This window comes from Streptomyces solicavernae (genome assembly GCF_029968095.1).
Classification (GTDB): Bacteria; Actinomycetota; Actinomycetes; order Streptomycetales; family Streptomycetaceae; genus Streptomyces; species Streptomyces solicavernae.
In genome coordinates this window covers 1-55,044 of sequence record NZ_JASCIR010000011.1, presented here as the reverse complement: position 1 = coordinate 55,044, position 55,044 = coordinate 1, and the positions used below count along the sequence as shown (strand labels likewise).

The 55,044-nt window shown below is 72.6% G+C and carries 55 protein-coding genes and 1 riboswitch (1 of these 56 only partly in view); of the genes, 26 read left to right on the top strand and 29 right to left on the bottom strand.

What is annotated here, in order from left to right; genetic code table 11:
• The 10 genes from QIS99_RS15290 to hsaA (QIS99_RS15245) all read right to left on the bottom strand — a co-directional run.
• Positions 1-205: the beginning of a MalY/PatB family protein gene (locus tag QIS99_RS15290; RefSeq protein ID WP_408909564.1), read on the bottom strand. 1,121 nt of this gene lie to the left of the window's left edge; the window shows 205 of its 1,326 coding nt (coding positions 1-205); its start codon is at positions 203-205; its stop codon lies beyond the left edge, outside the window.
• Between the two features lie 89 nt (positions 206-294).
• Positions 295-735: an SPW repeat protein gene (locus tag QIS99_RS15285; protein WP_282513877.1), complete on the bottom strand. Its 441-nt coding sequence runs from the start codon at positions 733-735 to the stop codon at positions 295-297.
• Positions 736-855: 120 nt separating this feature from the next.
• Positions 856-1,677, bottom strand: a complete 822-nt coding sequence (locus QIS99_RS15280) for an SDR family oxidoreductase (protein ID WP_282513876.1) — start codon at positions 1,675-1,677, stop codon at positions 856-858.
• Positions 1,678-1,739: 62 nt separating this feature from the next.
• Positions 1,740-1,943: a hypothetical protein gene (locus tag QIS99_RS15275; protein ID WP_282513875.1), complete on the bottom strand. Its 204-nt coding sequence runs from the start codon at positions 1,941-1,943 to the stop codon at positions 1,740-1,742.
• Positions 1,943-2,425 carry a flavin reductase family protein gene (locus tag QIS99_RS15270; protein ID WP_282513874.1) on the bottom strand — a complete coding sequence of 161 codons (483 nt, stop codon included), beginning with the start codon at positions 2,423-2,425 and terminating at the stop codon, positions 1,943-1,945. Before QIS99_RS15270 ends, QIS99_RS15275 begins: the two co-directional genes overlap by 1 nt.
• Positions 2,413-3,306, bottom strand: coding sequence for a VOC family protein (locus QIS99_RS15265; protein ID WP_282513873.1), 894 nt, complete (start codon positions 3,304-3,306; stop codon positions 2,413-2,415). Before QIS99_RS15265 ends, QIS99_RS15270 begins: the two co-directional genes overlap by 13 nt.
• Positions 3,307-3,331: 25 nt before the next feature.
• Positions 3,332-4,279 carry a 4,5:9,10-diseco-3-hydroxy-5,9,17-trioxoandrosta-1(10),2-diene-4-oate hydrolase gene (gene hsaD / locus QIS99_RS15260; RefSeq protein ID WP_282513872.1) on the bottom strand — a complete coding sequence of 316 codons (948 nt, stop codon included), beginning with the start codon at positions 4,277-4,279 and terminating at the stop codon, positions 3,332-3,334.
• Entirely contained in the window at positions 4,279-5,445 is a 1,167-nt protein-coding gene (gene hsaA / locus QIS99_RS15255) for a 3-hydroxy-9,10-secoandrosta-1,3,5(10)-triene-9,17-dione monooxygenase oxygenase subunit (protein WP_282513871.1), read from the bottom strand. The genes hsaD and hsaA (QIS99_RS15255) overlap by 1 nt, the downstream gene beginning before the upstream one ends.
• A 204-nt stretch (positions 5,446-5,649) precedes the next feature.
• Complete coding sequence (locus tag QIS99_RS15250) at positions 5,650-7,212, bottom strand: FAD-dependent oxidoreductase (RefSeq protein WP_282513870.1); 1,563 nt, start codon at positions 7,210-7,212, stop codon at positions 5,650-5,652.
• A 147-nt stretch (positions 7,213-7,359) separates the two neighbouring features.
• Entirely contained in the window at positions 7,360-8,526 is a 1,167-nt protein-coding gene (gene hsaA / locus QIS99_RS15245) for a 3-hydroxy-9,10-secoandrosta-1,3,5(10)-triene-9,17-dione monooxygenase oxygenase subunit (RefSeq protein WP_282513869.1), read from the bottom strand.
• Between hsaA (QIS99_RS15245) and QIS99_RS15240 the strand changes: the two genes are divergently transcribed.
• A complete protein-coding gene (locus QIS99_RS15240) occupies positions 8,486-9,310 on the top strand; it encodes an AMP-binding protein (protein WP_282513868.1) in 825 nt (274 codons plus the stop codon). The two genes, hsaA (QIS99_RS15245) and QIS99_RS15240, sit on opposite strands and share 41 nt — an antisense overlap.
• Before the next feature lie 14 nt (positions 9,311-9,324).
• Entirely contained in the window at positions 9,325-11,028 is a 1,704-nt protein-coding gene (locus QIS99_RS15235) for a flavin-containing monooxygenase (RefSeq protein ID WP_282513866.1), read from the top strand.
• Positions 11,029-11,030: 2 nt separating this feature from the next.
• On the opposite strand, the gene QIS99_RS15230 is transcribed toward QIS99_RS15235, so the two are convergent.
• Positions 11,031-11,960 carry an alpha/beta hydrolase gene (locus tag QIS99_RS15230; RefSeq protein WP_282513865.1) on the bottom strand — a complete coding sequence of 310 codons (930 nt, stop codon included), beginning with the start codon at positions 11,958-11,960 and terminating at the stop codon, positions 11,031-11,033.
• Positions 11,957-12,721, bottom strand: a complete 765-nt coding sequence (locus QIS99_RS15225; protein ID WP_282513864.1) for an SDR family NAD(P)-dependent oxidoreductase — start codon at positions 12,719-12,721, stop codon at positions 11,957-11,959. The genes QIS99_RS15230 and QIS99_RS15225 overlap by 4 nt, the downstream gene beginning before the upstream one ends.
• 262 nt (positions 12,722-12,983) lie before the next feature.
• Between QIS99_RS15225 and QIS99_RS15220 the strand changes: the two genes are divergently transcribed.
• On the top strand, positions 12,984-13,721 hold the full coding sequence (locus QIS99_RS15220; RefSeq protein ID WP_282513862.1) for a glucose 1-dehydrogenase: 738 nt from the start codon (positions 12,984-12,986) through the stop codon (positions 13,719-13,721).
• Between the two features lie 68 nt (positions 13,722-13,789).
• Here QIS99_RS15220 and QIS99_RS15215 read toward each other — a convergent pair whose 3' ends face one another.
• The 8 genes from QIS99_RS15215 to QIS99_RS15180 all read right to left on the bottom strand — a co-directional run bounded on the left by QIS99_RS15215 (position 13,790) and on the right by QIS99_RS15180 (position 21,148).
• Positions 13,790-14,866, bottom strand: a complete 1,077-nt coding sequence (locus QIS99_RS15215) for a ferredoxin--NADP reductase (protein WP_282513861.1) — start codon at positions 14,864-14,866, stop codon at positions 13,790-13,792.
• The gene (locus QIS99_RS15210; protein ID WP_282513860.1) at positions 14,859-15,086 is read right to left on the bottom strand and encodes a hypothetical protein; all 228 of its coding nucleotides are present in this window, start codon (positions 15,084-15,086) and stop codon (positions 14,859-14,861) included. Before QIS99_RS15210 ends, QIS99_RS15215 begins: the two co-directional genes overlap by 8 nt.
• 1 nt (position 15,087) lies before the next feature.
• Positions 15,088-16,266 (bottom strand): Rieske 2Fe-2S domain-containing protein, encoded by a 1,179-nt coding sequence (locus tag QIS99_RS15205; protein ID WP_282513859.1) that lies wholly within the window; start codon positions 16,264-16,266, stop codon positions 15,088-15,090.
• Between the two features lie 75 nt (positions 16,267-16,341).
• Positions 16,342-17,376 carry a 4-hydroxy-2-oxovalerate aldolase gene (gene dmpG, locus QIS99_RS15200; protein ID WP_282513858.1) on the bottom strand — a complete coding sequence of 345 codons (1,035 nt, stop codon included), beginning with the start codon at positions 17,374-17,376 and terminating at the stop codon, positions 16,342-16,344.
• Positions 17,373-18,290, bottom strand: coding sequence for an acetaldehyde dehydrogenase (acetylating) (locus QIS99_RS15195; RefSeq protein ID WP_282513856.1), 918 nt, complete (start codon positions 18,288-18,290; stop codon positions 17,373-17,375). The genes dmpG and QIS99_RS15195 overlap by 4 nt, the downstream gene beginning before the upstream one ends.
• An 8-nt stretch (positions 18,291-18,298) precedes the next feature.
• On the bottom strand, positions 18,299-19,081 hold the full coding sequence (locus tag QIS99_RS15190; protein WP_282513855.1) for a 2-keto-4-pentenoate hydratase: 783 nt from the start codon (positions 19,079-19,081) through the stop codon (positions 18,299-18,301).
• A gap of 311 nt (positions 19,082-19,392) precedes the next feature.
• Positions 19,393-20,316, bottom strand: a complete 924-nt coding sequence (locus tag QIS99_RS15185) for an SDR family oxidoreductase (RefSeq protein WP_282513854.1) — start codon at positions 20,314-20,316, stop codon at positions 19,393-19,395.
• 55 nt (positions 20,317-20,371) lie between these two features.
• On the bottom strand, positions 20,372-21,148 hold the full coding sequence (locus QIS99_RS15180; RefSeq protein ID WP_282513853.1) for an SDR family oxidoreductase: 777 nt from the start codon (positions 21,146-21,148) through the stop codon (positions 20,372-20,374).
• Between the two features lie 78 nt (positions 21,149-21,226).
• Between QIS99_RS15180 and QIS99_RS15175 the strand changes: the two genes are divergently transcribed.
• The 7 genes from QIS99_RS15175 (at position 21,227) to QIS99_RS15145 (ending at position 26,754) form a co-directional block, all read left to right on the top strand.
• Entirely contained in the window at positions 21,227-22,018 is a 792-nt protein-coding gene (locus tag QIS99_RS15175) for an enoyl-CoA hydratase family protein (protein WP_282513852.1), read from the top strand.
• Positions 22,015-22,884, top strand: a complete 870-nt coding sequence (locus tag QIS99_RS15170; RefSeq protein WP_282513851.1) for a CoA transferase subunit A — start codon at positions 22,015-22,017, stop codon at positions 22,882-22,884. Before QIS99_RS15175 ends, QIS99_RS15170 begins: the two co-directional genes overlap by 4 nt.
• Before the next feature lie 50 nt (positions 22,885-22,934).
• The gene (locus tag QIS99_RS15165; RefSeq protein ID WP_282514007.1) at positions 22,935-23,705 is read left to right on the top strand and encodes a CoA-transferase subunit beta; all 771 of its coding nucleotides are present in this window, start codon (positions 22,935-22,937) and stop codon (positions 23,703-23,705) included.
• 11 nt (positions 23,706-23,716) lie between these two features.
• Complete coding sequence (locus tag QIS99_RS15160) at positions 23,717-24,769, top strand: NAD(P)H-dependent flavin oxidoreductase (protein WP_349017299.1); 1,053 nt, start codon at positions 23,717-23,719, stop codon at positions 24,767-24,769.
• Positions 24,770-24,808: 39 nt separating this feature from the next.
• On the top strand, positions 24,809-25,741 hold the full coding sequence (locus QIS99_RS15155) for a tyrosine-protein phosphatase (protein ID WP_282513848.1): 933 nt from the start codon (positions 24,809-24,811) through the stop codon (positions 25,739-25,741).
• A gap of 78 nt (positions 25,742-25,819) precedes the next feature.
• Positions 25,820-26,161, top strand: a complete 342-nt coding sequence (locus QIS99_RS15150) for an NIPSNAP family protein (protein WP_282513847.1) — start codon at positions 25,820-25,822, stop codon at positions 26,159-26,161.
• Positions 26,158-26,754 (top strand): Dabb family protein, encoded by a 597-nt coding sequence (locus QIS99_RS15145; RefSeq protein ID WP_282513846.1) that lies wholly within the window; start codon positions 26,158-26,160, stop codon positions 26,752-26,754. The genes QIS99_RS15150 and QIS99_RS15145 overlap by 4 nt, the downstream gene beginning before the upstream one ends.
• Positions 26,755-26,838: 84 nt before the next feature.
• Here the strand turns inward: QIS99_RS15145 and QIS99_RS15140 are convergent, their stop codons facing one another.
• From QIS99_RS15140 to QIS99_RS15125, 4 genes are read right to left on the bottom strand one after another with little or no spacing between them, the layout of a single operon-like run.
• Positions 26,839-27,996 carry an acetyl-CoA C-acetyltransferase gene (locus tag QIS99_RS15140; RefSeq protein ID WP_282513845.1) on the bottom strand — a complete coding sequence of 386 codons (1,158 nt, stop codon included), beginning with the start codon at positions 27,994-27,996 and terminating at the stop codon, positions 26,839-26,841.
• 39 nt (positions 27,997-28,035) lie between these two features.
• Positions 28,036-28,623 (bottom strand): TetR/AcrR family transcriptional regulator, encoded by a 588-nt coding sequence (locus QIS99_RS15135; RefSeq protein WP_282514006.1) that lies wholly within the window; start codon positions 28,621-28,623, stop codon positions 28,036-28,038.
• A 42-nt stretch (positions 28,624-28,665) separates the two neighbouring features.
• Complete coding sequence (locus QIS99_RS15130) at positions 28,666-29,454, bottom strand: SDR family oxidoreductase (RefSeq protein ID WP_282513844.1); 789 nt, start codon at positions 29,452-29,454, stop codon at positions 28,666-28,668.
• Positions 29,451-30,620: an acyl-CoA dehydrogenase family protein gene (locus QIS99_RS15125; protein WP_282513843.1), complete on the bottom strand. Its 1,170-nt coding sequence runs from the start codon at positions 30,618-30,620 to the stop codon at positions 29,451-29,453. The genes QIS99_RS15130 and QIS99_RS15125 overlap by 4 nt, the downstream gene beginning before the upstream one ends.
• A gap of 123 nt (positions 30,621-30,743) precedes the next feature.
• Between QIS99_RS15125 and QIS99_RS15120 the strand changes: the two genes are divergently transcribed.
• The 5 genes from QIS99_RS15120 (at position 30,744) to QIS99_RS15100 (ending at position 36,344) form a co-directional block, all read left to right on the top strand.
• On the top strand, positions 30,744-31,619 hold the full coding sequence (locus tag QIS99_RS15120; RefSeq protein WP_282513842.1) for an enoyl-CoA hydratase: 876 nt from the start codon (positions 30,744-30,746) through the stop codon (positions 31,617-31,619).
• Positions 31,619-32,797 (top strand): acyl-CoA dehydrogenase family protein, encoded by a 1,179-nt coding sequence (locus QIS99_RS15115; protein WP_282513841.1) that lies wholly within the window; start codon positions 31,619-31,621, stop codon positions 32,795-32,797. The genes QIS99_RS15120 and QIS99_RS15115 overlap by 1 nt, the downstream gene beginning before the upstream one ends.
• Positions 32,797-33,783: an acyl-CoA dehydrogenase family protein gene (locus QIS99_RS15110; RefSeq protein WP_282513840.1), complete on the top strand. Its 987-nt coding sequence runs from the start codon at positions 32,797-32,799 to the stop codon at positions 33,781-33,783. The genes QIS99_RS15115 and QIS99_RS15110 overlap by 1 nt, the downstream gene beginning before the upstream one ends.
• Before the next feature lie 81 nt (positions 33,784-33,864).
• Positions 33,865-35,274 carry an MFS transporter gene (locus tag QIS99_RS15105; protein WP_282513839.1) on the top strand — a complete coding sequence of 470 codons (1,410 nt, stop codon included), beginning with the start codon at positions 33,865-33,867 and terminating at the stop codon, positions 35,272-35,274.
• Complete coding sequence (locus QIS99_RS15100) at positions 35,271-36,344, top strand: acyl-CoA dehydrogenase family protein (RefSeq protein ID WP_282513838.1); 1,074 nt, start codon at positions 35,271-35,273, stop codon at positions 36,342-36,344. Before QIS99_RS15105 ends, QIS99_RS15100 begins: the two co-directional genes overlap by 4 nt.
• Before the next feature lie 53 nt (positions 36,345-36,397).
• Here QIS99_RS15100 and QIS99_RS15095 read toward each other — a convergent pair whose 3' ends face one another.
• A complete protein-coding gene (locus QIS99_RS15095) occupies positions 36,398-37,195 on the bottom strand; it encodes a VOC family protein (protein WP_282513837.1) in 798 nt (265 codons plus the stop codon).
• A gap of 186 nt (positions 37,196-37,381) precedes the next feature.
• Here QIS99_RS15095 and QIS99_RS15090 point away from each other — a divergent pair, with 186 nt between their 5' ends.
• A complete protein-coding gene (locus QIS99_RS15090) occupies positions 37,382-37,789 on the top strand; it encodes a hypothetical protein (protein WP_282513836.1) in 408 nt (135 codons plus the stop codon).
• A 189-nt stretch (positions 37,790-37,978) separates the two neighbouring features.
• Here QIS99_RS15090 and QIS99_RS15085 read toward each other — a convergent pair whose 3' ends face one another.
• The 3 genes from QIS99_RS15085 to QIS99_RS15075 all read right to left on the bottom strand — a co-directional run bounded on the left by QIS99_RS15085 (position 37,979) and on the right by QIS99_RS15075 (position 40,954).
• Positions 37,979-39,448 carry an MDR family MFS transporter gene (locus QIS99_RS15085; RefSeq protein ID WP_282513835.1) on the bottom strand — a complete coding sequence of 490 codons (1,470 nt, stop codon included), beginning with the start codon at positions 39,446-39,448 and terminating at the stop codon, positions 37,979-37,981.
• 208 nt (positions 39,449-39,656) lie between these two features.
• Complete coding sequence (locus tag QIS99_RS15080) at positions 39,657-40,334, bottom strand: DUF998 domain-containing protein (protein WP_282513834.1); 678 nt, start codon at positions 40,332-40,334, stop codon at positions 39,657-39,659.
• Between the two features lie 23 nt (positions 40,335-40,357).
• Positions 40,358-40,954, bottom strand: a complete 597-nt coding sequence (locus QIS99_RS15075; protein ID WP_282513833.1) for a TetR/AcrR family transcriptional regulator — start codon at positions 40,952-40,954, stop codon at positions 40,358-40,360.
• Between the two features lie 45 nt (positions 40,955-40,999).
• Here QIS99_RS15075 and QIS99_RS15070 point away from each other — a divergent pair, with 45 nt between their 5' ends.
• The 8 genes from QIS99_RS15070 to QIS99_RS15035 all read left to right on the top strand — a co-directional run bounded on the left by QIS99_RS15070 (position 41,000) and on the right by QIS99_RS15035 (position 50,482).
• Positions 41,000-42,265, top strand: coding sequence for an oxygenase MpaB family protein (locus QIS99_RS15070; RefSeq protein ID WP_282513832.1), 1,266 nt, complete (start codon positions 41,000-41,002; stop codon positions 42,263-42,265).
• A 217-nt stretch (positions 42,266-42,482) separates the two neighbouring features.
• The gene (locus QIS99_RS15065) at positions 42,483-43,490 is read left to right on the top strand and encodes an AraC family transcriptional regulator (protein WP_282513831.1); all 1,008 of its coding nucleotides are present in this window, start codon (positions 42,483-42,485) and stop codon (positions 43,488-43,490) included.
• A gap of 301 nt (positions 43,491-43,791) precedes the next feature.
• Entirely contained in the window at positions 43,792-44,850 is a 1,059-nt protein-coding gene (locus tag QIS99_RS15060) for a BKACE family enzyme (RefSeq protein ID WP_282513830.1), read from the top strand.
• 98 nt (positions 44,851-44,948) lie between these two features.
• Positions 44,949-45,920 carry a quinone oxidoreductase family protein gene (locus QIS99_RS15055; RefSeq protein ID WP_282513829.1) on the top strand — a complete coding sequence of 324 codons (972 nt, stop codon included), beginning with the start codon at positions 44,949-44,951 and terminating at the stop codon, positions 45,918-45,920.
• Positions 45,921-46,068: 148 nt separating this feature from the next.
• Positions 46,069-46,962 (top strand): TauD/TfdA dioxygenase family protein, encoded by an 894-nt coding sequence (locus tag QIS99_RS15050; protein ID WP_282513828.1) that lies wholly within the window; start codon positions 46,069-46,071, stop codon positions 46,960-46,962.
• A gap of 52 nt (positions 46,963-47,014) precedes the next feature.
• Entirely contained in the window at positions 47,015-48,346 is a 1,332-nt protein-coding gene (locus QIS99_RS15045) for an MFS transporter (protein ID WP_282513827.1), read from the top strand.
• Entirely contained in the window at positions 48,343-49,083 is a 741-nt protein-coding gene (locus QIS99_RS15040) for an RBBP9/YdeN family alpha/beta hydrolase (protein WP_282513826.1), read from the top strand. The genes QIS99_RS15045 and QIS99_RS15040 overlap by 4 nt, the downstream gene beginning before the upstream one ends.
• A gap of 190 nt (positions 49,084-49,273) precedes the next feature.
• On the top strand, positions 49,274-50,482 hold the full coding sequence (locus tag QIS99_RS15035) for an oxygenase MpaB family protein (protein ID WP_282513825.1): 1,209 nt from the start codon (positions 49,274-49,276) through the stop codon (positions 50,480-50,482).
• Between the two features lie 14 nt (positions 50,483-50,496).
• Here QIS99_RS15035 and QIS99_RS15030 read toward each other — a convergent pair whose 3' ends face one another.
• Entirely contained in the window at positions 50,497-51,789 is a 1,293-nt protein-coding gene (locus QIS99_RS15030) for a TetR/AcrR family transcriptional regulator (protein WP_282513824.1), read from the bottom strand.
• A 235-nt stretch (positions 51,790-52,024) separates the two neighbouring features.
• Between QIS99_RS15030 and QIS99_RS15025 the strand changes: the two genes are divergently transcribed.
• Both QIS99_RS15025 and QIS99_RS15020 read left to right on the top strand, forming a co-directional pair.
• Positions 52,025-53,641, top strand: coding sequence for a long-chain-fatty-acid--CoA ligase (locus QIS99_RS15025; protein ID WP_282513823.1), 1,617 nt, complete (start codon positions 52,025-52,027; stop codon positions 53,639-53,641).
• Between the two features lie 420 nt (positions 53,642-54,061).
• A riboswitch (cyclic di-AMP (ydaO/yuaA leader) is annotated at positions 54,062-54,215 on the top strand.
• A 4-nt stretch (positions 54,216-54,219) separates the two neighbouring features.
• Positions 54,220-54,975 (top strand): LysM peptidoglycan-binding domain-containing protein, encoded by a 756-nt coding sequence (locus QIS99_RS15020; RefSeq protein ID WP_282513822.1) that lies wholly within the window; start codon positions 54,220-54,222, stop codon positions 54,973-54,975.
• Positions 54,976-55,044 lie beyond the last annotated feature (69 nt).

The window sequence follows — 55,044 nt, the reverse complement described above, 5'->3', positions numbered from 1 at the left end:
GCGGGACGTCCATCTCCGCGACCCACAGGGGCAGTACGTCCTCGGGGTGCGCGCGCCATTTCATGCTGCGGCGCCGGCGGAGCCGGTCCAGGGAGATCTCCTCCAGGGGGTTGGCCCCCTCACCGGACGCTCCGGAAGCTGAGGAAGCTGCGGACGCTGAGGCGTGTGCGGGGCTGCGCCCGCCGTTGCTGCTCATCCTCAGCATTGGACTGCGCGCACGACCGGCACGCAAGAGGTCGGCCGGTCCGCGGGGTGCGGACCGGCCTGGCAGGAGGTGTGCTCCCGATGTTCGGGCTACGCCTTCGGGACGCTCTTGGCCGCCGTGCCGGCGCACAGCATGCCGAGGACCACGGCGACGACGCCGATGATGATGTTGTTCAGGACGACCCCGGCGTCCGGGCTGGTGCCGACGATCCACGGCGCGATGATCATCCAGGCGCCCATCGTGCAGAACGCCCAGCTGAGGCCGTACATGCGCTCCGGAGCCCGGGTGAAGCCGAGGGCCAGGAGGCCGATCGCGATGCCCATGATCAGGTTGTGGGCGACGAGTGCGGGCTGGCTCGTCGTGTAGTGGAGGATCCAGGGGGATGCGGCGCAGTACAGACCGAGCAGGAACACCGGTCCGTCCACGAGCGCCACGTCGCGGCCGCCGAGCATGCGGGCGTAGCGATCCCGCATTTCGGAGACATCGGGGTGGGCAGATATGTCACCTCTGGTGGGCTGCACGTTGGCCATGACTTGTCTCCTTTGACCTGCAGGCCTGACCGCATCGGCTGCGGTGTGCGGTATGCGCCGCCTAGGAATATTTTGCGCTTATTTCCCCTTTATGTGTAGAGGTCGTGGGGCTTGTCATGGTCACCAGGTGCGCTCCCCTCGCAGCACCGCGTCCGCTCCCCCGTCCGCGAACACGATCTGGCCCGTGACCAGGGTGTTCTCCGGGGAGGTCAGCCAGGCGACCAGCGGAGCCAGCTCCTTTGGGGCGGCGGGGCCGCTCAGGGGCATCGGGACCGCCTGCTCCACCACGGGGCGCATCTCCGGGTCGTCCAGGAGCGGTTGAGTCATCGGCGTACGGATCACTCCGGGGCCGACCGCGTTCAGCGGGATGCCCGCCCCGGCCCAGTCCGCGGTGACGGCGGCGCGCCTCACCCAGCGGGAGACGGCGGCCTTCGACGACGCGTACGCGAGGTGCCCCTCACCCCGGTCGACCGCGGCCTGCGCCGCCGCCACCGCCGCCTCCTCGTCGCCCGCGAGGGCCGCCTCGACCGTGGCCTCGTCGGTCGGATGCACGGCGTCGACGGAGCCGATGACCAGCGCGCGGGGCGCGGTGCCGGCGGCCAGCAGGGGGCGCAGCCCCTCCAGGGTGGCGACGGCGCCGAAGTGGTTGACGCGGACGGTGCGCGGGTCGAAGTGCGCGATGCCCGCACAGGCGATCACCGCATCAAGCCGGCCATCGGTCAACTTCCTTGCCTGGGCGACGAGTTGGGTACGTCCTTCGGCGGTGGCCAGGTCGGCGGAGATGCCGCCGCCCTCGATGGCTGCGCCCTCGCTCCCTGTGCCCTGGATGTCGGCGCCCTGGATGTCGGCGCCGATCACCGCGTGGCCGAGTGCGCGCAGATGGTCGGCGGTGGCCCTGCCGATGCCGGAGGCCGCTCCGGTGACGAGGTACGTACGGGGCATGGGTGTTCCCTTTCGCTGCGGGCGGGACGGGTGCTCTGCGGGCGGTCCGGGCCCGCGCTCAGTCACGGTCCGAGGGGCGGTCGACCGTGGTCGCGGACCGGTGCGCCGTAGCGGCCGGGGGCGGTGGCCCGAAGCCGGTGGCCGCCCGCGCCGCCGCCGGGTGGGCGTGCCGCGGGTTCCGGGTCGTCCCACGAGACGTCGGTGCGTACGGGTGGCTCGGCGGTCGCCTTCGCCACGTCGACGGGCATCAGCACGTCGACGGGCATCAGAACGCCCCCGCCGCGTACCGGCTGCGGAAGTACAGCAGGGGGCTGCCGTCCTCGCGGGCGTCCAGGGCCACCACCTCGGCGGTCGCCAGAAAGTGGTCGCCGGCCTCGTGCACGGCCCGCAGTTCGCACTCGACGGCGGCGAGCGCGCCGTCGATCCGGACGGTGCCGTGCTCGCTGACGCGCCACGGGACGGCTGCGAACTTGTCGGCGCCGCTGCGGCCGAGCGAGCGGCAGACCTCCTGCTGCTCGGCCGCGAGGATGTTCACGCAGAACCTCCCCGCGCGTTCGATCCGCGGCCAGCTCACCGACGTACGCCCGGCGGCGAGCATGACCAGCGGCGGGTCGAGGGAGAGCGAGGCGAAGGACTGGCAGGCGAAGCCGACCGGCTCGCCGTCGTCCAGGGCGGCCACCACGGTGATGCCGCTCGCGAACCGGCCGAGCACGTCCCGGAAGGCGTCGGGGCCGATCAGCCGTTCCACTGGTGGCCCCAGAAGCTGTCGGCGGTGATCTCCTTCGCGACCCAGGTGGCGGGGTCGACGAGCAGGCCGTCCCAGCCGTACTCGACCTGGAAGCCGCCGGGCGCCTGCGCGTAGAAGGACACCATGTGGTCGTTGGTGTGGCGGCCGAGGCTGGACGCGATGGGGATGCCGGCGGCGTTCATGCGGTCCAGGCCGCGGCCCACGTCGTCCAGGGTCTCCAGCTCGACCATGAAGTGCACGATGCCGGGCGGGAGCGCGCCCGGGTACAGGCCGAGGCTGTGGTGGCGGCGGTTGGGGCCGAGGAAGTGCATCCAGTGGAAGTCGCGCTGCTCGGCGGCGGTCGGGACGGCCTGCGGCGGCAGCCGCATCGAGTCGCGCAGTTGGAAGCCGAGCACGTTCTCGTAGAAGTCGAGGGCGGCCTCGATGTCCGCGACGGGCAGCACGACGTGTCCCAGGCCGAGTTCGCCGGTGACGAAGCGGTTGCCGTAGGGCGTGCCGAGGGCGGTGTGGTCCTGGGCCTGGCCCCAGTAGATCTCCAGGGGGTTGCCGCAGGGGTCGGTCACCTGGATCAGGTCGCGGACGCGACGCTCGGCGATCCGGCCGCCGTCGGCGTGCTTGACGGCATGCCCCGCATCCTCCAACTCCCGTGCGGCACAGGCAAGTTCGGCAGCGTTCGCGACCTCCCAGCCTGCGGCGAGCAGCCGGTCGCTCCCGCCGGCCTGGACGACGATGCGGTGGCTGCGGTCGTCGATGCGCAGGCGAAGGGTGTCCTCGGTGCTGTCGGCGCTCTCGACCATGCCGAGGATGTCGAGGGCGTACGTGCGCCACTCGTCCAACTTCGTCGTCTCGATGCACAGATAGCCGAGCGAGCGAATATCCATGGTGGCTTCCTTACGGGTACGGGGTTCAGTGGGCGAAGAAGTCGACGGCCAGGCGGTTGAACTCGTCGGCCTGTTCGACCTGGGCCCAGTGGCCACAGTGCGGGAAGACGTGCAGGCGGGCGTCGGGGATGGTCTTGAGGGCGACGAGGGCGCCGTCGAGCGGGTTGACGCGGTCCTCGCGGCCCCAGGTGAGCAGCACGGGCTGGGTGATGCGGTGGGCCTCGCGCCACAGCATCCAGTCCTCCTGCCGGGCCGGGTCGGCGAACGCCGCGCCCATGCGGGCGTTGCCCAGACGGGTCTCGGGGTCGGTGGCGGAGGCCCAGCGCTCCTCGACCAGCTCGTCGGTGACGATGGACTGGTCGTACGCCATCACACCGAGGAAGGCGCGGAGTTGGTCCTTGGTCGGCTCGGGGGCCGCGTTGAACTCGAAGAGGCGCTTGATGCCCTCGGTCGGGTCCGGCGCGAACAGGTTGACGGAGACCCCGCCGGGGCCCATCAGGACCAGCTTGCCGACCTTGCCGGGGTGGTTCAGGGCCATGCGGACGGAGGTGCCGCCGCCGAGCGAGTTGCCGACGAAGTGCGCCTGGGCGATGCCGAGTTCGTCCATCAGGGCGGCCACGGTGTCCGCGCTGTAGCTGAAGTAGTCCTTGTCGAGCTCGGGCTTGTCGGAGCGGCCGAAGCAGACCTGGTCGACGAGGAGGGTGCGGAAGTGCTCGGCGAAGACGGGCAGGTTGCCGCCGAAGTTGGACCAGGCGGAGGCGCCGGGGCCGCCGCCGTGCAGCATGATCACCACGGGGGCGTCGGGGCGGTCCTGCGGTCCGGCCTCGTGGTAGTGCAGGGTGAGGCCGGCGGCGGTCTTGGCGGTGCGGGACGTCGACGCGTAGGTGTGGACGGCCGCTTGGGGCCCTGGCTCCCCTGGAGTCCCTGGAGCCCCTTGAGCCCCTTGAGTCCCTTGAGTCCCTTGAGTCCCCATCAGAGCATCGTGTCCTTGATGTCGAGGTCGAGGGCGGCCTGGCCGTACAGGGTCAGGGCGCGCTCGGGGTCGTTGGCGGCGTGGCCGCGGCCCGCGTGCACGTCGCGCCAGGCCCGCTGGACCGGGTTGGGTCCGGTGCGCATGGCGTTGCCGCCGGCGTTCTCCATCAGCAGGTCGACGGCGGCGACGGCGCGCTCGGTGGCGAGGACCTGGTCGCGTCGGGTGCGGGCGCGCAGCTCCGTCGGCAGTTCCTCGCCGCGCTCGGCGTACGCGTACAACTCGCTCATGTTGCGGGACAGTTGGAGCCAGGCGGCGTCGATGTCGCTGCCCGCGCGGGCGATCCGGACCTGCGCGAACGGGTCGTCGGCGACCTTCTGGCCGTAACTGACGCGGATGCGCCGCGTGGTCGCCTCGACGTATGCCTCGTAGGCGCCCTCGGCGATGCCGACGATCGGGGTGGAGATGGTGGTGGTGAACACGCCCGCGTACGGGAGGCGGTAGAGCGGCTCGTGGTTGAGCTCGTGGCCCGGCACGTCCAGGGCGGTGACCGGGCCGAAGCTGAGGGCGCGGTGCTCGGGGACGAAGACGTCCTCGACGACGACGTCGTTGGAGCCGGTGCCGCGCAGGCCGACGGTGTCCCACACGTCGTCGACGCGGTACTCGCTGCGCGGGATCAGGAAGGTGCGCATGTCGACGGGGTTGCCGTCGGCGTCCGCGACGAGGCAGCCGAGCAGCACCCAGGCGGCGTGGTCGCAGCCGGACGAGAAGTGCCAGCGGCCGGAGAGCCGGAAGCCGCCGTCGACGGGGGTGGCCTCGCCGGTCGGCGCGTACGAGGAGGCGATGCGGGTCTTGTGGTCCTCGCCCCACACCTCCTGCTGTGCGCGCGGGTCGTAGAGGCCCACGTGCCACGGGTGCACACCGACGACCGAGGCGACCCAGCCGGTGGAACCGCAGGCCTTCGCGATCTCCTTGACGGCGCGGTAGAAGACCGTGGGGTCCGCGGCGCGGCCGCCGAAGGCGGTGGGCTGGAGCAGCTGGAAGAAGCCGGTGTCCTCCAGCTCCTTGACGGAGTTGTCCGGTACGCGGCGCAGGCTCTCCGCCTCGGCCGCGCGCTCACGGAAACTCGGGGCGAGGTCACGGACCGCTGCCAGGACGTCTTCGGCCATGGGGCATCCCCTCTCTGGGTCGTGGCGGGTGGGTGTGCGGGTGGGTGGGTGTGCGTCTGGGTGTGCGTGTGGTCGGTGGGTGCGAGGAAGGTACGGCCGGGTGGAGGTGCGGGGAAATGCGGGACTCCCACTGAGCGGGAAGGGCGGCCTGCGGCGCCGTTGTGGCTGGTCGCGCAGTTCCCCGCGCCCCTTTCGGGGCACGGTTCAGGCCGCCCGGCGGAACGCCATGTGCACCGCCGCCACATGCCCGAACACCATCGCCGAGCCGATCGGGACCCCCGGGCCCGGGTAGTGGGGGCCCGCCACCGACGCCGTCGTGTTGCCCGCCGCGTACAGGCCCGGAATCGGCGCGCCGTCCTCCCGCAGGACGCGCGCCTCCGCGTCCGTGCGTACGCCGCCCTTCGTACCGAGGTCGCCCAGCACGATCTGCACGGCGTGGAACGGGCCGTCCGAGATCGGCACCAGGCACGGGTTCGGTCCGTCCCCCCGGGCGAAGAAGCGGTCGTACGGGTCCTCGCCGCGGTGGAAGTCGGCGTCGACCCCGCGCTGCGCGTGCCCGTTGAAGACCCGCACCGTGTCGCACAGCGCCTCCGCGCCGACGCCGATCCGCTCGGCGAGCGCGGCCAACGTGTCCGCCGTACGCCACAGCCCCGCCTCCGTGAAGGCGGCGCGGTCCGCGGGGACCACCGTGATGCCCGGCAGCTCGTCGCCGAAGCGGTCGTCGAAGACCCACCAGACCGGGTTGTCGTGGCTCGTGCCCGCCTTCGCCGCGAGCAGCTGCCGTCCCATCCGGTCGTACGGCAGTGACTCGTTGGCGAAGCGGCGGCCCGATCCGTCGACGAAGATGCCGCCGTGCAGGCCGAGCGTGAACGCGGCCGAGCCGTCGGGGAAGCGCAGCGACGGGCACCACCACGACTGGTCGAGGCCTGCGAGCGCCGCGCCCGCCTCGGTGGCGGCGGTGATCGCGTCGCCGGTGTTGCCGCCGGGCGCGCCCATCGTCCAGTCGGCGCCGGGCAACTCCTGCCAGGCGCGGCGCAGTTCGGCGTTGGCCTCGAAGCCGCCCGCCGCGAGCAGTACGCCCCGCCGGGCGCGGATCCGCAGCGTACGGCCGTCCCGCTCGGCCTCCGCGCCGATGACCGCGCCGTCCTCCGTGACCAGACGCGTGAGCGGGGTGCCGAGCAGGGTGCGGGCGTGGCCCGTGGACTCCAGGGCGAGCAGCAGGCGGGCGATCAGGGCCCGGCCGTCCGTGAACGGGCCCTCGGGCGTGGCGAGTCCGAGGCGTTCCGCCCAGGCAGGGGGCCGGACCGCGGCGAGCAGCGCAGGGGCGCCGTCGGGCGCGGGCAGGTCCACCGGGAAGACCGCGCGGCCCGTGTCGGCACGGCCGGGGGCCGGGAAGTAGTCGGGGAACGGGCGGTACTCGAACCGGACGTGCGGGTTTGCCTCCAGGAACGCCACCGTGTCCGCGGCGTGGTCGAGGTAGGCGTCCTGCAGCGGGTGCTCGGTGGCGTCGCCGACCACCGCCCGGAAGTAGGCGCGGCCGAGCTCGGCCGAGTCCTCGACGCCGGCGCGGGCCTGCGCCTGGTTGCCGGGCAGCCACAGTCCGGCCCCGGCGTATGCGGTGGTGCCGCCGAAGTAGCGGGTCTTCTCGACGACGAGGGTGTCGAGGCCACGGGCGGCCGCGCCGTACGCGCCGGTGAGGGCGCCGCCGCCGGAGCCCACGACGAGGACGTCGCACTCCTCGTCCCATGTGTGCGCGGTGTCAGCCATCTCGTCCCTTCCCTGGGTGGGGCCGGGCCCGGGGACCGTCCGGGGCCGGGAGGGGACGAGTATCGGCGGGTGCGGGGCGTGCGGCCACGGCGGCTTCCCACTGGGTGGGAATCGGGCCTCCGGCCGCCGCGTACGGTCCGCGAGCCCTCACACCATCGAGTCGTGCACCTCGACGCCGAGCGCGTGCCGGCCGTACAGCGTGAGGGCGCGTTCCAGGTCGTTGGCGGCCTGGCCGCGCCCCGTGCGCAGGTCCCGCCAGGCGCGCTGCAGGACGCCGCCGCCCGCGCCCATGACGCCGCCGCCCGCGCTCTCCACCAGCAGATCGACCGCGGTGACCGCGCGTTCGGTGGCGAGCACCTGGTCCCGCCTGGTCCGCGCGCGCAGGCCCGGCGCGGGCTGCTCGCCGCGCTCGACGGCCGCGTACAACTCCCGCGTGTTGCGGGTCAACTGCAGCCGGGCGGCGTCGATCTCGCTCGCCGCGCGGGCGATGCGGACCTGCGCGAACGGGTCGTCGGCGGCCCGCGGGGTGCGGCCTGCGGGGGTGCGGCCTGCGGGGGTGCGGCCTGCGGGGGTGCGGCCTGCGGGGGTGCGTTCGCGGGCCGCGGTGACGTGTTCCTCGTACGCGCCCTCCGCGATGCCGACCATCGCCGTAGAGATGGTGGTGGTGAAGACGGCGGCGTACGGCAGGCGGTACAGGGGCTCGGAGTTGAGGCGGTGGCCGGGGCAGTCGAGGGCGTTCACCGGCCGGTAGCCGAGGCTGCGGTGGGCCGGGACGAACGCGTCCTGGACGACCAGGTCGTTGCTGCCGGTGCCGCGCAGGCCGACGGTGTCCCAGACCCGGTCCACCGTGTACGCGGAGCGCGGCACGAGGAAGGTGCGCAGGTCCACGGGGCTGCCCTCGCCGTCCGTGACGAGACCGCCGAGGAGCGCCCAGCCCGCGTGGTCGCAGCCGGACGAGAAGTGCCAGCGACCGGACAGCCGGTGGCCGTCGCCGGTTGTGGTCACGGTTCCGGTGGGGGCGTACGAGGAGCACACCAGGACCGACGGGTCGGCGCCCCACACGTCGTCCTGGGCGCGCGGGTCGAACAGCGCCACGTGCCAGGGGTGCACGCCGAGCACGGCGGCCGCCCAGCCGGTGGAGCCGCAGGCCCTGGCGATCTCCTGCACGGCGGCGTGGTGGACGGCCGGGTCGGCGGCGAACCCGCCGTACGCCGTGGGCCGCAGCAGCCGGAAGAAGCCCGCCTCGGAGAGTTCCGCGACGGACTCGCCGGGCATGCGCCGCAGCTCCTCGGTGGTGACCGTGCTCGGCCGCATGCAGGACGAGCGCATCTCCGTGCTGACCGGCGCCCCGACCGTGTTCACCTCGCTCATCCAGCACCCGGGGCGCGCCGCGTACGACCTGTCCGCGATGCGGATGGCGGGCACCGGTGCCGCGAACATCCCGGCCGAACTCATCCACGGGATACGGGAGTTCATCGGCGCCCGGAACATCTTCACCGCGTACGGGCTCACCGAGTCCAGCGGCGTGGTGTCGATCTGCGCGCCGCACGAGTCGGCCGAGACCCTGGCCCGTACGTCCGGAACGGCGCTCGCCGGCACCGAGCTGCGGATCGACGCGCCGCCGGGGCAGCCCGGCGAGATCCTCACGCGCGGCCCGCACGTCATGCACGGCTACCTGGACGACCCGGAGGCCACCTCGGAGGCCGTCGACGCGGACGGCTGGCTGCACACCGGTGACGTCGGGACGCTCGACGAGCGGGGCTTTCTGCGGATCACGGACCGGCTGAAGGACATGCTGGTGGTGGGCGGTTTCAACGTGTACCCGGCCGAGGTGGAGCAGGTGCTGCGCGGGCATCCCGCCGTCGCGGACGCGGCGGTGGTGGGTGCGCCGGACGAACGGCTCGGGGAGGTCGGTGTCGCGTACTGCGTGCCGAGCGCCGGGGCGCGGATCGACGCGGCGGAGCTGGCCGCCTGGACGCGGGAGCGGCTCGCCAACTTCAAGGCCCCGCGGGCCTTCCACTCGCTGGCCGGGCTGCCGCACAACGCGGCGGGCAAGGTCGACAAGAACGCACTGCGCCTGCGGGCGATGACCGGATGAGGAGCGTTGCGAACGTGAGGGACGTGAGGGACAACAACACCGAGCCCGGGGATGCCGTGAACACCGTGGATGCCGCGGATGCCGTGGATGTCGTGGTGGTCGGGGCGGGCGTCACCGGCCTGTACGCGGTGCACAAGCTGCGTGAAATGGGTTACCGGGTACGGGGGTTCGAGCGCGGCGCGGACGTGGGCGGCGTCTGGTACTGGAACCGCTATCCGGGGGCGCGCTGCGACGTGGAGTCCGCGGACTACTCGTACTCCTTCGACGAGGAGTTGCAGCAGGAGTGGGACTGGAGCGAGAAGTACGCCACACAGCCGGAGATCATGCGCTACCTGAGCCATGTCGCCGACCGCTTCGACCTGCGGCGCAGCTTCACCTTCGGCACCTCGGTGGTGTCGGCGGAGCTGGACGAGGAGACGCTGCGCTGGACGGTGCGCACGGACGGCGGGATAGGCGGGGGCGGCGCGGACGGCGGGGACGGCAGGGTCGGCGGCGAGGTGCTGTCCGCGCGGTTCTGCGTGTTCGCCGTCGGATGCCTGTCCAGCACGCATCTGCCGTCGGTCCCGGGGCTCGACACCTTCGCCGGGGCCACGTACCACACGGGTGAATGGCCGCACGAGGGCGTGGACTTCACCGGTCTGCGGGTCGGGGTGATCGGCACCGGCTCGTCCGGCATCCAGTCCGTGCCGCTGATCGCCGACCAGGCCGCGCAGCTGACGGTCTTCCAGCGCTCGGCCAACTACAGCATCCCGGCGGGCAACCGGCCGCTCGACGAGGCGGCCCGGCGCGAGCTGAAGGCCGGGTACGCGGAGCGGCGCCGCCTGGCCCGGCTCAGCGGCGGCGGCTCCCCGTTCATGACGCACCCGCGGCGCACCCTGGAGGTCGGCGAACAGGAGCGGCGGGCGGCGTTCGCGAAGCGCTGGGAGCTGGGCGGCGTCCTGTACTCGAAGACGTTCCCCGACCAGCTCACCGACCTGCCGGCCAACGAGGCGGCCCGCGGGTACTGGGAGGAGAAGGTCCGCGCCCGCATCGACAACCCGGCCGTGGCCGACCTGCTCGTGCCCACCGACCATCCGATCGGCACCAAGCGCATCGTGACGGACTCCGGCTACTACGAGACGTACAACCGTGCGCACGTACGGCTCGTCAGCCTGCGCGAGAACGCCATCGAGCGGATCGACGGGCAGGCCGTGGTCCTGGCGGACGGGGAGCGCGTCGAGCTGGACGCGCTGGTCCTCGCCACCGGGTTCGACGCGATGACCGGCTCCCTCGACCGGATCGCGGTCCGCGGCCGGGGCGGGCGGCTCCTCAAGGACGACTGGAGCGCCGGCCCGCGCACGTACCTCGGTCTCGGCACCGACGGCTTCCCGAACCTGTTCAGCCTCGCGGGCGCCGGCAGCCCCTCCGTCCTCGCCAATGTGATCCTCTGCGCCGAGCAGCACGTGGACTGGCTCGCCGACTGCCTCGCACACCTCGACGCGCACGGGTACGCGGCGATCGAGGCGGGCGCGCGGGCCGTGGAGGAGTGGGTCGCGGAGTGCCGCGAGCGGGCGGCGGCCACACTGATGATGTCGGCGGACTCGTGGTACCTGGGCGCCAACATCCCCGGAAAGCCGCGGGTGTTCATGCCGTTCGTGGGGGGCTTCGGGGCGTACGGGCAGATCATCGCCGATGTGGCGGGGTCCGGGTACAAGGGGTTCGAGCTGATCCCGGGCTGATCCTACGTGGCGGCGTCGCGGCGGCCGACGAGCGCCGTTCGCAGCGCGGTGAACGCGCTCGCGCGGGCGGCGGCGGCCTCCGGCAGGTGCGGTGCCATGGTCAGGAAGCCGTGGAACATCCCGTCGTACCGCCCGAGCCGGACCGGCACCCCGGCGGCGGTGAGCGCGGCCGCATAGCGCTCGCCGTCGTCGCGCAGCGGGTCGAGTCCGGCGGTGACGAGGTGAGCCGGGGGGAGTCCGCAGAGGCCGGTGCGGCGCAGCGGTGCCGCGTACGGGTCGGCCGCGTCCTCGCCGGACGTCAGGTACTGCTGCCAGTACCAGCGCACATGGTCGGCGGTGAGGAACCAGCCCTGTGCGTTGTCCCGGTGCGAGGCGCCGGAGCGGGTGGGGTCGAGCATCGGGTAGTACAGCGCCTGGAAGGCGATCTCCGGTCCGCCCCGGTCGTGGGCGAGCAGGGTGAGGACGGCGGCGAGGTTGGCGCCCGCGCTGTCCCCCGCGACCGCGATCCGCCTGCGCGGGTACGTCTTCGCCGCCCACAGCAGGGCCGTGTACGCGTCCTCGGGGGCCGCCGGGAAGGGGTGCTCGGGCGCGCGGCGGTAGTCGACGGAGACGACGACGGCCTCCGTGGCGTCGGCCATGGCGCGGCAGAAGCCGTCGTGGCTGTCGAGGTCGCAGAGCACGAATCCGCCGCCGTGCAGGAAGAGCACCACCGGTGCGTCCTGCTCGATGCCGGGGTCATAGACGCGTACGGGCACGCCGTCGGCGTCCGTGTCCGTGACGTGGGCGACGGGCAGCGGGGCGACGGCGGGCCCGGGCCGGGCGGCGAAGAACGCGCGCACCTCGGCGATGTCCGTCATCTCCGTGCCGAGCGGCGGAAAGTTGGCGGTGGCGAGGTCGATGACCGCCCGGACCTCGGGGGCGGGCCCGCTCATGCCTCGGCCCCCCGCTGCGGGAACACCGGCATGCGGCCCGCCGAAGCGCCGCCGTCGACGGCGAGTTCGGCACCGGAGAGGTAGGACGCGTCGTCGGACGCGAGGAACGCGACGACGCGGGCGACCTCCTCGGGGTCGGCGACGCGGCCGAGGGGCGCGGCCGGGTGGTCCTTGGTGCCCAGGTGGGCGGTCATGGCCGTGTCGACGGCGCCCGGGTGGACGGAGTTGACGCGGATGCCGTCGGGGCCGAGTTCGAGTGCCGCGGTCTTCGTGAGGCCGCGCAGCCCCCACTTGGCGGCCCCGTACGCGCCGTGCCCCCAGATGCCCTGCAGGCCGGCCTGCGAGGAGATGTTCACGACGGAGCCGCTGCCGCTCGCGCGCAGGGCAGCGGCGGCGGCGCGGATGCCGAGGAACGGGCCGAACAGGTCGACGCGCAGCAGTGCCTCGAAGCGGGCCGGGTCCTCGTCGACGAGGGGGGAAGTGCTGTAGATCGCGGCGTTGTTGACGAGGACGTCGAGACCGCCGAAGCCGTCGACGGCGGTGGCGACGGCCCGCGCCCAGTCCTTCTCGTCGGTGACGTCGTGGCGTACGAACCGGGCTGCCGGACCGATCGAGGCGGCCGTCTCGCGGCCCTCGGCCGCCAGGACGTCGGTGAGGACCACCTTCGCCCCGCAGGCGGCGAACAGGCGGGCCTCGGCCGCGCCCATGCCACGGGCGGCGCCGGTGACGAGGGCGACCTTTCCGGTCAGATCGACGGACATCGGGGGTCCTCCTGGCTGTGGTCGGTCGAAGTTGTCGTCGGTGAAGTTGTCGTCGGTGAAAGTTGTCGTCGGTGAAAGTTGTCGTCGGTCGAACAGGGCGGGGCGGCCCCGGCGGCGCGGGGCGCTCCCGTCGAGCCTGCCCGCGCGGGCGCGTACGCGGCAGTGCGCTTTCCCGGTGAGTGGGAAGCACCGCGAGCCACCGGCCCGGCCCCGCTGCGAGCATCGCGGCGACTGGCATCCATCGGCTCATGGAGGTCCCCGGATGAGCGGCAGGACGGACGGCAAGGTGGTCGTCGTGACGGGCGGCGCGCGCGGCCTGGGCGAGGCGCATGTGCGGCGGCTCGTCGCGGAGGGCGCGAAGGTGGTGATCGGCGATGTCCTCGTACCGGAGGGCGAGGCGCTTGCGGCCGAACTCGGTCCGGAGCAGGCGCTGTTCGTGGAGTTGGACGTGTCGTCCGAGGCGGCGTGGAAGGCGGCCGTAGCCCGTACGGAGGGGGCGTTCGGCTCCGTCACCGGGCTGGTGAACAACGCCGGCCTCGTGCACCGCTGCGCCATCGAGGACCTGACGGAGGCCGACTACCGGCGGGTGATCGACGTCAACGAGATCGGCGTCTTCCTCGGCATGAAGGCGGTGCTGCCCTCGATGCGGGCCGCGGGCGGCGGCTCCGTCGTCAACATCTCGTCGGTCTGCGGGATCGTCGCCTTCTCCCACATCCTCAGCTACACGGCGTCCAAGTGGGCGGTGCGCGGCATGACGAAGGCGGCGGCGCAGGAGTTCGCCCCGTACAACATCCGCGTCAACTCGGTGCACCCCGGCATCGTGGCCACGCCGATGACGGCCGACTCGGAGCGCTCGCACGAGAAGGCGCGGCAGCAGCCGATCCGGCGCGAGGCGCAGCCCGCCGAGGTGGCGAACATGGTGCTGTATCTCCTGTCGGACGAGGCGAGTTACTCGACGGGGGCGGAGTTCGTGGTGGACGGCGGGTACACCAGCCAGTGAGCGGGGCGCGGGCCTGAGGAAGGGGGTGGACCGCGCGGGTCCACCCCCTTCGCCGTGCGGTCGGGGCCTCAGGAGTACGTGACCTCCACCCGGTCGGTGAGCGGCAGCGCCTGGCAGGCCAGGACGTAGCCGTCGGCGAGGTCCTCCTCGTCCAGGACCTCGTTGCGCAGCAGCTTCACCTCGCCGCCCACCACCCGGCAGGCGCAGGCCGCGCAGGCGCCCTCGCGGCACGAGTACGGGGCGTCGACGCCGGCGGCGAGCAGGGCGTCGAGGAGTGGCTGCCCGGACGGCCAGTCGACGGTGTGGGTCTCGTCGTCGAGTGCGACGTGCGCGGTACGGACCGCGGCGGCCGGGTCGGCGACGACGGCGGCCGGTGCCGGGGTGTCGAAGACGTCGCCGCTCAGCGAGAAGAACCGTTCCCGGTGGACGCGGGCGGCCGGGGTGCCTGCCGCCCGCAGCGCCTGTTCCGCCGCGTCCATCAGCGGCGCGGGTCCGCAGAGGAAGGCGTCCCGCCCGGCGTACGGCGCGAGGGCGGCGGACAGCCGGGCCAGGTCGGGCAGGCCGAGCAGCGTCTCCAGCCAGTGGATCATCACGAGCCGGTCCGGGTACTGCTCGGTGAGGCCCCACAGTTCGTCGCGGAAGACGACGGAGGCGTCGTCGCGGTTGGCGTACAGGAGCGTCACCCGGCCGTGGCCCCGCGCGAGGGCGGACTTGGCGATCGACAGGACCGGGGTGATGCCGCTGCCGCCCGCGACGAGCAGCAGGTCGTCGTCGAGCGTGTCCGGGGTGAAGGTGCCGGCCGGGGCCAGCACCTCGATCTCGTCGCCCGGACCGACCCGGTCGCACACCCAGTTGGAGCACCGGCCGCCCGGGACGCGCTTCACGGTGACCTTCATCGGCTCGCCGGTGTGCGGCGAACTGGACAGCGAGTAGCAGCGGGCCGCGGGCCGGCCGTCCGCGCCGGGCAGCCGCAGGGTGAGGAACTGGCCCGGCCGGTAGGCGAAGCGGCCGGTGTCCTCCGGGGCCGGTTCGAGGACCAGGGAGTGCGTGTCCGCGGTCTCGGCGACGACCTCGGCGACACGGACCCGCAGCCGGGGCGAGGGCACATCGGCGGCAGGCTGAGCGGCACTCGCGGGCTCAGACATCCGCGACCTCCAACTCCCCTTCCGCCACGGCCTGTTCGATGCTGTTCCGCAGTTCCCGGCAGGTCCGGATGCGGGCGCTGTGCGCGCCCTCGGCGACCCGGGCCCGGAACTCGGCGCAGGCCACGGCCGCGTCCGCGGTCCACTGCACGGAGGTGTGGGCCGGGCTGAACTTCTCGCACAGGACCTGGTTTCCGCAGGTCAGGCACTCCACGGGCCGCATGTCAGGCCCCGGTCCCCGGCGCCGCCGCCCGCTGGGCCTCGCGCTGGGCCTCGCGCTGGGCGAGGTTCGCGGCGACCTCGGCTCGCCAGGCCTGGTTGGCCCGCTCGGTGTCGATCTCGAACTCGAAGCGCCGCGTCATCTCGTCCTTCACGTCGGCGGTGTCGACGTAGAACTGCTCGTACCAGCGCCGGAGTTGGTAGACCGGGCCGTCCTCCTCGGTGAGGAGGGGGTTGTCGATGCGGGTCTTGTTCTTCCAGATCTCCACGTCCTGCTCGAAGCCCGCGGCCGCGCCCTCCGCGGTCTGCGCGGCGGCCTCCTCGGCCTGCTCCCGCGTCATGCCGGGCAGCTGCCTGACGATCGCGCCGTACTGGAGCAGGAAGCTGTTCTCGTCGATCGGGTAGTGGCAGTTGATCAGGACGATCTCCATCTCGGTGCCGCCGCCGATGTCGCTGTAGAGGTAGTCGATCATGTACGAGGGCCCGTAGTACGAGGCGTCCGAGCGCAGGCCGCCCGCGCTGAGCGTGCCCAGGTCCATGTCGCCGCGCGGGCTGGACTCCATGTACTGGGTGGCGATGTGCCCCTCGAAGACGTTCTTGAAGTACTCGGGGAACGAGTAGTGCACGTAGAAGAAGTGCGCCATGTCGACGATGTTGTCGACGATCTCACGGCAGTTGGAGCCCTCGACGCGGAGCGTCTTCCAGGTCCAGTCGCTCCACTCCCCCGCCTTTGGGCCGTGGACGCCGGGGATCTCGGGGATGGTGACCGTGTCCGGCGGCGGCTTGCCCTCGGGGTCGTGCCAGACGAACAGCTGCTTGTTGCGTTCCAGGGTGAGCCAGCTGCGGGTGCGGGCGCGCGGGGGTACGCGGCGGGCGTACGGGATGCCGGTGCAGCGGCCGTTGCCCGACCAGCGCCAGTCGTGGAACGGGCAGGCCACCGCGTCGCCCTTGACGCTGCCGTGGGCGAGGTTGCCGCCCATGTGGGGGCAGTAGGCGTTCAGGACGTGCAGCTCGCCGTCGTCCTGGCCCTGGAAGACCACGAGTCTGGTGCCGAACGCTTCGATCTCGTGCGGCTGTCCGTCCTTGAAGCTTCTCGCAAGGCCGAGACAGTGCCAGCCGCGGGCGAAGCGCGTCGGCGGCCTGCCCGCGTCGATGACCCGGACCTCTTCGTTGAGAGCAGTCATCTCGTCCTCCGGTTTCGGCTCAGTGCTCGGTGCTGGGTGCTCGGTGCTGTGTGCTCAGTGCTCAGTGCTCAGTGCTCAGTTCCGTGCGGCGAGTTCGACGGCGATGTCGATGAGCTGGTCCTCCTGGCCGCCGACGAGGCGCCGCTCGCCCGCCGCGAGGAGGATCTCGGCGCCCGGGACGCCGTAGCGCTCGGCCTGCCGGTAGGCGTGCTTGAGGAAGCTGGAGTAGACCCCGGCATGCCCCATCAGGAGGGCCATGCGGTCGAGCCGGCACTCCTCGTCCATCACCGGCCGGACCACGTCCTCGGCCGCGTCGATGATCTTCAGTACGTCGATGCCGGTGCGGATGCCCATCTTGGCGCAGACCGCGACCAGCGCCTCGACGGCGGTGTTCCCGGCGCCCGCTCCGAGGCGGCGGGTGGAGCCGTCGATCTGCAGGGCGCCCGCCTTGACGGCGGCGATGGAGTTGCCGGTGCCGAGGGCGAGGTTCTCGTGCCCGTGGAAGCCGATCTGCGCGTCGTCGCCCAACTCGGCCTTGAGGGCGGCCGCTCGATCGGTCACGTCGTCCATGACCATGGCGCCGGCCGAATCGACCACGTACACGCACTGGCAGCCCGCGTCGGCCATGATGCGGCCCTGCGCGGCCAGCTTCTCGGGGGTGGTGGAGTGGGCCATCATCAGGAAGCCGACGGTCTCCAGGCCCATCTCCCGTGCCAGGCCGAAGTGCTGGACGGCGACGTCGGCCTCGGTGCAGTGGGTGGCGATCCGGCAGACGCTCGCGCCGTTGGCGTGCGCGGCCCGGATGTCGTCCTTCACGCCGAGCCCCGGCAGCATCAGGAAGGCGATCTTCGCCTGCCGTGCGGTGTCCACGGCGATCCTGATGAGCTCCTGCTCGGGGGTCTTCGAGAAGCCGTAGTTGAAGGAGGAGCCGCCGAGCCCGTCGCCGTGCGTCACCTCGATCACGGGGACGCCTGCGTCGTCGAGGGCGGCGACGACGTTGCGTACGTCCTCGCCGGTGAACTGGTGCCGCTTGGCGTGCGAGCCGTCGCGCAGCGAGGAGTCGGTGATGCGGATGTCGAGGGTGTCCGAGTAGCGGGAAGTGATCGTCATGGGTGCATGCCCTTCGCGAACTCCTCGCCGACCTTGGTGGCGGCGGCCGTCATGATGTCCAGGTTTCCGGCGTACGGCGGCAGGTAGTCGCCCGCGCCCTCGACCTCCAGGAAGAGCGCGACGCGGGCCATGCCGCCGTTCTCGGGCCGGGGGGCGTCGAACTGCGGTTCGCTGCGCAGCCGGTAGCCGGGTACGTACGTGGCGACCTGTTCGGCGATCTCCTTCACGGACTGCGTGATCGCCTCGCGGTCGGCGTCCTCGGGGATGGCGCAGAAGACGGTGTCGCGCATGATGACCGCAGGCTCGGCGGGGTTGAGGATGATGATCGCCTTGCCGCGCCCGGCTCCGCCGATGGTCTCGATGCCGCGCGAGGTGGTGCGGGTGAACTCGTCGATGTTGGCGCGCGTTCCGGGCCCGGCCGACACGGACGCGACCGACGCCACGATCTCCGCGTACGCCACGGGCACGATGCGGGAGACCGCGTAGACCATGGGGATGGTGGCCTGGCCGCCGCAGGTGATCATGTTGACGTTGGGGGCGTCGAGGTGCGCGCGCAGGTTGGCGGGCGGGACGACGGCCGGGCCGACGGCTGCGGGCGTCAAGTCGATGGCCTTGATGCCGAGTTCGGCGTAGCGCGGGGCGTTGGCGCGGTGCACGTACGCGGAGGTCGCCTCGAAGACGAGGTCGGGCAGGTCGTCCTGGGCGAGCAGCCAGTCGACACCCTCGGGGCTGACTTCGAGGCCGGCGGTGCGGGCGCGGGCGAGGCCTTCGCTGTCCGGGTCGACGCCGATCATCCAGCGGGGTTCGACGAGTTCGGAGCGCTGCAGCTTGTAGAGCAGGTCGGTGCCGATGTTGCCGGAGCCGACGATGGCGGCGGTCGCCTTGGGCTTCGTGGGGGTGCTGGAGGGGGGCATGCATCACCTCAGGTGAACGAGAGGGAGACCGGGCCGAGCCCGGTGAAGTCGGCGGTGTACGTCTGTCCGGCCGCCACGTCGACGGCCCGGGTGCACGAGCCGGGCAGCACCACGTGCCCCTTCTTCAGGGGCACGCCGAAGCGGGCCACGGTGCGGGCGAGCCAGGCGACGGAGGTGGCCGGGTCACCGAGCACGGCGTCGGCGCGGCCCTCCGCGAGCAGGTCGCGGCCGCTGGTGAGGCGGGCCTCGACCGCCTTGAGGTCGAGGTCGCGGGGGTCGCGGCCCTCGCCGGTGACGTATCCGGCGGAGGAGGCGTTGTCCGCGACGGTGTCGGCGATGCTGATCCGCCAGTCCCGGATGCGGCTGTCGATCAACTCCAGTGCGGGGACGACGCGTTCGGTGGCGGCGAGCACGTCCGCCTCGGTGCAGTGCTCGCCCGGCAGGTCGTCGCCGAGTACGAAGCCGACCTCGACCTCCACGCGGGGTTGGCAGTACGCGGCTGTCGGGACGGGGCGGTCCTGGCTCAGCTCCATGTCGGCGAGGAGGTGGCCGTAGTCCGGCTCGTCCACGCCCATCATCTGCTGCATGACCGGCGAGGACAGGCCGACCTTGTGCCCGCGCACCGCCGCCCCGGCCGCGAGGCGGTGCCGGATGTTGATCAGCTGGATCTCGTAGGCGTCCTCGGTGTCGATCTCGGGGAAGGTCTCGGTCAGCGGGGCGACCGGTGCGCGACGCCGCTCGGCGGAGCGCAGGATCTCCGCCGCGTGCTGCCTCTGGTGGTCGGTGAGCATACGCATCCTCTGCGGTGGGTCGGGTGCAGGGGAGGTTAGGCAGGGGGTCGGCCCGAGGTGGAGGCCGAATTCCCGCTCACCGGGAAAGGGGTCCCTCCGGGGGGTGCGGGGGTATGGCTCGGCCCCGGTCGTGGCGGTTGCCGACTTCCGGGGCCGGGGGCTGGTCCGTTGCGGGGTGCGGGTGGGTGGGGGTTGCCGTCGCGCAGTTCCCCGCGCCCCTTTCGGGGCTGCACTCGGTGCGGGATCCTGCGTTGCCGGGCGCGCGCGCGTCGTGGTTGTTCGGGCAGTTCCCCGCGCCCCTTTCGGGGCGTCTAGCTCGCGCCGTACACCCCCTCCGGGGCGCGGGCGGATGCCAGGAGTTTCAGGGCCGTTTCGCCCGCCTCCGCAGGGGTCCAGCGGGCGCCCTTGTCCGCCGTGGGGCCCGGGTGCCAGCCCTCCATGACCGTGATCCGGCCCGCCTCCGCCTCGAAGACCCGCCCCGTGACCCCCGCGGAGGCGGCAGCGCTCAGCCACACCACGAGCGGCGAGACGTTCTCCGGGGCCATCGCGTCAAACGCCGCCCCGTCCTGAGGCGCCGCCATCGTCTCCGCGAAGGTCTGCTCCGTCATCCGGGTCCGCGCCGCCGGGGCGATCGCGTTGACCTGCACCCCGTACCGGCCCATCTCCGCCGCCGCGACCAGCGTCAGCCCGAGGATGCCCGCCTTGGCCGCGGAGTAGTTGCCCTGTCCGACGCTGCCCGACAGGCCCGCCCCGGAACTGGTGTTGACGACCCGCGCCTCGGGCGTACGGCCCGCCTTGGCCTCGGCCCGCCAGTGCGCGGCGGCGTGCTTGAGGGGCAGGAAGTGGCCCTTGAGGTGGACGCGCAGCACCGCGTCCCAGTCGTCCTCGTCGAGGTTGACGAGCATCCGGTCGCGCAGGAAGCCCGCGTTGTTGACCAGGGTGTCGAGGCGGCCGTACGTGTCCAGGGCCGTGGCGATCAGTGCGGCCGCGCCGTCGGACGTGGCGATGTCACCGGCGTGGGCGACCGCATCGCCGCCCGCCGCCCGGATCTCCGCGACGACCTCCGCCGCCGGGCCCGCCGCCTTGCCGCTGCCGTCGAGTGCGGCGCCGATGTCGTTCACGACGACCCTGGCGCCCTCGGCGGCGAGGGCGAGGGCGTGCGCGCGGCCCAGGCCGCGGCCGGCTCCGGTGACGACGGCGACGCGGCCGGCGCAGATGCGTGTGCTCGTGGTCATGCTGGGTCTCCTGGTGAGTGCAGGCCGGCCGGGGTCGACTCCCGTCCGGCTACGGTCACTTGTTGACGCTGGCCGCGTCGAGGAACGCGGGCCGCTCCCCGCCGCCGTGCACGTGCAGGCTCGCCCCGCTGATGTACGCGGCCCGCTCCGAGGCGAGGAAGACGCAGGCGTCGCCCACGTCGGCGGGTTCGGCGAGCCGGCCGAGCGGGACGGTGCGGCCGACGGCGGCGATGCCGTCCTCGTCCCCGTAGTGCAGGTGGGACAGCTCGGTGCGGACGGGGCCGAGCACGACGGTGTTGACCCGCACCTCGGGCGCCCACTCCACGGCCATGGAGGCGGCGAGGTTCTCCAGGCCCGCCTTGGCCGCCCCGTACGCCGCCGTGCCCGGCGAGGGCCGGGTGCCGCTGACGCTGCCGACCATCACCACCGAGCCGCCGCCGGCCTGGTGGCGCATCACCTCGTACGCGGCGAGCGAGGCGGTGAGCGGGGCGAGCAGGTTCAGCTCGACGACTCTGGCGTGCCGTGCGGCGCCGCCCTCGCCGAGCATCCGGAAGGGCGCTCCCCCGGCGTTGTTGACCAGGGTGTCGAGGCGCCCGTGCCGGTCGCGGACCCGGGTGAAGAAGGCGGTGACCGCGTCCGCGTCGCGGAGGTCGAGCGGGTGGAAGGCCGCCGTGCGTCCGGCCGCCTCGACCGGCCGCTCCGGAGGGCGCCGGGCGCAGGTCACGACGTCGGCGCCCGCTTCGAGAAGGGCGCGGGTGATGCCCGCGCCGACCCCTCGGGTGCCGCCGGTGACGACGGCGACCGTTCCGGACAGATCGATGATCGCTGCCAAGAGACACCTCCCGCAGCGGGCCAACCGCTGCTATCTTCCGCCTAACAAACGTTTGGTGGAAAGGTAGCTGATCTGCTCATGGGTGTCTCCACCTCCGCCCCGGAAGAGGGCATCGCGCTGGTCACCGTGGACTTCCCGCCTGTCAACGCCCTTCCCGTACAAGGCTGGTACGACCTGGCGGCGGCCGTGCGTGCCGCGGGGGCCGACCCGAAGGTGCGCTGCGTGGTGCTCACCGCCGCGGGGCGGGGGTTCAACGCGGGCGTCGACATCAAGGAGGTCCAGCGGACGGACGGGCACGAGGCGCTGATCGGCGCCAACCGCGGCTGCTACGAGGCGTTCGCGGCGGTCTACGACTGCGAGGTGCCCGTCGTCGCCGCGGTGCACGGCTTCTGCCTGGGCGGCGGGATCGGGCTCGTCGGCAACGCGGACGCGATCGTGGCAAGCGAGGACGCCACGTTCGGCCTGCCGGAGCTGGACCGGGGCGCGCTCGGCGCCGCCACGCATCTGGCCCGCCTCGTCCCGCAGCATCTGATGCGGGCGCTGTACTACACCTCGCGCACCGCCACCGCGGACGAGCTGCACCGGCACGGCTCGGTGTGGAAGGTCGTGCCGCGCGCCCACGTCCTGGACTCCGCACTGGAGTTGGCGCGGGAGATCGCCGCGAAGGACGGCTACCTGATCCGCCTCGCCAAGGCCGCCATCAACGGCATCGACCCCGTGGACGTACGCCGCAGCTACCGCTTCGAGCAGGGCTTCACCTTCGAGGCCAACCTCAGCGGGGTCGCCGACCGGGTGCGCGACACCTTCGGCGGCGCCCCCTCGGCAGGCGGCTCAAGCACCTCCGGCTCCGGAGAGGAGAACCAGTCATGAGCAGGGACAAGACGATGACCGCCGAGGAGGTGGTCGGGCGGCTGCGCAGCGGCATGACCATCGGCATCGGCGGCTGGGGCTCGCGGCGCAAGCCGATGGCGCTGGTGCGGGCGCTGCTGCGCTCGGACCTCACCGATCTGACCGTGGTCTCCTACGGCGGCCCCGACCTCGGGCTGCTCGCGGCGGCGGGCAAGCTCCGCAAGGTCGTCGCGGCCTTCGCGACGCTCGACTCCGTGCCGCTCGAACCGCACTTCGGGGCGGCCCGGCAGCGCGCGGAGTTCGAGCTCGTGGAGCTGGACGAGGCCATGTTCATGTGGGGCCTGACGGCGGCCGCGCACCGGCTGCCGTTCATGCCGATCCGCGCGGGCCTCGGCTCCGACGTCCTGAAGGTCAACCCCTCTCTGCGCACGGTGACTTCACCGTACGAGGACGGCGAGGAGCTGGTCGCCGCGCCCGCGCTGCGGCTCGACGCCGCGCTGGTCCACCTCAACCGCGCGGACGCGCAGGGCAACGGCCAGTATCTGGGCCCTGACCCGTACTTCGACGACCTGTTCTGCGAGGCCGCCGACGCCGCGTACGTCTCCTGCGAGCGGGTCGTGGACAGCGCGGACCTGCTCAAGGAGGCCGGGCCGCAGACGCTCCTGGTCAAGCGCGCGTTCGTGAACGGCGTCGTGGAGACCCCGAACGGCGCGCACTTCACATCCTGCGCGCCTGACCACGACCGCGACGAGTCCTTCCAGCGCGCCTACGCCAAGGCGGCCCGCGACCCAAAGGCGTGGCGGGCGTTCGTCGCGCGGTTCCTGTCGGGCGACGAGGACACGTACCAGGCCGCGGTGGCGGCGTTCCACGAGGAGGACAAAGCATGACAGCGACGCGAAGCGTCTCCACTGAGGGTGGCGGCGGGCGACGGGTGGGAATGGGCAGCACGGTCACAGCGACCCGGGCCGAGTACTGCGTGGTGGCCTGCGCCGAGGCCTGGCGGGGAGCGGGCGAGGTCCTGGCCAGCCCGATGGGCACCGTGCCCACGATCGGCGCCCGGCTCGCGAGGCTCACCTTCTCCCCCGAGCTGCTGCTCACCGACGGCGAGGCGCTGCTGATCGGCGACGTCCCGGCGGTCGGCGCCAAGGCGGAGGTGGTGGAGGGCTGGCTGCCGTACCGCGGGCATCTGGCCCTGGTCGCGAGCGGGCGGCGGCACGTGATGATGGGCGCCTCCCAGCTCGACCGGCACGGCAACCAGAACATCTCCTGCATCGGCGACTGGGCCCGGCCCGAGCGGCAGCTGCTCGGGGTGCGGGGCGCGCCGGTCAACACCCTGAACAACCCGACGAGTTACTGGGTGCCGAAGCACTCGAAACGGGTCTTCGTCGAGCGCGTCGACATGGTGAGCGGCGTCGGGTACGACCGCGCCGCGGCGGCCGGCCCGTCCGCGACCCGCTACCACCGCATCCCCGAGGTCATCACCGACCTGGGCGTGTTCGACTTCGAGACGCCGGACCGGTCGATGCGGCTCCGCTCCCTGCACCCCGGCGTCACCGTCGACCAGGTCCGCGAGGCCACCGGCTTCGCCCTCGTCGTACCGGAGGACGACGTGCCGTACACCCGCGCGCCCGAGCCCGAGGAGCTGCGGCTGATCCGGCAGGTGATCGACCCGAAGGGGCTGCGGGAGCGCGAGGTGCCGGCGGCATGAGCGATCTCTCCCTGCCGACCCGGCTCACCGAACTGGCCGGCGTGCGGCACCCGATCGTGCAGACCGGGATGGGCTGGGTGGCCGGCCCGCGCCTGGTCTCCGCCGCCGCGAACGCGGGCGCGCTCGGGATTCTCGCCTCGGCCACCATGACGGTCGACCGGCTGCGTTCGGCCGTACGCGAGGTCAAGTCCCGTACGGACGCGCCGTTCGGGGTGAATCTGCGGGCGGACGCGGGGGACGCGGGGCAGCGCGTGCAGGTCATCGTGGACGAGGGCGTGAAGGTGGCCTCGTTCGCGCTCGCCCCGTCCCGTGAGCTGATCGCGCGCCTGAAGGATGCCGGGGTGGTCGTCATCCCGTCGATCGGGGCGCGCCGGCACGCCGAGAAGGTGGCCGCGTGGGGCGCCGACGCCGTGGTGGTGCAGGGCGGGGAGGGCGGCGGGCACACCGGGGACGTCGCGACGACCGTGCTGTTGCCGCAGGTCGTGGACGCCGTGGACATCCCGGTGATCGCGGCGGGCGGCTTCCACGACGGGCGCGGCCTGGTCGCCGCGCTCTCCTACGGGGCGGCGGGGGTCGCCATGGGCACCCGCTTCCTGCTCACCTCCGACTCGACCGTCCCGGACGCCGTCAAGGCCCGCTATCTCGCCGCGACCGTCAAGGACGTCACGCTGACCACGAAGGTCGACGGGCTGCCGCACCGGATGCTGCGCACCGAACTCGTCGACGGTCTTGAGCGGTCCGGCCGGCTCAGCTCGCTGCTCCGGGCCGTGCGGCACGCCTCGGCGTTCCGGCGCGAGACCGGGATGAGCCGGTCCCAGCTCGTGCGCGACGGGCTCGCGATGAAGCACGGCAAGGACCTGACGTGGAGCCAGGTCCTGTTCGCCGCCAACACTCCCATGCTGCTCAGGGCCTCCATGGTCGAGGGCCGCACCGACCTCGGCGTGATGGCCGCCGGGCAGGTCGCGGGCCTCATCGACGACCTGCCGTCGTGCGCGGAGCTCGTCGACCGCGTCATGTCCGAGGCGGAGGCCACGCTGCGCGCACTGCCCGCACCGGGCGCCTGAAGTTCACACCCTCCCTACTACGCCCAGGAGTTGATCTCCGTGCGTGCCACCGGAATCCGTCGTACGACAGCCGGGCTCGTCGCTGCCGCGCTGCTCGCCACTCTCACCTCCTGCGCCGCGGCCGCGCCCTTGGCCCGCGCCGCGGCGCCCGCCGAGGGCGCGTCCCACACCCGTACGCCGTCCGGCGGGCACATCCCGCTGGAAGGCGCCGTCAACGTCCGCGACCTGGGCGGCCTGCGCACCGCCCACGGCGGGCGGTTCCGCGCCGGCCAGGTGTTCCGCTCCGACTCGCTCGGCAAGCTGACCGACGCGGACGTCGAGAAGCTCGCCAAGCTCGGTCTGCGTACGGTCGTCGACCTCCGTGGGCCCTTCGAGGTGGAGCACGACGGCGCCGACCGCCTCCCGAAGGGCGTGGAGGTGACCGCCCGGCCGGTGAACGACCTCGGCCTGTACGCGAAGACGACTCAGGCCATCGGCTCCAAGGACCCGGTGAAGCAGCAGGAGATGCTGGGCGACGGCAAGGCCGAGCGGCTGATGAAGGACATCTACCGCTCCTTCGTCACCGAACCGGAGAGCCGCGACCAGTTCGCCGCGACCCTCCGCGACCTCGCCCACCCCCGGCAGACCCCGCTGCTGTTCCACTGCACCTCCGGCAAGGACCGTACGGGCTGGGTGAGTTACCTGGTGCTGCGCGCCGTCGGCGTACCGGCCGCGACCGCCGAGAAGGACTACCTGCGCTCCAACGAGTACCGCGCCGAGGCCGACCGCAGGACCCGTGAGGGCCTGAAGGCGGGCGGCTACATGGAGAACCCTGACCTTCTGATCCCGCTCCAGGAGGTCCGCGAGGAGTACCTCGACGCGGCACTCGGTGAGGTGAAGCGGGAGTACGGCAGCCTTGCGGGGTACCTCTCGGAGGGCCTGGGTCTGGACCGGGGGACGCTGCACCGGCTTCGGGGGCGGTTGGTGCGGTGAGGCGTGGCGCGACGGTTTGATTCGGCCCCGCCGCGCCCCTGCCGGGGCGGGGCGAGGAAAAGGAAGAGGAGGAGCTGCATGACCGCCGCACCACCCCGGCCCATCCCCGTCGACGTGCTGGATCTCGTCGTCCTGCCCGCCCCCGACGTGGACCCCTGGCTGGAGAGCTGGCGTGCCGAGTACCTGCCGGGCGCCCGCGAGCGCGGCCTCGCCGTGGAACGGGTGTGGCGCAGCTGGGCCGGGCCTGACACGGTCGCCGTCCGCATCCTGTGGTCGGTGCGCGACACCGGCGCGTTCTACGCCGCCCGCTCCGCCGCCAACCGCGACCCGCGCGTGCCCGCCTTCTGGGCGCGGACCGACGCGATCGCCGTGGAGCGCGACCGCCAGGTGCTGCAGCCGGTCGCGGAGGTGCCCGCGTGACCCGCTGGGTGGCCCTGCTCCCGGCCGAAGGGAGCACGGCGTACGACAGGGCCGACGCGGCGGCGGGCGTCTTGGCGTCCTCGGCCGGCCCCGAGCTGCCGGGGAGTTTCGGCGGCCGGGGCGCCAGTTGGGACCTCACGTCCGAGCGGCCGCCCGCGCAGGTCGCCGCCGGGCTCGGTCTGCCGGGGCCGCTGGACGCGGTGGCGCTCACGCCCGTGCGCGCCCGTACGGTGCCGTCGCCGGGACCGCGTGTGAAGCGCACCCTGCTGCTCGCGGTCCGGCCCGGCACACCCGAGGAGCGGGTGGCCCGTCTGGAGGCGGACCTGCTCGCCATGCCCGCGCACATCGCCACGATCCGCTCGTGGGCGCTGAGCCGGGTGGACCAGGGGCGTACGCCGGGCCGCTGGACGCATGTCTGGGAGCAGGAGTTCGCCGACGTGGCGGGGCTGGCCGGGGAGTATCTCGGCCATCCCTACCACTGGACGTACGTGGACCGCTGGTTCGACGGCGAGGTGCCGGGCGGCGGGATCGTGGAGCCGCCGGTGGCGCACCTGTTCCGGTGGAGCGGGCGGGCCGTTCTGGTGGGGCGCTGAGCGCGGGGCCGTTCCGGTGGGGCGCTGAGCGGGGACACGGCTGCGGAGGGAGACTCACGGCCCCCGTGGGCCTCCCTCGCCGCCTCAGAGCCGTTCGATGATCGTCACGTTGGCCTGGCCGCCGCCCTCGCACATGGTCTGCAGCCCGAACCGGCCGCCGGTGCGCTCCAGTTCGTGCAGGAGGGTCGTCATCAGCTTGGTGCCGGTCGCGCCGAGCGGGTGGCCGAGGGCGATGGCGCCGCCGTTGACGTTGACCTTGTCCGGGTCGGCGCCGGTCTCCTTCAGCCAGGCGAGGACCACGGACGCGAAGGCCTCGTTGATCTCGACCAGGTCGATGGCGTCGAGCGCCATACCGGCCTTCTTCAGGGCGTACGCGGTCGCCGGGATCGGCGCCGACAGCATCCGGATCGGGTCCTCGCCGCGCACCGACAGGTGGTGGATCCGGGCGCGCGGGGTGAGCCCGTGTTCGCGTACGGCGCGTTCGCTCGCCAGGAGCATCGCGGAGGCGCCGTCGGAGACCTGCGAGGAGACGGCGGCGGTCAGCCGGCCGTCCGCGACGAGGGGTTGCAGGCCGGCCATCTTCTCCAGGGTGGTGTCGCGGCGCGGGCCCTCGTCGTGGGTGACGTCCCCGTACGCGACGGTCTCGCGGTCGAAGCGGCCCTCGTCGATGGCGCGGACGGCCCGCTGGTGGGAGCGGAGGGCGAACTCCTCCATGGCGCGGCGGCTGATGTCCCACTTCTTCGCGATGAGTTCGGCGCCGTGGAACTGGTTGACGGGCCGGTCGCCGTAGCGGGCCCGCCAGCCCTCGCCCGCGTACGGGCCCGGCTCGGGCAGGCCGAGCGGGTCGACGGCCTGCCGGCTCGCGAAGGCGATCGGCACCTGCGACATGTTCTGCACGCCGCCCGCGACGACCAGGTCACTCGTGCCGGAGAGGACGGCCTGCGCGGCGAAGTGCACGGCCTGCTGGGAGGAGCCGCACTGGCGGTCCACGGTGACGCCGGGCACCTCCTCGGGCAGTCCGGCGGCCAGCCAGGCGGTGCGGGCGATGTCGCCGGCCTGCGGGCCGACGGTGTCCAGGCAGCCGAAGACGACGTCCTCGACCGCCGCGGGGTCGACGCCCGAGCGCTCCATGAGCGCCTTCAGTACGTGTGCGCCCAGGTCCGCCGGGTGCACGGCGGCGAGCCCGCCGTTCCGCCGGCCGACCGGTGTGCGCAGCGCCTCGACGATGTAGGCCTCGGCCATGGTCACTCCCTCAGTCCGTATCCATGTGCGTGTCTGCTGTCATTCGCGCAGGGCGATGCCCTCCAGGACCATCGACAGGTACTGGCGGGCGATCTCCTCGGCGCTGTGCTGTCCGCCCGGCCGGTACCAGGACGCGGCGACCCAGACGGTGTCGCGGACGAAGCGGTACGTGAGCCGGATGTCGAGGTCCGCGCGGAACACCTCGGTGGCGACTCCGCGCTCCAGGGTGCCGAGCCATGCCTTCTCGAACCTCGCCTGCGAGTCGGCGAGATAGGCGAAGCGCGGCTGGGTCTGGAGGTGCCGGGACTCCTTCTGGTAGATGGCGACCGCGGCACGGTGCTGGTCGATCTCCCGGAAGGACTCGGTGACGAGCGCCTCGATGGTCTCCCTGGGCCCGAGCCCGGCCTCAAGCACGGCGTCGTACCGGGCCCACAGCTCGTCCAGGAAGGTGGAGAGGATCTCGTCGAGCATCGACTCCTTGGAGTCGAAGTGGTAATAGAGACTGCCCGCGAGCATGCCCGCGGCGTCGGCGATCTTTCGGACGGTGGTGGCGTTGTAGCCCTGGGCGGCGAACACCTCGGCGGCGGTGGCGAGGAGTTCTTCGCGCCGCTCGGGCGAGGCGCTCATCGTGGTCTTCTTGCTGCTTTTCGGCACCCTGTCATTGTCGCCTCACGCGTGCTGGCTGCTGACCGACAGGACCTCGCCGGTGAGGTACGAGGAGTAGCCGCTGGCGAGGAAGACGATGACGTTGGCGATCTCCCAGGGCTCGGCGTACCGCCCGAACGCCTCCCGGGAGGTGAGTTCGTCCAGGAGCTGGGGGGTGGTGACCTTCACCAGGTGCGGGTGCATGGCGAGGCTCGGCGACACGGCGTTGACGCGTACGCCGAACTCCGCGGCCTCCAGGGCGGCGCAGCGGGTCAGCGCCATCACGCCGGCCTTGGCGGCGGCGTAGTGGGCCTGCCCCTGCTGGGCGCGCCAGCCGACGACGGAGGCGTTGTTGACGACGACGCCGCCCTCGCCCCGCGCCTTCATGCGGCGCAGCGCGGCGCGGGTGCAGCGCATGGTGCCGTTGAGGGTGACGTCGAGGACCTTGTCCCACTGCGCGTCGGTCATGTCGACGAGGTCACAGGTGCCGCCGAGGCCCGCGTTGTTGACGACGATGTCGAGCCGTCCGTGGCGTTCCTCGGCGCGGTCGAACACCGCGGCGACCTGCGTCTCGTCGGTGACGTCGCAGGCGAGGGCCGCGACCCGGTCCGCGCCGAACTCGGCGGCGAGCTCCGCCTCGGACTCCTTGAGGCGGCGCGCGTGCGCGTCGGAGATCACCACGCTCGCGCCCTCCTCCAGGAGCCGCCGCGCGGTGGCCCCGCCGATGCCCGCGCCGGCGGCGGCGGTGACGACGGCGGTGCGCCCGGCGAGCAGCTGGTGGCCGGGCACGTACGGGGGTGGGGTCGAGGTCATCCGCGTACCTCCTTGGGGAGGCCGAGCACGCGCTCGGCGATGATGTTGCGCTGGATCTCGTTCGATCCGGCGTAGAGGGTGTCGGAGCGGGAGAACAGGTAGAGGCGCTGCCAGTCGGTGAGGTCGTAGGGCTCCCCGGCGGCGAGCAGGCCGTCGGCGCCGCAGATGTCCATGGCGAGTTCGCCGAGCTCGCGGTGCCAGGTGGCCCAGTAGATCTTGCCGATGGACGCCTCGGGTCCCGGCGCCCCGGCGGCGACGCCGTCGAGCATGCGCAGGGCGTTGCCGCGGATGATCTCCAGGCCGGTCCAGGCGCGGGCGATACGGTCACGGATCAGCGGGTCGGCGGCCGCGCCGTTGCGCTTGGCCAGGGCGATGACGGCCTCCAACTCGCGCTGGAATCCGACCTGTTGGCCGAGGGTGGACACGCCGCGCTCGAAGCCGAGGGTGGCCATGGCGACCTTCCAGCCGTCGCCGGGGGCGCCGACGATGTGCGAGGCCGGGGTGCGGGCGCCGTCGAAGAACACCTCATTGAACTCGGAGGTGCCGGTGAGCTGGGTGATCGGCCGGATGTCGACGCCCGGCTGGTCCAGTGGTACGAGGAGGTACGAGAGGCCCTGGTGGCGGGAGGAGCCCGGTTCGGTGCGGGCGACGGCGAAGCACCAGTCGGACTCGTGGGCGAGTGAGGTCCAGATCTTCTGGCCGGTGATCTCCCAGTGGTCGTCGTGGAGTTCGGCGCGGGTGCGGACGTTCGCCAGGTCGGAGCCCGCGTCCGGCTCGCTGTAGCCCTGGCACCACAGCTCCTCCACGGCGACGATCCGCGGCAGGAATCGCTCGCGCTGCTCGGGCGTCCCGAAGGCGATGAGCGTGGGCCCGAGCAGCTGCTCCCCGATGTGGTTGACGCGGGCGGGGGCGTCCGCGAGGGCGTACTCCTCGTGGAACGCGACCTGCTGTTCGAGGGTCGCGCCGCGCCCGCCGTACTCCTCCGGCCAGCCGACGCAGGTCCAGCCGTGGGCGGCCAGGTGCCGTTCCCAGGCGAGGCGTTCGGCGAAGGCCTCGTGCTCCCTGCCGGGTCCGCCGCGCCCGCGCAGGGCGGCGAACTCCCCGGTCAGATGGGCGCGCAGCCAGCCGCGGACCTCGGTACGGAACTCCTCGACGCTGCTGCTCACGGGCGGCTCCGCATCGCTCTCGGGGGACGGGCTTCCGGACGGTCGCCTTCCGGGCGGTCGACTTCTCGACGGCCGGAGGCTCGTACGCTAACCTACCAAACACTTGTTAGGGAAGGAGGGCGGATGTCCACTGCCCACACTGCACCCGGGAACACCGAGCCCAAGGAACCCGTCCGCTACGAGCGCCGCGGCCCCGTCGCGCTCGTCACCATGGACCGGCCCGACTACCGCAACGCCCAGAACTCCGCGATGACCTACGCCCTGGACCGGGCCTTCTACCGCGCGGCCGGCGACGGCGACGTGAAGGTCGTCGTGCTCGCCGGGGCCGGGAAGCACTTCTCCGCCGGGCACGACATCGGCAGCCCGGAGCGGGACGCGCATCTGCCGTTCGACCGGAAGGCCGGACTGTGGTGGGACCACTCGGACAAGGAGGGCGCGGAGAGCCGGTTCGCCCGCGAGTCCGAGGTCTACCTGGGGATGTGCCGGCGCTGGCGTGAGCTGCCGAAGCCGGTGATCGCCTCGGTCCAGGGGGCGTGTGTCGCGGGCGGGCTGATGCTCGCCTGGATCTGCGACCTGATCGTGGCGGCCGACGACGCGTTCTTCGCCGACCCGGTGGTCCGGATGGGCATACCGGGCGTGGAGTACTTCGCGCATCCGTGGGTGATGCCGCCACGCATCGCCAAGGAGTTCCTGTACACCGGCGACCGGATGAGCGCGCAGCGCGCGTACGAGATCGGGATGGTCAACCGGGTCGTGCCGCGCGGACAACTCGGCGAGCACACACTGGAGTTGGCCCAGAAAATCGCCGAAATGCCACGCATGGGGCTCGCGCTGACGAAGCGTGCCGTCAACCAGGCGGAGGACCTTCAGGGCCTGCACACCGGCGTGGACTCGGCGTTCGGGCTTCACCACCTGGCGCACGCGCACAACGCGGAGACCGCGAAGGACTCGCTCGGCGGCATGGACGTACGGGCCATGAAGGAGGCGAACTCGCGCTGATGGACCTCGACTTCACTGCCGCAGAGGATGCCTTTCGCGCGAAGGCGCGGGCGTGGCTCGCCGAGCACGTGCCCGCCACGCCGTTGCCCTCGCTTGAGACGGCCGACGGGTTCGCCGCGCACCGGGAGTGGGAGCGTGAACTGCACTCCGACCGCTGGTCGGTGGTGTCCTGGCCGGAGGAGTTCGGGGGCCGGGGCGCGTCGATCCTGACGTGGCTGATCTTCGAGGAGGAGTACTACGCGGCCGGTGCCCCCGGGCGCGTCAGCCAGAACGGCATCAACCTCCTCGCCCCCACCCTCTTCGAGCACGGCACCGACGAGCAGCGCGCCCGCGTCCTGCCGTCCATGGCGAGCGGCGAGGTGATCTGGGCCCAGGCCTGGTCCGAGCCCGAGTCCGGTTCCGACCTCGCCTCGCTGCGCTCCACGGCCGAACGGGTCGACGGGGGCTGGCGGCTGAGCGGCCAGAAGACCTGGTCCTCGCGGGCGGCGTTCGCGGACCGCGCGTTCGGCCTGTTCCGCAGCGACCGGGAGGGTCTTGAGGCGGGCAAGCCGCACCGGGGCCTCACGTATCTGATGTTCCCCCTCGACGCGGACGGCGTGACCGTACGGCCCATCGGGCGCATCGACGGCAAGCCCGCGTTCGCCGAGCTCTTCCTCGACGACGTGTTCGTGCCGGACGAGGACGTGATCGGCGAGCCGGGGCAGGGGTGGAAGGTCGCGATGAGCACGGCGGGCAACGAGCGCGGCCTCACGCTGCGCAGCCCCGGCCGGTTCACTGCGGCCGCCGACCGGCTGACCGAACTCTGGCGCGCGCAGGCCGACCCGGCCGACACGGCGCTGCGGGACCGGGTCGCGGACGCGGTGATCGGCGCCCGCGCCTACCGGCTGTTCACGTACGCCAACGCCTCGCGGATCGCCGCCGGGGGTTCGATCGGCACGGAGTCCAGCCTCAACAAGGTGTTCTGGTCCGACCTGGACATCGCCCTGCACGAGACGGCACTCGACCTGCTCGGACCGTACGGCGAGCTGGCCGACGAGGCCGACGACGCGCCCGCGCACGGGAGTTGGGCCGAGGGGTACACGTTCTCGCTCGCCGGGCCGATCTACGCGGGCACCAACGAGATCCAGCGCGACATCATCGCCGAGCGGCTGCTCGGTCTGCCGAAGGGACGTCGGTGATGCGGTTCCTCCTCGACGACGAGCAGCGGGAGTTCGCCCGCTCGCTCGACAAGATGCTCAGCGCCGCCGAGCCGACGGCGGCGGTACGGGCCTGGGCGGCCGGGGACACCGGGCCCGGCCGCGCACTGTGGGCCAGGCTCGCCGAGGCCGGGGTGTTCGCCCTCGCCGTACCGGAGGAGCACGACGGCCTGGGCCCACTCCCCGTCGAACTTGCCGTTGCCTTCGGCGAGTTGGGGCGGCACGCGGTGCCGGGTCCGCTCGTGGAGACGGTGGCCGCGGCCGCGCTCCTCGGCCGGCTCGGCGGTCCGGTCGCCGCCGACCGGCTGCCCGGCATCGCCTCCGGCAGGACCGTGGCCTCCCTGTGCCTGCTCTCCCCCGCCGCGCCTTACGCCCTGGACGCCGACTGTGCCGACGCGGTGTTCGTCGTCGACGGTGACGCGCTGCTCCTCGCGGATGCGGCGGGGCCCGTGCAGCCGTCGTCCGACCCGGTCCGGCGCCTCGCCCGGCCGGTCGGCGGGGCCGTGCTGCGGCGGGGGCCCGAGGTGGCTTCGGCCGCCGCGCACGCCGCCGAGGTGGCTGCGCTCGCGGTGGCCGCGCAGGCGCTCGGAGTGGGCCGCGCGCTGCTCGCGCAGACCGTTGCATACGTGGGCGGGCGCAGGCAGTTCGGGGTCGCCGTCGGCTCGTTCCAGGCGGTGAAGCACCGGCTCGCGGACACCCTGACCGGCCTGGAGTTCGCCGAGCCCCTGGTGCACGCGGCGGCCCTCGCGCTCGCGTCGGACGACCCGGACGCGGGCCGCGCGGTGGCCGCCGCGAAGGTCGCCGCCGGCGAGGCCTCGTACGCCGCCGCCCGCTCGGCGCTGCAACTCCACGGCGCGCTCGGCTACACCGAGGAGCTCGACCTCTCCCTGTGGATCCGCAAGGCCCGCGCCCTGCGCACGGCCTGGGGCACGCCCGCGCAGTGCCGGGCGCGCGTGCTCGCCCGCTGAGCTCTCCCCTGCCGTCTGAGGACGACCAACTCCCCACACCCGTAGGCCACTTGCTCCGTCCCACCGCACACGGGAGTACCCATGTCCGCCGCACCCTCCCCGAAGGACCCCGCGAGACCCGCCGGTTCGCCCGACCCCGCTCTGCTGCGCAAGGTGGCGCTGTCGAGTCTGCTCGGCACCGTCATCGAGTACTACGACTTCCTGCTCTACGGGACGATGGCCGCGCTCGTCCTCGGTCCGCTGTTCTTCCCCGAGTCGAACCCGACGGTCGGCATGATCGCCTCGTTCGGCACGCTGGCCGCCGGCTATGTCGCGCGGCCGGTCGGCGGCATCGTGTTCGGCCACTTCGGCGACCGGACCGGCCGTAAGACGATGCTCGTCCTGACCATGGTCCTCATGGGGGCGGCGAGCTTCCTGATCGGCGTCCTGCCCACGTACGACAGCATCGGCATCGCGGCGCCCGTCCTGCTCGTCCTGCTCCGCGTCGTGCAGGGCATCGCCATCGGCGGTGAGTGGGGCGGTGCGACGCTGATGGTCGTCGAGCACGCCGACCCCGGCCGCCGGGGCCTGTGGAACGGCGTCATGCAGATGGGCTCGCCGATCGGCTTCCTGATGTCGACGCTCGCCGTCACCGCGACCACGTTCCTGCCCCGCGAACAGTTCATGTCCTGGGGCTGGCGGCTCCCGTTCCTGTTCAGCGCGCTGCTGCTCGCCATCGGCCTGTACGTGCGGATCAGCGTCAGCGAGAGCCCGCTGTTCCGGCAGGCCGTCGACGCCCAGCGGGAACGGTCCGCCGCGCGGCCCCGGCCGCCGCTGGTGCAGGTGCTGCGCAGGCCCCGCGTCCTGCTTCTCGCGTGCGCCGTCGGCATCGGCCCGTTCGCCCTGACCGGCCTGATCAGCATCTTCATGCTCACGTACGCCACGGGCATCGGCTACGCCACGTCCGACGTCATGAACGGGCTGATCGCCGCCTCGCTCATGGGTCTGGTGACGATCCCGCTCTTCTCCGCGCTGTCCGACCGCATCGGGCGGCGGACGGTCGTGGTGGGCGGCGCCGTGGGCGTCGTGCTGTGCGCGTTCCCGATGTTCGCCCTGGTCGACACGGGGAAGCCGGCCCTGCTGATCGTCGGCATGCTGCTCGGTCAGCTGGTGCAGTCGGCGATGTACGCGCCGCTCGGGCCGCTGCTGTCCGAGATGTTCGGCACCGAGGTCCGCTACACCGGGGCGTCCATGGGCTACCAGCTGGCCGCGCTCATCGGCAGCGGATTCACACCGCTGATCGCCGGCGGCCTCCTCTCGGGCCCGGAAGGCATGCGGAGCGGGCCGCTGTCGGTTCTGGCGGTCGTCTGCGGACTCGTGTCGCTGCTCGCGATCCGGCGCATCGCAGAGACCCGCGGCAAGGACCTGGCGGAGCTCGACGTCGGGGCTCCTGGCGGGGCGTCGGCACCCGGTCCCTCAACATCCGCGTTCGAGAAGGGAGTTGACGCATGAGGCTGACCGAGGAGCAGGAGGAGTTGCGCTCCGCCGTACGGTCGCTGCTCGGGCGCCGCGAAGGGGCCGCGGCCTGGCGGCCGTTGACCGAGCAGATCGGCGCGGCCGGGCTCGCCGTGCCCGAGGAGTACGGCGGGGCGGGCTGCGGGGCGCTCGAAGTGCACGTGGTGATGGCGGAGTTGGGGCGCGAGCTGAGTCCCGTTCCGTATCTCGGCTCGGCGGTGCTCGCCGTCCAGGCCCTGCTCTCCTCCGGCGACAAGGCGGCGTGCGAGGAGTTCCTGCCGGGGCTCGCCGAAGGCACGGCGACCGGCGCTGTGGCGTGGGCCGAGCAGGGGGCCTGGGATCCGGAGGCGGCCGTACGGGCCGAAGCGGTCCCCGGTCCCGACGGCGGTACGTGGCGCCTCACCGGGACCAAGGAGCACGTCCTCGACGGGGCCTCGGCGGATCTGCTGCTCGTCGCGGCGCGCGCGCCGGAGGGGGTGTCGCTGTTCCACGTGCCGGTGGACGGTGCGGGGGTGCGCCGCTCGGCGGCCGTCGCCCTGGACGGGACGCGGGACCTGGCCCGACTGGACCTCGACGCCGCAAAGGGACGGCTCGTCGGCACGGCGGGCGAGGGGGGCCGGGTGCTGCGGCACGTACTCGACCTGGGCTGCGCGGCGCTCGCCGCCGAACAGGTCGGCGCGGCCGAGCGGTGCCTGGAGCTGACGGTCGCGTACGCGAAGGAGCGCGTCCAGTTCGGGCGTCCCATCGGCTCGTTCCAGGCGGTGAAGCATCGCCTCGCCGACGCGTACGTGCTGGTCGAGTCGGGGCGCTCGGCCGCGCTCGGCGCGGCCTTCGCGGCGGCCGAGGGCTCGGCGGAGCTGTCGCGGCGGGCGGCCGTCGCCAAGTCCGCCTGCTCGGAGGCGTTCTCGACGGTGGCGAGCGAGATGATCCAGCTGCACGGCGGCATCGGCATCACCTGGGAACACGACGCGCACCGCTACTTCAAGCGGGCCCACGGCGCCACCCAGCTCCTCGGCACACCCGCCTGGCACCGGCGGCGCATCGCGGCGGGCCTGGGCCTGACGTGACCTGACCTGACGTGACGTGATCTGACCGGACCCGTCAGCCGGCGTCCAGGCCGTCAGCCGGAGTCCGGGGCCGCCTGGTCCAGGGTGAACAGCGCGCCGTCGGGGTCGCGGACCGTCACATGCCGGCCCTGGCTGCCCCAGTCCGAGCCGGTGACGGTGGTCCCGCCGTGCTCCAGGGCGCGGGACACCGCCTCGTCCAGGTCTTCGACCCGGAAGTGCACCAGCCAGCGGGGCCGCAGCTGCGGCTTCGGCGCCGCCTGCTCCACCGGGCCGCTGTTCATCCGGGCTACGGGCCGCCCCCGCCGCCGGAGCACGACTTGGTCCTCCTCGTACGAGGTCTCGCAGGAGCCGTCCCGGTCACCCTCGCCCCAGCCGAGGACCTCGCCGTAGAAGATCGCCGAGTCGAAGGCGTTGCGGGTGTGGAGTTCGATCCAGGCGGGCGAGCGCTCCGCGCCGATGGTCCACTCGGAGAGTACGTCGCCGTCCCAGACGCCGAAGACGGCACCCTCCCGGTCGGACACCAGGGCCGCCCGGCCGCCCGCGGGGTACGAGACGGGCCCCACCCCGACCGTGCCGCCGCGCTCCTTCACCCGCGCGACCGCCGCGTCGGCCTCGTCGACGGCGAAGTACGGGGTCCACACCACCGGAACGGCGAACTCCCCGGCCACCGCGCCGATCCCGGCCACCGGAACGCCCTCGTCCGCCGCCAGCGAGAAGGCCCGGCCGAATCTGCCCTGCCGGAACGTCCAGCCGAGGACGGCACCGTAGAAGCGCTCCGCGGCCTCGCGGTCGCGCGCCACGAGGCTCAGCCAGCACGGGGCACCGATCGCGTCCGCAGCCACCAGAACCACGGGATCCTCCGTTCACCGCGGCAGGAGCCGGGACACCGGCCGCCGCGGGCACAGCAAGGGGTGAGGAACGGGACAGATCCAGCGTATGGGAAGGAACCGCACCGAACGACTTGAGCCCCCCGGCGCGGAACGGGGCGGAATATGCTGGTCGTGCAGGCGGAACGCCGACCAGAAGGTGTGACTGCCATGGCCCGGCTGGTGGCCAGGAAGGGCGAGCTGATCGTCCGGCTCGCGTGGTGGGAGAAGCTCGCCGCACGCCGCGGCGACGTGCACGTACCGCTCGACGCGATCGAGCAGGTGACGGCGGACTCCTCGTGGTGGCGGGTCGTGCGCGGCACCCAGGGCCGGGGCACATGGATCCCCGATGTGCTGTCCATCGGCGTACGGGACGTGTCCGGGGAGCGGGACTTCGTCGCGCTGCGGCCGCGGGCGGGCACCGTGATCTGCGTCGACCTGCGGCCGGCGGCGTCCCCCTTCGCCCGGGTCGCCGTGACCGACGCCGTCCCCGACGCCACCGCCGCCACCTTGCGGACCGCGGCCGCCCGCCTGCACGCGCCGCCACCGCCGTACCGCGACCACACCGGGCCCGCGTGACGGCGACCCAAGGGCCGCCGCCCGAAGCGACTCCCCGTCGCCCAGCCCCTCCGCCCCCTCCTCACCGGGCACGGAGTCCCCGCCCACGAAGTCGCCGTCCGTGCCGCCGAGCACGCCCCAGGAACAGCCCGAGTCGCCGAGCTCTCCCCAGGACGCGCCCGGCACCACCTCGTAGGCTCCGCCGCCCGGCTACTGAGCGGCCGACGGCGACTGCGCCGGCCGGCTCCCGTCGTCGTCGTGCGTGATGCGGTTCGGCAGTTTCGCCGCGACGACGACGGTCACCACGGCGAGCGCGGCCACGACGGCGAAGGCCAGCTTCATCCCGCTCACCTGGGCCACCGCCTCCGACGTCCCGTCCGCGACGAGCCGGCTCGTACGGGAGGACATGACGGTGACCACGAGGGCCGTGCCGAACGCCGCGGCGACCTGCTGCAGCGTGCCGAGCATGGAACTGCCGTGGGAGTACAGGTGCGCGGGCAGTCCGCCCATGCCGAGCGTGAAGCACGGGGTGAACGTGGCGGCCAGGCCGACCATGAGGAGTGCGTGCAGCCCGAGGACGACCCAGTACGGCATCGTCGTCGAGACCTGGGTCAGCGCGCCGAGGGCGAGCACCATGGCGATCGAGCCGGGCAGGATGAGCGGGCGGCTGCCGAAGCGGTCGAAGGCCTTGCCGATGGTCGGGCCGAGCAGGCCCATGACGAGGCCGCCCGGCATGACGAGGAGACCGGTCTCCAACGGGCTGAGCCCGCGCACGTTCTGCAGATAGAGCGGCAGCAGGATCATCGCGCCGAGCATCGCGAGGAACCCGATGGACATGAGGACCAGGGACAGCGCGAACGTGCGGTGCTTCAGGGTGCGCAGGTCCATCAGCGGTGTGCCGGTGCGCTGCAGCCTCAGCTGGCGGAACACGAAGACCGCGATCGCCGCGGCCCCGGCGGCGACGACGCCGATTCCGGCCCCCACCTTGCCGTGGCCCTCGCCGAACATGCTCAGGCCGTACACGAGGCCGCCGAAGCCGAGCGCCGCGACGGCGACGCTGAGCCAGTCGATGGGGCTGACCTCGGGCTCGTCGATGTTCTCCAGCTTGCGCAGCCCGAAGAGGGTGACCAGGCCCGCGATGGGCAGCACGACCACGAAGAGCAGCCGCCAGGAACCGGCCTGCAGGATCAGCCCGGACACGGCGGGCCCGAGCGCGGGCGCCACGGAGATCGCCAGGGTGACGTTGCCCATCACGCGGCCGCGGTCCTGCTCGGGCACCACGATCATCAGGGTGGTCATCAGCAGCGGCATCATCACGGCCGTGCCGACGGCCTGCACGATGCGGCCGAGGAGCAGCACCTCGAAGCCGGGCGCCACGGCGGAGAGTGCGGTGCCCGCGAGGAACACGCCCATGGCTATGGCGTACGCCTGGCGCGTGGTGACGCGCTGCAGGAACCAGCCGGTGACCGGGATGACGGCGGCCATGGCGAGCATGAAGGCGGTGGACACCCACTGCGCGGACTGTTCGGTGATGTGCAACGAGTCCATCAGCCGCGGGATCGCGTTGATCATGATGGTCTCGTTGAGGATCACCACGAACGTGGCCAGGACGAGCAGCCGCACCACCGTCGGTGTGCCACCCGCCTTCACGGCCGGTCGTTCCTGGATCACGGTTGACATGGCAGCACCTCGCCGGGCTTCTGGTCGCGGTCACCAAGGAGCCGAGGCTGCCGGCCGGGACGCGGATGTGGACGTGGACATGGACATGGATGGTTGCACCGGTGGAGACCGGTGGGCCTGGAAAAAGTCATCGGTCCGCCAAGTCTTCCTCATCGCGGCGCCGATCTCCTCCGAATTTTTTCCGTCAGCTTTCCCGTCAGATTTCCCGTCAGCCCGTACGTGAGCCCGTACGTGCGCCCCGTCTCCCGCAGGACAGCACGACGGCGAACGGCCATGCCGTCTGCGCGGTGGTCAGGACGCGTTCGGCCACACCGGCCGCGCCCTGGCGGTGCAGTGCGACCAGGAACCACACCGCCCCGGCCCCCATCAGCAGGCACACCGCGAGCGACAGCGCGGGCCGCAGCCCCCACGGCACGGCCTCAGGTCGTACGCCTCCGGGCTGTGCGGCTCCACGCCGTGCGGCTCCAGGCCATGCGGCTCCACGCCGTGCGGCTCCAGGCCATGCCGCCGCCAGGACCGGCCACAGCGCCATGAGGGCGAAACCGACGGCGGCGACCCAGCCGTGGACCAGCGAACCGCCGCTCTCCGGGACCGGGGAGAGCGCCATCCCGATGACCGCGAGACCGCCGCACCCCAGCGCCACCCGCCCGGCGACCGCGGCGGGGCGCAGCCCCCAGGCGGTGACGAGGTGGCACACGCCCAGGGCGACCAGCGCGCCGCTCAGCACCCCGCGACCGGACGCCCCGTCGGCGGCCATCGCGCTGATGGTCTCCGTGACGGGGTCGTAGCCGGGCCCCTCCACCACCGCCGCCAGGGTCCAGCCACCGACCAGCAGAAGGGGCGCGCACCCGGACGAGAGCACGGCCCACCAAGGTACGAACCTCACCGGACCACCATAGAGTCCCGCTGTCAGAGCGTCGGCGTGCCGTTCATGTAGTTGGTCACCAGCGCCGTGAGCTCCTCGATCAGCAACTCCCGAGGGATCGGGGGCCGTTCGAGGACCCAGCGGACGCTGAGCGCCTCCATCGCGGCCACGATCACCCACGAGCGCGTCGCCCCGCTCCGCTCCCCCGGCGCCCGGCCCGCGAGGTAGGCCGAGCCCAGGTCGTGGATGCGGCGGCGGAGCGCGTGCAGGTGGGCCTCGCTGTAGCGGGGCGGCACCTCCTCGACGACAACGCGAAGCAGTTGCGAGTCGTACTCCATCGCGGACAGCAGCGCCTCCACCGCGTCGGGGATCAGCCGCTCCGGCGGGTCGGTGAAGCGGTCGGCGAGCGAGGCGGTCACGCGGTCGCCCGTCTCCGTCCAGAAGCGTTCCATGAGGACGGTGAGGAGTTCGTCCTTGTCGCGGAAGTACTGGTAGAGCGAGCCCGGGCTGATGGCCGCCTCGTCCGCGACGCGGGTGGTCGCGAAGCGCGCGTAGCCGTCCCGCGACAGCACCAACTGCCCTGCTGCAACGATCCGTTCGACCATGTGGCGCGAGCGCTGCTGGCGTGGCTCCTTTCGCATGACGCGAATGGTATGCGAGCAGAAATTCGCGTTACAACGGAACGTATGACACAGATCAGCGAGGTCCGTGACACTACCCGGTTCCCACGCCGTTTCCGGGAGGCCGAGGAGCGGGGCCGCAGGATCGCCCGCGGGATCTTTCTCTTCGCCGACATCGGCCGGGAGATCGACGAGCCCCTGATGGAGCGGGTGGGGCAAGCCCTCCTCGAACGCGACGAGTTGGGCGCCGCCCTCGCCGAGGCCATGCGGTTACCCGCCGGCGATCCGGGGCGGGTGACGCACGCGCAGATCGGCCGGGCGCTGCTCGCGGCGCCCGACGTTCCGCGTGAACTGCCGCCCGCCCTGCGGGAGTTGCTGGACCAGGCGACGGCGGTGCCGGACTGGGTGGACTGGGACCGGATCGAGCGGGGCGCCGCCGCCTACCGGTACCTCGGCCGCAACGCGGGTGACGTCCTCACCCTCCTCTCCCTCATCGGCGGTTACCGCTTCGGCGGGCCGCCCGACCTGCTCGTCCGCACCGGCGGCCTGACCGGCGGTACCACCTTGCGGCGCCTCGGCGAGACCACGAAGTGGACCAACGCCGTCACCCGCGCGGGAGGCCTCTGGCCCGGCGCCGAGGGCTGGCGTCTGACGGTCCATGTGCGCGCCATGCACGCCCTGGTGAACGCCCGCTTCGAGCCGCGCTGGGACACGGCACGCTGGGGCCTGCCCGTCAACCAGGCCGACCAGGCGGCAACCCTCGGGCTCTTCGACGGCACGGTGATCGTCGGCTGCCTCGGTCTCGGCGTACGGCTGACCCGTGTGCAGCGCGACGACCTGATGCATCTGTGGCGGTACGTCGGGTGGCTGATGGGCGTCTCGCCGCAGTGGCTGACCGACGACGAGAACGTCCGGCACCGCTGGAACTACCACATCCTGCTGGCCGCCGCCGGGCAGACGCAGGCCGGCCGGGACCTCGCCCGCCAGACCCTGAACGCCCAGGCCGAGCGGGACTTCGGCCACGGCGGCGGCGCGCTGCAGCGGCTCCACCAGCGGTACGAGCGGGCGCGTCAGGCGAGCCTGCTCTCCGTCTTCGTGGGGAGGGACGGCATGCGCGACCTGGGCCTGCGCCGCCGGCTCCCGTGGGCGCTGCTGCTCGCCCTCGCGGGCAACACCGCCCGGTACCGCGTCCTCGGTGCCCTGCCCGGAGGGCGCGAGCGGCTTGAGTCGCGCGGCACGGCGGTCCAGGAGCGGCTGCTCGCGACGATGTTCCCCGACAGCCCCGCGGCGGTGGGGCAACTGCCGGAGGCGGTCCGGGAGGGGGGTGGGTGAGGGCGCGCGCGGCACGGGCTCGAACCTCCTGTGCGCGCGGCACGGGCTCGAACCTCCTGTGCGTGCGGCACGGGCTCGACCCTGCTGTGCGCGCGGCACGGGCTCGACCCTGCTGTGCGCGTGCGGCTCGGGCGCGGCCGTCCGTTGCCGCGGCGCGCATCTTGACGTGGCGTGACGTCTCGCTTATCAGTGGGGGACGGAATCCTGGAGTGCGCCCATGAAGCCCTTGGTCCGCAATGCGGTGCTGAGCAATTACCTCGAACTGAGCCGGTCGCTCGGGATCGACCCGCAGGTGCTGATGAAGCAGGTGGGGCTCGACGCCGTCGGGCTCTCCGTGCCGGACCGGTGGATCTCCGGCGCCGCCGTCACCCAGCTCCTGGAACGCTCCGCCGCGGCCGCGCAGCGCGCGGACTTCGGGCTGCTGCTCGCAGAGCGGCGGCGCTTCTCCACCCTCGGCCCCATCAGCCTGGTGCTGCGCGAGGAGCCGGACGCGCGCAGTGCGCTGGAGCTCCTGCTGCGGCACGAGCACACGTACAACGAGATGCTGCGCAGCAGGCTCTCCGAAGTGGGCGGGGTGGCCACGCTCAAGGTCGGCCTGGAACCGGTCGAGGGTGGTGACGCACGGCAGGCCGTCGAGCTCGCCGTCGGGGCCTTTCACCGGTTCCTTCGCGGCTTCCTCGGGTCGCGCTGGCAGCCGTTGTCGGTCTGCTTCACGCATGCTGCCCCCGACGACCCCGGCACGCATCGGCGCCTGTTCGGCCCCGTGGTGGAGTTCGACCGGGAGTTCAACGGGATCGTGTTGTACGCCGACGACCTCGACACCCCCAACGCGCTGTCCGACCCGATGCTGCGGACGTACGCGCAGCAGTACTTCGCCTCCATCGCCGTGACGCGGGAGACGACGGAGCTGGATCGCGTACGCGAGCTGATCGAGGTGCTGCTGCCGACCGGGCGGTGCTCCATCGACCAGGTCGCCGGGAGTCTCGGCGTCGACCGGAGGACCGTCCACCGCCACCTCGCCGCGTCGGGCGAGACGTTCTCCTCGCTCGTCAACGCGACGCGCGGCCGGCTCGCCGCGCAGCTGGTGGCCAGCCCGCGCCGTTCGCTGACGGAGATCTCCGGGCTGCTCGGCTTCTCCGCGCCGAGCGCGTTCTCCCGCTGGTTCCGCGACAACTTCGGGGAAAGCCCCCGGCAGTGGCGGGCCGCGCAGGCCGGGAAGCGGTAGCCCCTCCTGCCCCGGCCGCCTGGCGGCGGCGCGGCGGAGCGCGAGGGCGGCGGATCGGGTGTTCGGGTGTCCCCGATCGACAAGTCACCTGTCACCAGAGGTAAAGCAGGCCCGGAAACCGGCCCCTAACGTGGCCTTACCGCAGGGGAAACCAGCGGACCACGCGGCCTGACGACACCCCCTGCCAGGCCTTTTCGCCGCACCCTTCCGTCTGCGCTCATCCCCGCTCCGCCCTGCCACCGGGCCCTCGCCGGACCGCCGTCGGCAGCGCGTGTGCCACGTCCGACAAAGGAGATGGACCGTGCACTTCCTCGACGACTCCCTGCTGCCGGAGAACCAGGAGAAGCTGGTCATCCAGGCCGCCCCCTACGGCCCGGAATGGCTGCCCGGCGACGCGGACGACCTGCCGCTGACCATGGACGAGCACGTCCAGGCGGCAGTCGACTGCCACAACGCGGGCGCGACCGTGCTGCACATCCATGTGCGCGAGCTGAACGGCCACGGCTCCAAGCGCATGTCGATGTTCAACGAGCTGCTCGCCCGGCTGCGCGAGGCCGTGCCCGACATGGTCCTCCAGATCGGCGGGTCGATCTCCTTCGCCCCCGAGGACGAGGGCGCCGAGGCCAAGTGGCTCAGCTACGACACCCGCCACATGCTGGCCGACCTCACGCCGCGGCCGGACCAGGTGACGATCGCGATCAACACCAACCAGATGAACATCGTCGAGATCATGTCGGACGACGACCTCGCGGGCACCTCGATCGCCAAACCCGAGTACTACAAGGCGTACCGCGACATGGTCGTCGAGGCGGGCCCGGACTTCTATCTCGAACACCTCGACCGCCTGAACGCCAACGGCATCCAGCCGCACTTCCAACTCGCCACCCTCGCCCAGCTGGAGACCGTGGAACGGCTGATCCGCAGCGGCGTCCACACCGGGCCGCTGGTGCTCAACTACGTGGCGATCGGCGGCGGGTTCGCGGGCCGGCACCCCGCCGACCTGATCGAGTTCGTCCGCCGCACCCCCGACGGCGCCGTCCTCACCGTCGAGAGCTCGATGCGCGCCGTCGCCCCGATGAACGCGATCGCCATCGCCCTGGGCGTGCACGTGCGCGTGGGGAACGAGGACAACCTGTGGCGGCGCAAGGGCGAGCGGATGAGCTCGGTGGCGCAGGTCGAGCAGATGGTGCAGATCGCCGACGCCCTCGGCCGGGACGTCGCGTCCGGGGCCGAGGCCAAGGAGATCTACAGGCTCGGAGAGCGGTACGCGGACACCGAGGAGACCCTGGCCCGGCTCGGCATGGTGCCCAACCGCCGCCCCGGGCGACGCGGCTTCATGCTGCGCGACATCGACGGCTGAGCCGGGCCGAGCCCCGGCCGAGCCCCGGCCGAACCTCACCCCCTCACCTCGCCCCGCCCCGCCCCACTTCCCCCTCACCGAACGGAGCCCCCGTACTCATGCCCCACGCCATCCGCTTCCACGAGACCGGCGGACCCGACGTCCTGCGGTGGGAGGAGGTCCCCGTCGGTGACCCGGGTCCCGGTGAGGTCCGGGTCCGGCACGTCGCCGTCGGACTGAACTTCGCCGACACCTACTTCCGTACGGGCCTGTACCCGGCGCCGCTGCCCGCGGGGCTCGGGGTCGAGGCCGCCGGGGTGGTGGAGGCGGTGGGCGTCGGGGTCACGCACGTCGCCGAGGGCGACCGGGTGACGTACACCGGCAGCCCGTTGGGCGCGTACAGCACGGAGCGGGTGATGCCCGCGGACTCACTGATCCGGCTGCCGGCGGAGATCAGCTGCGAGACGGCCGCCGCGATGACGATGCGCGGGCTCACCTCCGCGTATCTGCTGCGGCGTATCCACCCGCTGAAGGCCGGAGACACGGTGCTGCTGCACGCCGCGGCAGGCGGTGTCGGGCTGATCTTCTGCCAGTGGGCGAAGCTGCTCGGCCTCACCGTGATCGGCACCGTCTCCAGCGAGGAGAAGGCCGAGACCGCCCGCGCCCACGGCTGCGACCACATCGTCCACTACCGGCGCGAGAACGTGGCCGAGCGGGTGCGGGAGCTGACCGACGGGCAGGGTGTCCCGGTCGTCTTCGACAGCGTCGGCAAGGACACGGTGGCCGGCTCGATGGCGTCGCTGCGCCGACGCGGCCTGCTGGTGTGCTTCGGTACGGCCTCCGGAGTGCCGCCGCTGGACGCGATGCAACTCGCCGTCCACGGCTCGCTGTTCGCGACCCGGCCCGCGCTGGCCGACTACATCGCCGAGCCCGCGGAGCGGGACGCGCTGGCCGGTGAGCTGTTCGAGCACGTCGCGGCCGAGCGCATCAAGATCCGCATCAATCAGCGCTACAGCCTCAAGGAGGCGGCCCAGGCACACCGCGACCTGGAGGCGGGCCGGACCACGGGATCGTCCGTCCTCGTCCTCTGAACCTCCTGGTCCGGGTTCGCGCCCCGCGCCGCATCAGACCCACGTCAGAGCCGCATCAGATCCACGTAAGGCCCCCACGTCACCCACACGCCATGCCCCATGCCCAAGCCCAAGCCCAAGCCCAAGCCCAGGCCCAGGAGTGAGCATCATGTCTCAGACCCTTCACCGGCGCGCCGCCGTCCGGCGCAGCTCCATCAAGGTCGAACCGCTGACGTGCACCCTCGGCGCCGAGCTGTCCGGCGTACACCTCGGCGATGCCTCCCGTGACGACGAACTCGCCGCGGAGATCAAGGAGTTGCTGCTTCAGTACAAGGTGCTGTTCCTCCGCGACCAGGACATCACGCGGGCCGAGCACGTCGCCTTCGCCTCCCGCCTCGGCCCGCTGGAGGACCACCCGGTCCTCGGCAGCGACCCCGATCACCCCGGCCTCGTCCGTATCTACAAGGACCTGGACAGCAAGCCCGAGCACTACGAGAACGCCCTCCACTGCGACGCGACCTGGCGCGAGTGCCCGCCGATGGGGGCCGTGCTGCGGTGCGTGGAGACGCCCGAGGTGGGCGGCGACACCCTCTGGGTCGACATGGCGGAGGCGTACCGGAGGCTGCCCGAGCACATCAAGACACAGATCGAGGGGCTGCACGCGCGGCACAGCATCGAGGCGACCTTCGGGGCGGCCATGCCCGTCGAGCAGCGGCATCAGCTCAAGGCGAGGTATCCGGACCCGGAGCACCCGGTGGTGCGCACACATCCGGAGACCGGCGAGAAGGTCCTCTTCGTCAACTCCTTCACCACCCACTTCGTCGACTACCACACGCCGGAGAACGTGCGCTGCGGCCAGGACTACGCGCCGGGCGCCGGCAACCTCCTGACGTATCTGATCAGCCAGGCGGCGATCCCCGAGTACCAGGTGCGGTGGCGCTGGCAGCCGAACAGCGTGGCCATCTGGGACAACCGTGCCACCCAGCACTACGCGGTCCAGGACTACTGGCCCGCCGTACGCAAGATGGAGCGCGCCGGGATCGTCGGCGACCGGCCCTGCTGAACCGGATCGCGGAGGAGAGGGCGGTGCGCATGAGGACGTGTGGGTGGTGCGGATGACGACGAGCCCCCGACCGGTGGTGGTGTCCCGTCGCTACGCGTGGGTGGTCTTCGCCCTGAGTTTCGGACTGCTGCTGTCGGACTACATGTCACGGCAGGTGCTCAACGCGGTCTTCCCGCTGCTGAAGGCCGAATGGCAGCTGTCCGACGCCCAGTTGGGCTCGCTGAGCGGCATCGTGGCGCTGATGGTCGGGGTGCTCACCTTCCCGCTCTCGCTGCTCGCGGACCGCTGGGGCCGGGTGAAGAGCCTGGTCCTCGCGGCGGTCGTGTGGAGTCTGGCGACCCTGGGCTGCGCCGTGTCCGCGAGTTACGGCCAGATGTTCCTGGGCCGGTTCATGGTCGGCGTGGGCGAGGCGGCGTACGGGAGCGTCGGGATCGCGGTGGTCCTCAGCGTGTTCCCCGTGACGCTGCGGGCCACGCTGTCCGGTGCGTTCATCGCCGGGGGCGCCTTCGGGTCGGTCCTCGGGGTGTCGATCGGCGGGGTCGTCGCCGAACACCTGGGCTGGCGTTGGACGTTCGCCGTGATGGGGATCTTCGGGCTGGTGCTTGCCGCGGTCTACCGCGTCGTGGTCACGGAGAAGCGGCTCGGGCGGGCCGGGACCGGTGGCGGCGACCGTGCCCCGGTGGCGCGGCGGGAGCTGGTCCGGGTCCTGGTGCCGCGGCTGTTCTCGTCCGTGTCGGTGCGGTGCGCGTACGTCGGCAGCGGGCTGCAGATGTTCATCGCGATGGCCCTGCTCGCCTGGATGCCCAGCTTCCTCGACCGGTACTACGGGATGCCCCCGGCCAAGGCGGGCCTGGCGGCGGGGGTGTTCGCGCTGATCACGGGGATCGGCATGATCGGCGGCGGGATCGTCACGGACCGCGTGAGCCGGCGCCTTGCCGCGCGGAAGTGGACCGTGGCGATCGTGTGCAGTGCCGGTTCGCTGGTCCTGCTGACGGCCGGGTTCCAGCTGCCTGCCGGGGCGCTCCAGCTCGTCCTGATCGGCGCCGGGACGCTGCTGTCCAACGCCACGGCGGGACCGGCCGCCTCCATGGTGACGGCGCTGACCCCGGCTGCCGTCGCCGCGACCGCCATGGCCACGCTCACGCTCGCCAACAGCCTGCTCGGCCTGGCTCCGGGCCCCGCGGTGACGGGGCTGCTCGCGGACCGCGTCGGGCTGCTCGGCGCGCTGCAGCTGGTGCCCCTGGCCGCGGTGGGCGCGGCGGCCGCGTTCGCTGTGGGGAGGCGTACGTACGAGAGGGACGTGCTGCGCCTCGGGCTGCGGACGGCGACCACCGGCGGCCCGAGCGCGGCCGCCCCTACGACGCATACGGAGGCACAGACGTGAGACGCACGAACGTGGGACGTACGAATGTGAGACGTACGACCGTGAACCGCACCGCCGAGACGCGCACCGCCGAGACCCCCGCCACCGAGAACCGCACCGCCGAGACCCGCACCGCCGAGACCCGCTGGCCGAGTGTCCTGATCGTGCCCGGGATGCGCGACCACGTGCCGGACCACTGGCAGACGCTCCTCGCCGAGCGGATTCCCGGCGCGCGCACCGTCCCCCCGCTGACCCGCGACCGGCTGAGCCGCGCGGCCCAAGTCGCCGCCCTGGACGCCGCGGTGGCGGAGCCCGTCCCGTCGCCCGTGGTGCTGGTGGCCCACAGTGCCGGGGTGATGACCACCGTGCACTGGGCGGCCCGCGGCAACGGGAACCGGGTCGCGGGCGCGCTCCTGGCGGCGCCGCCGGACTTCGAGACGCCGCTGCCCGAGGGGTACCCCGGTCCGGGGGCGCTACGGGACCACGGGTGGCTGCCGACGCCGCGCGTGCCGCTGCCCTTCCCGAGCATCGTCGCGGCGAGCACCGACGACCCGCTCGCCGGGTTCGGCCGGGTCGCGGACCTGGCCCGGGCCTGGGGCAGCCGACTGGTGGACCTGGGCCCGGTCGGACACCTCAACCCCGCCGCGGGGTACGGGGCCTGGCCCCGGGCGGAGGAGTTCGTCCGGGAACTGGGCCGGGCGGGGAGCAGGGAGGCTGGGGCCACAGCCCCGGGCCACGCGCCACGGCACCCCTCGTGATGTGGCCGACAGCCGGCGACGGGAGCTGCGGCGACCGCTCCGACGGCAGCCCTTGTCGACCGTGCCAGGCCTCGCTATGTTAATCGGAAATCACATCCTGGAACAAGCTCTGAACCGTGCGGAGAACGCCAACAACGAGCAGAACAAGGCGTGTTGAACCACACGCCGTACCAGGAAGGCGAGCAGGCCGATGAGCAGTCTCAGTCGCAGAAAGGTCCTGTCCCTCGGCGCCGCCCTCGGCCTCGTGGGCGCGGCGGGCGCCGGTGACGCCTGGGCGTGGTCGCCGCGGGGCTCGGTCGCCGGGACCGGCACGGGCGCCGACCCGGAGTACGTGTGGGACGACGAGGTGGACCGGCTCCTGGTCCGCCTCATCGAGGACGGCCGGGTGCCCGCGGTCAACTCCGCGCTGGCGTCCTGGGTGAACAACGACGACCCCCTGCCCACCGGCCTGCCGGCCGACCTCGCCGCCTGGCTGCGGAAGGCCAACCGGCTGCCCTCCTGGGCGGATCCGGCGAATCTGGCGCGCGCCGCCGACTTCAACCGGCGCAAGGACTCGTACCTGTTCATGCTGTACGCCCTGGGCAGCGGCCTGATGAGCACCGTGATCCCGCGGGAGGCGCGGAGCGTGTACTGGTCGGCGGGCGGCGCCGACATGAAGGACCGGGCGGCCAAGACGTTCACGTTCGGCTACGACCTGGCGCAGCTTCGAGGGTTCGAGCCGTCGGGCCAGTTCGTGGTGACGGCCAACAAGACGCGTCTGGTGCACGCCGCGGTGCGTCATCTGCTGCCGCAGTCGCCGCACTGGTCGGGGGGCTCGGACCAGGAGATCCCGATCAGCAACGCCGACATCCTGGTCACGTTCCACAGTCTCGGCACGTACGTACGCCGGAAGCTGCTTGAGTGGCGGGTCCCGTTCCCGGACGAGGACCAGGAGGCCTTCCTGCACAGCTGGCAGGTCGCGCTGCATCTGCTCGGGGTGCGGGACGAGTACATCCCCCGGTCGTGGGCCGCCGCGGAGGAGCAGTCCGGCCAGGTGCTGACGCCGGTCCTGGCCCCTACGACGGAGGGCGTCCAACTCGCGGAGGATCTGCTCGGGTTGCCCTCCCAGGTCGACCTGGGGGTCTCGCGCGGGTTCCTCAACGAGTTCGTGCGGTACGTACTGAGCGACGAGATCGGCGACTGGCTGGGCCTGCGGCGCGACCCCGCGTCGGCGGCCCTGATCCGCACCGGCTGGCCGGCCTTCATCCTGTTCCGCGAGGGCCTGACCCCGGTCGCGCCCGCCGCCTTCTACCTGTTCGACCAGTTCGTACGGGCGCTGGCCATGGCGTTCCTGAACAACGGCAGTTCGGGCACGACCACGCCCATCGTGATCCCGACGGGGAACCGGCCGGGCTCCTGAGCCTGCCGCGCGGCTCAGAGCCCGAGGGCGCCTACGACAAGGCCGGTCACGGCCGCACGGTTGCCGGGGGTGTCCCGCCAGCGCAGGTGCCGCCCGGCCTCGACCACCACGCCGAACCCGGCGTGCACCAGGACCCGGGCCTGGCGCGGGTCGAGGCCGGGGCGGGCGAGCCGCAACTGCCGTTCCCAGCCGGCGATGTGCTCGCGCTGGGCCTGGACCAGCGGGCGGCGCAGCGCGGCGGGCAGGCCGACGAACTCGGCCTCGGCCACGCTCGTGAGCGCGGTGTGCTCGAAGCTGTACGCCACGTACGTCGCCGCCAGCGCCTCGACGGCCTCCCGCGGGCCGGCCACGCCCCGCAGGTTCCGGTCCACCGCCTGGGCGAGCAGCCGGGCCGCCTGCAGACAGGCCGCCGCCAGGATGTCGACCTTGCCCGGGTAGTGGCGGTAGAGCGCGGACGGGGCGAGGCCGACGGCGCGGGCGATCTGGCCGTTGGTGACGTGGGCGAAGCCGTCGCGGGCGAACAGCGGGACGGCGGCGGCGAGGATCTCCGCCCGCCGCGAGTGCGGCACGGGCAGAGCGGGCAGCTCGACGCGGCGCGGGCCCGCCACGGGCGGCGCGGGGTCCGTCGCGGGGTCCGTCGCGGGCGGCCCGGGGTCCGTCGCGGGCGGCCCGGGGTCCGTCGCGGGCGGCCCGGGGTCCGTCGCGGGCGGCCCGGGGTCCGTCGCGGGGTCCGTCGCGGGCGGCGCGGGGTCCGTCGCGGCCACGCGCAGCGCGCACGCCGACAGCAGGTCCTCGGCCCGGCGTTGCGCGATGGAGGTGCGGTGCATGGTGATCGACCCGATCGCGCCGAGCGCCGCGACCGCCCGCAACTGCCCGTCGGGCAGCGGGACTTCACGCCGTACGGCCTCGGTGACGCGGCCGACCACCCGGGCGAACTTGGCGCGCAGCAGGCGGCGGTCCGCACGGTCGAGGTACCTGGCCTCCCAGCGGTACACGCCGCCCGAGGCACGGTGCGCGACGGTGACGCGGGCGAGGGCGGTGAACACGTCCGCCGGGGCGGCGTCGGGCGGCAGCGGGTCGAGGGCGGCGACGAGCCGGTCCACCAAGGTGTGAGCACACTCCGCGAACAGCGCGTACTTGTTCGGGAAGTGGCGGTAGAGCGCCGCCGCGCTGATGCCGACCCGCGCGGCGATGTCCTCCATGGACGCCGCGTGGTAGCCGCGCTCGCTGAAGAGCCGGCCGGCCGCCTCGACGATGAGCTGCCGGCGGTTGCGGGGGCGCGTGGCGGAGATCTGCTCGGTGCTCATGACCGGGCAGCCGGTCTCGAGAACGAGGTCGGGGACGGGGACGGGGACGGGGACGGGGACATGCGGCTCAGTCAACCACACGTCGAACGGAGCCGGGACGGGCCGCTCGCCAGGTGATTCCGCGTTAACAAATCGCGTCACGACGCTTCTCGCGCGGGGGTGTTGAACGGCAGAATGCCGCAGCAGCCACCACCGTTCGCCCCCCTGCCTTACGACCGACCCTTGAGGAGTCCTCATGTCGACCGGCACGGCTCCCGCCTGGTCCTTCCGGCATCACTGGATGGCGCAGGCGGCCACCCACGCGGCGATGCGCCCCGACAAGCCCGCGCTGCGCCACCTCGGCGAGACGACGACCTGGGCACAACTGTCGTGCCGATCGCTGCAGTTGGCCGCCGGGCTCGCCGACCGGGGCGTGGCCGCCGGTGACCGCGTGGTTCTGCTGACGCTCAACCATCCGTGGTTCGTGGAGGGCGTGTTCGCGGCGAACAGCCTGGGCGCCATGGCCGTGCCGCTCAGCTTCCGGCTCGCGCCGCTGGAGCTCGACCACATCCTCGCCGACTGCACCCCCTCGGCGATCGTGGTCGACGCACGGCTGCTGCCGCTGCTGCGGTCGGTGCCGGGCGCCGCGTCGGTCGGCACGGTCCTCGTCATCGGCCGGCCGGACGAGGCCGGGGGCGCCCTTGCGGACGAGGCCGGGGGCGCCCTGGCGTACGAGGAGTTCCTGGCGTCGTACGAGCCGATGGAACTGCCCGACGTCAGCGAGGAGGCGACCGCGCTGATCATGTACACCTCGGGCACCACCGGGCGGCCGAAGGGGGTGATGCTGTCGCACCGCAACCTGCAGGTGCAGGCGATCACCTGCCTGCGCGCGATGGAGATGTCCGACGACTCCGACGTCGGCTTCCTGACCGCGCCCTTCTTCCACATCGCGGGGCTCGGCTCGATGGTGGCGCACATCCTGGTCGGCGGCACGGTCGTGATCCATCCGCTGGGGGCCTTCGACCCGAAGGCGGTGCTCGACGCCTACGAGGCCGAGGGCGCCACCGTCGTCTTCAACGTCCCGCAGCAGTGGGACCTGCTCTGCGCGGAGCCGGACATCGACAAGCGCGACCTGAAGCTGCGGATCATCTGCTGGGGTGCGGCCCCCGCGAGCGACGCGACGCTGCGGGCCATGGGGGAGAAGTTCCCCGGCGCGCTCAACGTGGCGGTGTTCGGCCAGACCGAGACCTCGCCGATCACCTGTGTGCTGCGCGGGGCGGACTCGCTGCGCAAGCTCGGCTCGGTCGGCCGGCCGATCCCGAGCATCCAGCACCGCATCGTCGACCCGGACATGAACGACGTCGCGGTGGGCGAGGTCGGCGAGATCGTCTACCGCGGGCCCACGCTCACGCAGGGGTACTGGCGGAAGCCGCAGGAGACCGCGGAGGCCTTCGCAGGGGGCTGGTTCCACTCCGGGGACCTGGTCAGGCGGGACGACGAGGGGTTCGTCTGGGTCGTCGACCGCAAGAAGGACATGATCATCAGCGGCGGCGAGAACATCTACTGCGCCGAGCTGGAGAACGCCGTCGCCGCCCACCCCGCCGTGCGGGAGGTCGCGGTGATCGGCAGGCCGGACGAGCGCTGGGGGCAGGTGCCGGTCGCGTACGTCACCGTCGCCCCAGGGGCGGAACTGTCCCTTGCCGAGCTGACGGAGTTCCTCGACGGGCGGCTCGCCTCGTTCAAGCGGCCCAAGGACCTGGTACCGGTCACGGAGCTCCCCCGCAACGCGGGCGGCAAGGTACTCAAGCCCGCGCTGCGGGAGCGGGACGCGGAGCAGGGCGCGGGACCCGGAGCTGAGGGGCTGAGGGGCTGAGGGGCTGAGGGGCTGAGAAGACGTCACATCCGACAGGCAGGCCGCGCGCGGGAGGACAACTTCCGTGCGTGGCCCTTTTGTCGGCCCCGACCGCCCTGATGCGGAATGTCCGAGTTAAGGCCATAAAGCCAACTCTTAACGCCTTTACGCACTCGATCCGCATTCCCGCCCGCACGCCGGTTCCGTGAATCGAATCACATCAATCAGTCGCCCCGATCCGGGAACCGTCGCACGCATTTCCGCGTCGGGCCAGGCGAGTTGAGGCTTATTGATCTAGGCGGGCGCAAGGTTCCGCGTCATCAGAAATGGCTGTCGCGCATTCGCCATTCGAATTCCGGCCTTGTTCCTCGCGGACTTTCTCGCCTAACGTCACCGTCAATCCGGACGGAACGCCGAATCCTGCCGCTGTCCGGAAACCCTCACATCCACTCACTTACGCACCGGCAGGAGCGGGGGACCCAGGTAAGCCGCCGATCCGCATTCCGGAACGGCTCGGGGTGAAGTCGTCAGCAGGACGACCGGACATCTCCCGTCCGAACCCGACAGCTCACCTCGTAGGCCACGGAGAGGAATGCGCCATGCCCGCAAAGGGAAAGCACCGCCGCCCCAAGTCCCGTTCGCTCAGCCGGGGAATCGCCTTCGCCGGAACGGGCGGGGCCGTACTCGTCCTCCCGGTGCTCGGTGCGACCGCCGCCGCCGCGGCGCAGCCCGCTGCCGCCCAGCCCGCCGTGACGGCCGCGAAGGCCGCCGCCCCCAAGACCTACGTCGTCGTCGCCGGTGACTCCCTCGCCGGGATCGCCCAGGAGCATGACCTGAGCGGCGGCTGGAAGAAGCTGTACGAGGACAACCGCAGCGCCGTCGGCGACAACCCGCGGCTGATCCACCCCGGCGTCGAACTCACCCTCGGCAAGAAGGCGGCCGACTCCCGGGCGTCCGCCGAGCGGGCCGACCGCTCCGAGCGCAAGGGCGCGATCGCCGCCGAGCCCGCCGCGGCCAAGGCGAAGAAGTCCTACACCAACGACCTCGACGGCTGGATCAAGGAATCGCTCGACATCATGGCCGAGCACGGCATCCCCGGCACGTACGAGGGAATCCACCGCAACATCATGCGCGAGTCCTCCGGCAACCCGCTGGCCATCAACAACTGGGACTCCAACGCGCTCGCCGGAACTCCGTCCAAGGGGCTCCTGCAGGTCATCGCCCCCACGTTCGAGGCCTACCACGTCCCCGGCACGTCGACGGACAGCTTCGACCCGGTCGCCAACATCACCGCGGCCTGCAACTACGCGGCCGACCGGTACGGCTCGATCGACAACGTCAACGGCCCGTACTAGACGCCACGGCCGGCCTCCCGCCCGGCGGGCGGGGGGCCGGGGGGGGGGGCGGGGGGGGGGGGGGGGGGG

Excerpts from the sequence above, each read along its gene's own strand:
- QIS99_RS15205 (WP_282513859.1), bottom strand. The coding sequence starts at position 16,266 with ATGACTGCTCTCAACGAAGAGGTCCGGGTCATCGACGCGGGCAGGCCG.
- QIS99_RS15065 (WP_282513831.1), top strand. The coding sequence starts at position 42,483 with ATGAAGCCCTTGGTCCGCAATGCGGTGCTGAGCAATTACCTCGAACTG.
- QIS99_RS15050 (WP_282513828.1), top strand. The coding sequence starts at position 46,069 with ATGTCTCAGACCCTTCACCGGCGCGCCGCCGTCCGGCGCAGCTCCATC.
- QIS99_RS15055 (WP_282513829.1), top strand. The coding sequence starts at position 44,949 with ATGCCCCACGCCATCCGCTTCCACGAGACCGGCGGACCCGACGTCCTG.
- QIS99_RS15240 (WP_282513868.1), top strand. The coding sequence starts at position 8,486 with ATGCGCCGCAGCTCCTCGGTGGTGACCGTGCTCGGCCGCATGCAGGAC.
- QIS99_RS15175 (WP_282513852.1), top strand. The coding sequence starts at position 21,227 with ATGGGTGTCTCCACCTCCGCCCCGGAAGAGGGCATCGCGCTGGTCACC.
- QIS99_RS15185 (WP_282513854.1), bottom strand. The coding sequence starts at position 20,316 with ATGACCACGAGCACACGCATCTGCGCCGGCCGCGTCGCCGTCGTCACC.
- QIS99_RS15090 (WP_282513836.1), top strand. The coding sequence starts at position 37,382 with ATGGCCCGGCTGGTGGCCAGGAAGGGCGAGCTGATCGTCCGGCTCGCG.
- QIS99_RS15280 (WP_282513876.1), bottom strand. The coding sequence starts at position 1,677 with ATGCCCCGTACGTACCTCGTCACCGGAGCGGCCTCCGGCATCGGCAGG.
- QIS99_RS15130 (WP_282513844.1), bottom strand. The coding sequence starts at position 29,454 with ATGACCTCGACCCCACCCCCGTACGTGCCCGGCCACCAGCTGCTCGCC.
- QIS99_RS15265 (WP_282513873.1), bottom strand. The coding sequence starts at position 3,306 with ATGGATATTCGCTCGCTCGGCTATCTGTGCATCGAGACGACGAAGTTG.
- dmpG (WP_282513858.1), bottom strand. The coding sequence starts at position 17,376 with ATGACGATCACTTCCCGCTACTCGGACACCCTCGACATCCGCATCACC.
- QIS99_RS15045 (WP_282513827.1), top strand. The coding sequence starts at position 47,015 with ATGACGACGAGCCCCCGACCGGTGGTGGTGTCCCGTCGCTACGCGTGG.
- QIS99_RS15165 (WP_282514007.1), top strand. The coding sequence starts at position 22,935 with ATGGGCAGCACGGTCACAGCGACCCGGGCCGAGTACTGCGTGGTGGCC.
- QIS99_RS15105 (WP_282513839.1), top strand. The coding sequence starts at position 33,865 with ATGTCCGCCGCACCCTCCCCGAAGGACCCCGCGAGACCCGCCGGTTCG.
- QIS99_RS15140 (WP_282513845.1), bottom strand. The coding sequence starts at position 27,996 with ATGGCCGAGGCCTACATCGTCGAGGCGCTGCGCACACCGGTCGGCCGG.
- QIS99_RS15110 (WP_282513840.1), top strand. The coding sequence starts at position 32,797 with ATGCGGTTCCTCCTCGACGACGAGCAGCGGGAGTTCGCCCGCTCGCTC.
- QIS99_RS15225 (WP_282513864.1), bottom strand. The coding sequence starts at position 12,721 with ATGTCCGTCGATCTGACCGGAAAGGTCGCCCTCGTCACCGGCGCCGCC.
- QIS99_RS15220 (WP_282513862.1), top strand. The coding sequence starts at position 12,984 with ATGAGCGGCAGGACGGACGGCAAGGTGGTCGTCGTGACGGGCGGCGCG.
- QIS99_RS15100 (WP_282513838.1), top strand. The coding sequence starts at position 35,271 with ATGAGGCTGACCGAGGAGCAGGAGGAGTTGCGCTCCGCCGTACGGTCG.
- QIS99_RS15030 (WP_282513824.1), bottom strand. The coding sequence starts at position 51,789 with ATGAGCACCGAGCAGATCTCCGCCACGCGCCCCCGCAACCGCCGGCAG.
- QIS99_RS15115 (WP_282513841.1), top strand. The coding sequence starts at position 31,619 with ATGGACCTCGACTTCACTGCCGCAGAGGATGCCTTTCGCGCGAAGGCG.
- hsaD (WP_282513872.1), bottom strand. The coding sequence starts at position 4,279 with ATGGGGACTCAAGGGACTCAAGGGACTCAAGGGGCTCAAGGGGCTCCA.
- QIS99_RS15035 (WP_282513825.1), top strand. The coding sequence starts at position 49,274 with ATGAGCAGTCTCAGTCGCAGAAAGGTCCTGTCCCTCGGCGCCGCCCTC.
- QIS99_RS15195 (WP_282513856.1), bottom strand. The coding sequence starts at position 18,290 with ATGCCCCCCTCCAGCACCCCCACGAAGCCCAAGGCGACCGCCGCCATC.
- QIS99_RS15230 (WP_282513865.1), bottom strand. The coding sequence starts at position 11,960 with ATGAGCGGGCCCGCCCCCGAGGTCCGGGCGGTCATCGACCTCGCCACC.
- QIS99_RS15135 (WP_282514006.1), bottom strand. The coding sequence starts at position 28,623 with ATGAGCGCCTCGCCCGAGCGGCGCGAAGAACTCCTCGCCACCGCCGCC.
- QIS99_RS15070 (WP_282513832.1), top strand. The coding sequence starts at position 41,000 with ATGACACAGATCAGCGAGGTCCGTGACACTACCCGGTTCCCACGCCGT.
- hsaA (WP_282513869.1), bottom strand. The coding sequence starts at position 8,526 with ATGCGGCCGAGCACGGTCACCACCGAGGAGCTGCGGCGCATGCCCGGC.
- QIS99_RS15120 (WP_282513842.1), top strand. The coding sequence starts at position 30,744 with ATGTCCACTGCCCACACTGCACCCGGGAACACCGAGCCCAAGGAACCC.
- QIS99_RS15210 (WP_282513860.1), bottom strand. The coding sequence starts at position 15,086 with ATGCGGCCCGTGGAGTGCCTGACCTGCGGAAACCAGGTCCTGTGCGAG.
- QIS99_RS15285 (WP_282513877.1), bottom strand. The coding sequence starts at position 735 with ATGGCCAACGTGCAGCCCACCAGAGGTGACATATCTGCCCACCCCGAT.
- QIS99_RS15075 (WP_282513833.1), bottom strand. The coding sequence starts at position 40,954 with ATGCGAAAGGAGCCACGCCAGCAGCGCTCGCGCCACATGGTCGAACGG.
- QIS99_RS15275 (WP_282513875.1), bottom strand. The coding sequence starts at position 1,943 with ATGCCCGTCGACGTGCTGATGCCCGTCGACGTGGCGAAGGCGACCGCC.
- QIS99_RS15085 (WP_282513835.1), bottom strand. The coding sequence starts at position 39,448 with ATGTCAACCGTGATCCAGGAACGACCGGCCGTGAAGGCGGGTGGCACA.
- QIS99_RS15250 (WP_282513870.1), bottom strand. The coding sequence starts at position 7,212 with ATGGCTGACACCGCGCACACATGGGACGAGGAGTGCGACGTCCTCGTC.
- hsaA (WP_282513871.1), bottom strand. The coding sequence starts at position 5,445 with ATGGCCGAAGACGTCCTGGCAGCGGTCCGTGACCTCGCCCCGAGTTTC.
- QIS99_RS15025 (WP_282513823.1), top strand. The coding sequence starts at position 52,025 with ATGTCGACCGGCACGGCTCCCGCCTGGTCCTTCCGGCATCACTGGATG.
- QIS99_RS15020 (WP_282513822.1), top strand. The coding sequence starts at position 54,220 with ATGCCCGCAAAGGGAAAGCACCGCCGCCCCAAGTCCCGTTCGCTCAGC.
- QIS99_RS15190 (WP_282513855.1), bottom strand. The coding sequence starts at position 19,081 with ATGCTCACCGACCACCAGAGGCAGCACGCGGCGGAGATCCTGCGCTCC.
- QIS99_RS15170 (WP_282513851.1), top strand. The coding sequence starts at position 22,015 with ATGAGCAGGGACAAGACGATGACCGCCGAGGAGGTGGTCGGGCGGCTG.
- QIS99_RS15215 (WP_282513861.1), bottom strand. The coding sequence starts at position 14,866 with ATGTCTGAGCCCGCGAGTGCCGCTCAGCCTGCCGCCGATGTGCCCTCG.
- QIS99_RS15150 (WP_282513847.1), top strand. The coding sequence starts at position 25,820 with ATGACCGCCGCACCACCCCGGCCCATCCCCGTCGACGTGCTGGATCTC.